A 57,671-nucleotide genomic window follows, 5' to 3' on the forward strand; every position below is an offset into this window, starting at 1 on the left:
TGTAATATAGGCTTCATGCTGGCTTCCTGTGCGCCATTGTCCCAAAGGAATTTTGCCTGGAAGTGCACTTTTGCGAGTTGTTTTTCGAGTTTATTTCTCAGGTCAAAAACATAATCCTGCCTTTCGTACACATTCTGTGTAAGCACGCCTTCAGATTCCCTGTGGCAAACCTGGCAGGTATTGTTCATGTTGGCAAGCGGGCTGGAGATATGGTGGTCAGTGTATTTGATGCCGCCCTGAGATTTATAAGGCATGTGGCAGTCCGCGCAGGATACACCTCTCTGAGCGTGTATGCCCAGCTGGAACAGTTCAAAATCAGGATGCTGTGCTTTCAGGATGGGCACCCTGCTGAGTTTGTGTATAAAATCTACGTGGTTGATGGTGTCGTAATAAGCTTCTACATCTTCCACTTTTTTACCTTTGTCCCAGGGGAAAGTCAGGTACTTGCTGTCGCCTTTGAAATAATATTCTACGTGGCATTGCGCGCAAACCAGCGAACGCATTTCCTGGTGTGTAGCCTTGGTAATGTCTTTGCCTTCGCGTTGGAAAGCCTCTACCAGTGCCGGCCTTGTGATGGTGAGGTTCATGGTTTTATGGTCGTGGCAATCCGCACAACCAATGGGGTTTACCACTTCACTTCCATAATCTGACCAGGAAGCCTTGTAGAAATTTTCCACGCCTACCTGGTTCATCATGCGGGGTACGTCTGGGCTTTTGCAGGTCCAGCAGGTAGAAGGTTGAGGGCCTTTGCTTGTATCGCTGGGAGCGCCGGTTCTCAGGGAATGCACAATGTCATCTACGGCGTGCATGTGGCCGCGAGGAGCCGTGTAGTCTTTAGAGAACGCATAGCCTGCCCAAAGGATCACCATTTCAGGCCGTTGGGCCAGCAGGTCGTCGTTGTTGCTGCTCATGTGCTTGGAGCGGAAAGTGGTGTCGGCTGTCTGCTTCCACGATTGGTATTCGCGCGGATAGTATTCTTCCCAGGCTTCATTCACCGATTCAAAAGGCTTTAAATTATTTTCTGCTCTTGATAGGTGTTGCGATTCTGCACGACGCTGCATGATAGAGTTGGCCAGCATACCAAGGCCAAATACTACAAGCGCTAAAATTGCTACAACTAACCAATTCTTTCTTTTCATTATTCAGTAGGTTTATTGTTATTTATTTGTTGTGTTGTTTGTGTTTGTCATTTTTTGCAGCCATTCGGGTACCGGCTGCTCTTCCAGCGGCACGCGCGCATTGGGTGCAGAGTTCAGGCCCCTTACATTTCCGTGCGGCACATCTGTATGGCACTCCCAGCAAAGTTTGCCGTTGTCTTCATGCGCCATTTTTGCCGTAACTTCTGCTGTGCCTACCACGCTGTTTAGTTGGCTGTGGCAGCGTATACAGTTTTCCTGCACTACAGTTTCACCCGGTTTCCTTATCCTGATCACCTGCGGTTCAAGCCTTAAGGCAAACATGCTTGCATGCCTGATGCCGTCGCTGGCTTTGAAATAATATTTCCTGAAAAAATTGTCGTGCGGCACATGGCAGTCATTACAAACCGTATTTCTGCCGTGGGAAGAGTGAAACCAGGTAGAATATTCCGGCGCCATGATATGGCAGTTTATACAGGCACGCGGATTGTCTGACAGGTAGGAGTGGGCTTTGGAGATGTAAAATATGTATCCCATTAGGCCGATCATTACGCCTACCAGCGCCGGTATCAGGAATTTAGGCACCCGTCTTTTTGTATGTGTATTGCTCGTTTTTTCTGACATTATTATAAAGGATAAAATTATCTTTTAATACGGCAAAATTATACACCAAAAGCCGGCCTGCAAAATTATTTGTCAGTTATTTGTCATGATATATATCATGTTTTATGCTTGAATTAGGGTAAGTGATTTTTTGTTTTAAAAATGAATAACCTATAGCTTTGCAAATCGAGACAAAAAAGGATTTATTTATAAAAAAACAAACTACAATGACAAGTGGTACCGCAAGATTGATCATGCTGGCTTGTGCGCTTTTTTGCAGCACAGCTATTTTTGCCCAGGAATTAAAAACTGAAAAAGCGGAGAATGCGTTCTCTGTTTCCGCGCAGATAAGGCCGCGGGCGGAATACCGCAACGGCGCATACAGGCCGCTACAGCAAGGAGAGGCGTCTGCCATATTGATCAATAACCGCACAAGGTTAACGATGGATTATGCAAACTCAGACAAGCTTACATTACGCATATCTGCACAAAACATCAATGTATGGGGGCAGGATGCACAGGTACAGGCCATAACGCCTGCATCCGGGAATTTTTCTGTATTTGAAGCTTACGGCGATATAAAGCTTGGTGAAAATTTCCGCTCCAAAATAGGCAGACAGACAATTGCGCTGGACGATGAGAGGATATTCGGGGGTTTAGACTGGCATCCCGCAGGAAGAAGTCATGACGCACTGAACTTCAGCTGGAAAGATGGCAGTGTGGCTGAGCTGCAGGCCTATTTTGCTTACAATCAGAACTATAAAGCTTTCGGCAAGAATGTAAACAACCCGGCAGGCCAGTATTTTACCCCAATAGATGCACAGCCCTATCAACATATGGAGATGCTGCACGGTAAATTTTTCGTAGGTGAAAAATCGTATGTTTCCGTATTGCTGAATAACCTTGGGTTTAAAAACGATGTGGCAGAGCTTCCTAATATTATACCCGGAAAACAATACAATATGCAGACAATTGGCGCTAACTGGTTTGGCAATTACGGCCAGTGGAAAAACCATCTGTCAGCTTATTATCAAACCGGTAAAAATGCCGCTGGCAGGAAAAAGAGTGCTTATATGTTGTCAGGCTCCATAGGCTACCAGTTATCACAACCTGTAGGTATTACAGCAGGGGCTGACTATCTCAGCGGGGATGATCCTGCTAATGTTTCTGCTGACAAAACCAATTACTTTGATCCTTTATATGGCACACATCATAAATTTTATGGTGCAATGGATTACTTCTATGTAGCAGGGCCCAACACGCCAGGTCTGCTGGACATGTATCTGAATTTTGCTGTAAAAGCTGCTGCAAAAACCAATATCTCTTTAGCAGCGCATATGTTCAGAACTGCTGCAGATGTAAACAATAGCAATCAAAAAATGTCCAGGGATCTTGGTACAGAGCTGGATCTTACCTTCATGCACCAGGTACACCCCATGGTAGGGCTGTCAGGCGGTTACAGCACGTACTTCCATACGTCTACGCTGCGGTTTATTAAAAATACACCCGATGCAAGAAAGTACCAGGACTGGGCATGGCTGAGCATTAACATCAACCCGAAAATATTTTTTGCAAGGTTCTAACAAATATTGATAATTTCGCGTTATGTTTTCAAACGCTGCTGAATATGCGATTAAGGCCTGTATCTGGATTGCGCTTAACTCTTCAGAAGATCGCTATGTAACCATTAATGAAATAATTGAGCATACGCATCTGCCCCGTGCCTTTACTGCCAAAACGCTACAGACGCTGGCAAAGAATAAAATTGTAAACTCCATCAAAGGCCCTAACGGGGGCTTTTGTATCATGCACAACAAGCCGGAAGATATTTCTCTGCTGGCTATTGTGCAGGCCATTGACGGCAATGGCCTCATTCATAATTGCGTGCTTGGCCTGGATGTTTGTTCAGATATAAAGCCATGCCCTGCGCACCCTAAGTTTAAGCCCATACGCAATGAGATCACAAATTTCTTAATGAATACTTCCCTGAAAGACCTCACCAGAGGCATTCATGAAAAAGAAGTTTTTTTGAAATTATAATTTTTGCAGATCACACTTTTACTGCATAATGAAACCGGGCTGCTCTTGGAGCGGCCCGGTTTTAATTTATATCCCGGAGATATGAGAAGAAAATTTATTATTTTAGTGGTATCAGCAAGAAGGCTACATCAATACATTTTATCTTAGTTTATAACAGATTTATTATGCAAAACGAACAAAAAATAGTTATATACACAACGCAGGACGGTAAAGTTTCTATTGCTTTATATGCCCGCGATGGCTCGGTTTGGATGAATCAGAATCAGTTGGCTGAACTTTTTGACACCTCTAAGCAAAATATAGGCCAACATGTTGCTAATATATTAGAAGAGAGTGAATTAGATCAAAATTCAGTTGTAAAGAATTGCTTTACAACTGCATCGGATGGCAAAAGTTATGATGTAACTTTTTACAGTCTGGATATGATCCTGGCAATTGGTTTCCGCGTTAGAAGCAAGAGGGGAACACAGTTCCGGCAATGGGCAAATCGCAATCTTAAAGAGTACATGATTAAGGGGTTTGTGATGGATGATGAGAGATTGAAAAATCCTGACGGCAGGCCTGACTATTTTGATGAATTACTTGCACGTATCCGTGACATCCGTGCTTCCGAAAAACGATTTTATCAAAAAGTGCGCGATCTGTTTGCCTTGAGTAATGATTATGATAAGACCGACAAGGCAACTCAAATGTTTTTTGCCGAGACACAGAATAAATTGCTTTACGCCATTACCGGTCAAACAGCAGCGGAAATTATCATTAGCCGTGCCGATGCGGGCAAGCCAATATGGCCCTGACCAGCTGGAAAGGCTCTGTTGTGAGAAAGCAGGATATTTTTATTGCTAAAAATTATCTTACTAAAGATGAAATAGATAGCCTCAACCGTTTGTTGTGGTGTTCCTGGAAACTGCAGAATTGCGGGCAAGAACAGGCAGGATATCACGATGGGCTTTTGGCGCGAGAATGTAGATAGGATTATTGAATTTAACGACCGCAGGCTGCTGAGTGCCCACGGAAGTATCAGCAACGCTCAAATGGAAGAAATGGTAAAAAAAATTTATGAGAAATATGACAATAATAGAAAAAACCAAGAAGCGCAAGAAGCAGATTACGAAGATCTACTGGAATTGGAAAACCTGGAAGAAGCCTTAAAACACCGCAAGGACTAAGCAGTATTCACATTGAAATCACCAGAGGCATTCATGAAAAAGAAGTTTTTTTGAAATTATAATTTTTGCAGATCACACTTTTACTGCATAATGAAACCGGGCTGCTCTTGGAGCGGCCCGGTTTTAATTTTGTAAGGCAAGAATAACAATATAAAGTATATGGCAAATCAACTATCTGCATTGATATAGAGCACTAAATCTATCATTCTACAACAGGTGATCAATGGCAATAAGACGTTAAAACAATTTTTTGAAAAATTTAATACACCCTAACTGATTGATAATTAATATGATTTTAAGCAAACGGGCTAAACAATCAATTTTAGGAATATATGGTTAAATAATTGTTTGATCAATTCCCGAACACAATTTCTAATTATTAAAAACTTTAAAAATGAACATTACAAAGAACACCTCTCATCAGGAAGGTGAAATGACAAAAGCAATTGAGAACCAAACAGCCAAACTTCCATCTACAGTTTACCTTGGATTGGCATTGGCAAGTATGGCCATTTCTCTTGGTTTAAAAGTTGCAAAACAAAATAACAGGGCACTTTTTGTGGGCCAGTGGGCGGCGCCATTTCTGATAATGGGTATATATAACAAAATTGTAAAAGTTGAAGGCAACGACTAATTCAGGTAACCATAAACAGACACTTATGAAAGAGGTAAGCTTGCAAGACGTTGCAAAACAAATGAGAAACCTTGATTTCTGCATGATGATAACACGTGATGGAAGAAACACATTACACAGTCGTCCAATGAGCAATAATGGAGAGGTTGAATATGATGGAGATTCCTGGTTTTTTTCTTATGACAATAGCAACAAAGCAAAGCATATAGAGCAAAATCCAAAAACTATGCTTGTCTTTCAAACGGATGACATGCTATTTTTGGAAGTATATGGCACGGCGAGCATTATACACACAAAAAAGCTGATAGAAGAAAAATGGTTGCCCGACCTTGAACGCTGGTTTCCTGAAGGAACAGAAACACCGGGAATATGCCTGATAAAAGTTACTGCTGAAAGAATTCAGTTTTGGGGTAAAGCCGGCGACGGGATTTATAGAAGATAGAGAATCGCTAATGAAAGCGTTGAGAATCGCTTAAACAAAAACTTTCTTCATCACCCTTACCAAAAAAAAGAGGCTGTCTCGGACTTTGAGACAGCCTCTTTTTTTAAAAGACCAATTATTTATTTGTCTCTACCGGCGTAGCAGGTGTAATGCCTTTGGTCCATTCCATGCTGATGGCAGACTTTTCCAGTTTAATGTAAGTGCCCGGGTTGGTCTCTAACATAATGGTAGTGCCGTCTTCATTGATCTTGCTCACAGTGCCGTGGATGCCTGCGATGGTCACAATTTTATCGCCTTTCTGCACATTGTTTATAAAATTCTTCTGTTCTTTAGCTTTCTTTGCCTGCGGGCGGATCATGAACAGCCAGAAGATCACCATTATAGCTATCATGAAATACAGAGACATGCTGCTGCCGCCTTGTGCGCCCTGGCCTGCCATTAATAATACTGGATACATAGTTTGTGTGTTTTTAAATTAAATAAAATGATTGATTAGTATTTGGGTTCTGTTACTGTTCCCTGCAATAACAGATGAAATTCATTCCTTGTAGCATCGTTCGCGCGTACGGTGATCAGTTTTTGTACCGTGCCTTTATCGCTCCTGTTGGTGTCGAACTCGGCAACAATCTCTCCTTCGCCGCCGGGAGCAATTGGTTGTTTGGGATAGTCAGCAACCGTGCAACCGCAGCTTGGCGCAACGTCAGTAATGATCAGTGGTTTGTTGCCGGTATTTTTAAATTTATAAACCAGTTTTACCACCTCGCCCTGTGGTTTTACGCCAAAGTCAATGAGCGTGTCTTTAAAAGACAGGGTAGTTTTTTCAATCACCGCAGGTTCGGGTTGCATCGGAGGCGCATCCTGTGTAGTTTGCAGGGAGTCAGCCTCCCCGGCTTTGTCGTTGTTGCTGTTGCATGAAGCAAAAAAAACACATCCGCTGAAAGCAAGTATAGATAAGTATCTGAGCGATTTCATCAATAAACGATTGAAGGGTTATTTATTTTTTTTAAAATCAATTTTATTCATTTTGTTTTGCGCTTCCAGGTCTTTCTTAATGCTGTCGAGTGTACCGTTGATAAATTGCCCGCTGTTCTCGGTACTGTATTCTTTAGCAATATCTATATACTCGTTGATGGTCACTTTCGGCGGAATTGTTTCAAAGTACAACAATTCACTAATGCCCATCTTAAGCAATATCATATCTATCAGCGCTATCCTGTCTTCGTCCCAGTTGTTCAGTTTAGGTTTTATCAGTTCGGTGAGATGCGTATCTTTTTCCAGAACGGTTCGCAGCAGGTCTTTGGCATAGTCCAGTTTGTCTTTGCCGATAAATTCAACCAGGTTGTATTTCAGGCTTCTTGGTTTATCAAGCAGGTGCATTACGGTGGCGACGGCTGTTTCGCCGTCATCGTCCCAGTTTTCGAATTTTTCTTCAAGCAGTGAAATAAAGGTTTCATTGCCTAATAAAAGATCGCTGAAAATAAACTGGAGTATTTTTGTTTCTGCTTTCCTGTTGCGGCTTTCTTCCAGTATGTATCTTTGGTACTCGTCTGTTTCCGTTAGCTGGATATAGATTTTCTTGATAAGATCTTTGTCTTCTTCATAGGAAAGCTTATCCTGAGAAACGGCCATTTTAAAAGCTTCGCTTTCGAATAATGCCCATACTATTTCGTTGCCCGCGATTTTGATATTTACATTTTTATCAGCTTCCCTTACAATATACCTGGATGCTCTTTGCTTTGCGTCTATCTCGGCATACTGCGCTATTTCCGTAATGAAGTGTAAAATATAAAACAATAATTTCCTGGAGAGCTCCAACCTGCCTGTCAGTTCTTTCTCTGCATTCCTGCCTGATTTATTTTCTCCTGATTGCATTGTCTCAAGAGAGTATAGCAGTTGCATCACCTTGATCCTGATATTTCTTCTGTTTACCATGTACACTAAGAACTTTTTTCGATGCGCAAAGATAAGAGAAAAAGCTGTATGCATAAATATAAATGATGCTGTATTAGCGCAGCTTGCCAAAATATTTTATTTTTGTCTGAAATGATTTTCAGGCAGGCCTGGCAGGCGGTATTTCCGTTGAAGCAGGTGAGTGAACGAATAGGTATGTATATTTAAGAATATTGTTTACCCATCATTGTAGCGATACCGATGTGAAGCACCATAAAATAAATAAAACCGAATGAAACTTTGGACTAAAAATACGGCATCATTAAAAGAGGTGGAGAAATTTACTGTAGGCAGAGACCGGGAGTTTGATCTAATGCTTGCACCCTATGATGTGTTGGGCAATATAGCACATGCAACCATGCTTGCAGAAATAGGATTACTGGAACAAAGTGAGCAGAACGCGCTGGTTGCTGAGTTGAAAAACATTTATAAAACCACTGTTGACGGTACTTTTACTATAGAAGAGGATGTAGAGGATGTACATTCGCAAATAGAATTTCTGTTAACGCAAGCTTTGGGGGATATAGGTAAAAAAGTACATTCTGCCCGCAGCCGTAATGACCAGGTACTGGTAGATGTAAAGCTTTTTTTAAGAAGTGAAATTGAAAACGTTGTGCATTCGGTAAACGAATTATTTCAACTGCTGATCAGCAAATCCAATGAATACAAAGATGTGCTACTGCCCGGCTATACACATTTGCAAACTGCCATGCCGTCTTCATTCGGGTTATGGTTAGGCGCCTATGCCGAAAGCCTCGTAGATGATCTTACGGTTTTAAAAAGCGCTTACGACGTGGTCAATAAAAACCCGCTGGGCTCGGCAGCCGGTTATGGATCTTCCTTTCCGATAAACAGGACCAGGACTACAGAACTGCTGGGCTTTGCAAGCCTTAACTATAATGTAGTGTATGCGCAAATGGGGCGCGGTAAGGCAGAGCGCATCACAGCAATGGGGTTGGCCAACATTGCTGAAACTATCGGCAAACTATCTATGGATGCTACCTTGTATCTGAGCCAGAACTTCGCATTCATCAGCTTTCCGCCGGAGCTTACTACCGGCAGCAGTATAATGCCGCACAAAAAGAACCCTGATGTATTTGAGCTCATACGCAGCTATTCCAACCGGTTGAAGGCCTTGCCCAATGAGATCATGCTAATGACTGCCAACCTGCCTTCCGGCTATCACCGCGACCTGCAATTGCTGAAGGAAAACCTGTTTCCTGCCTTTAAGATTTTGCGCGATTGTATCCAAATGACTGAGCTGATGATCTCTCATATGGAAGTGCGCAGAGATATTGTGGAAGAGGAAAAATACAGGTATATTTTCAGCGTGGAAGAGGTGAACAAGCTGGTTTTGCAGGGTGTGCCTTTCCGTGATGCATACAAAAAAACAGGGTTAGATATTGAAGCCGGCAAGTTTGAGTACTCAACTCAAATACATCATACTCACGAAGGCTCTATAGGAAATCTATGCAACGATAAAATAGAGGATAACATGCGCAAAGTACTGTCGTCATTTGATTTCGAAACATACCATACGGCCATTGGCAGGCTGCTGTGTTAGGCAAACCTTCTTTTTACCAGTTGCAGGAACTGGTTTACAACCTTGTCGTTCTCATCCCAGAAATAGGTAATGCGCAGTTCTCTTTCTATCCAGTCTGTACTTTCTTTTAAAGAACTAAAATTGTTGATGGTAAGAATGCTGCGCTCGTAGGCAGTGGCATCGCCGCGAAACAGCTCGTTGATGAAAAGGTACCTGTCATTGATGCCGATGCCTGATTTCAAGTCCCTGATGGGGTGGCTTTCGCCGATTTCGCGCTTGTTGCTTTTAAGTCTTTCGTTCAGGTCAACTGCCGGTGCCGGTGTTTCGCCAAATAGGGACTGCTGCACCGTTTTTGGTTTTTCATCTTCTTTGTAAATCTGGAAGAAAGACAGCTCTTTTTCAATAAGCCTGCTGTGGAGCGGTTTCTTTTTTTCAGGATTGGGCTTAGGAGATTCCGCAGGCGTTTTTTCAGCCTGTTGCGGCCTGGCAGTTTGCTCTTCAGCAACTATCTGTGTAGCCGCAGCGCTTGTATAGCCCGGCGACACAACTGTAATGCCTTTATGGCTTTTTTTTGAATCGCTCTGCAGCGTAGATACCAGCAACTGTGCGGTGATCAGTATTTTACTGTCATCAGCATTTTCCTGTAATTGTTGGTATAACTTCTCTATAAGGAGCTGTTTGTTATTGGCTTTGTTTGTATCCATCTGCACAAAATTCAAATAAGAATAAAGTTACAAAAGTATTTTCTTAAAATCTTAATTTTACACGCTACTAATAGAATTTTAAAGTAAATTTAGAAGTGTTCAACAGAAAAAAAATTGGCAGATGTTTATAGAGCCTACTTTGTTCAGGGAAGAAAAAAGAGGATGGATTGAAGTGATCTGTGGCTCTATGTTTAGCGGCAAAACCGAAGAGCTGATCCGCAGGATGAAGCGTGCACAATTCGCAAACCTGAGGGTAGAAATATTCAAGCCCGCCGTTGATACGCGTTACGATGAAGTAAATGTGGTAAGCCACGATGCAAATATGATTCACAGCACACCGGTAGAAAAGTCGCAAAATATTTTATTGCTTTGCGGAGATGTAGATGTGGTAGGCATTGATGAAGCACAGTTTTTTGATGCGGATATAGTGCATGTGTGCCAGATGCTTGCCAACAAAGGTATTCGTGTAATCGTTGCCGGCCTGGATACAGACTTTCTCGCCAACCCTTTCGGCCCCATGCCTCAGCTGCTGGCTGTAGCAGAATACATCACCAAGCTGCACGCAATCTGTATGAAGTGCGGCGGCCTTGCCAATCATTCTTTTCGCAAAGTAAACAAAGGCCCGCAGTTAGTGCTGGGTGAAAAAGATTTGTATGAACCGCGCTGCAGAAATTGCTACAATGAGGGCTTAAGAGAAAACGAAACAGAATGAATTACGCTGAAACCATTGATTATTTGTACGCACAGCTTCCCATGTTCAGCAAAGTGGGTAAGTCTGCCCTGAAAAATAACCTTTCCAATACACTGGAACTTTGCGCGCTGCTCGGTGATCCGCAAAGGAACTTCAAAACCATTCATATTGCAGGCACCAACGGCAAAGGGTCGGTAAGCCATATGCTCGCCGCAATTTTGCAGGAAGCAGGCTATACGGTTGGATTGTATACATCACCGCACCTCAAAGACTTCCGTGAAAGGATCCGTGTGAACGGCGCCATCTGTGAAGAACAGTTCGTGATAGACTTTACCCGAAAGATGCAGCAGCATATCCCGCAGGTTGAGCCTTCCTTTTTCGAGATCACCGTGGCTATGGCTTTTGATTATTTTGCACAAAAAAAAGTGGATATAGCTGTGATTGAAACCGGCCTGGGCGGCAGGTTTGACAGTACCAATATTATTTCACCCGAACTGTCAGTGATCACCAATATAGCACTGGATCATGTAAATATATTAGGTAATACACTTGAGAAGATAGCTACATCTAAAGCCGGGATCATTAAGCCTTATACGCCTGTGGTGATAGGCGCTGTGCTGCCTGAAACGCGGGCTGTATTTGAGTTTGAGGCCAAAGAAAAAAACGCGCCCGTTATTTATGCACAGCAAAAATATACCATCGCCGGCCGCAGGCAATACCTGCATTTCCTGGAAGTTGACGTGGAAGATCAGCAACAGGCGAAACAAACATACCGGCTTGACCTTACCGGCTTGTACCAGTCAAAAAATTTACTGACCGTGCTTGCTGCGGCAGATGAATTGAAGAAGAAAGGATTTGTTGTTGAAGAAGCAGCATTGCATAGAGGCCTGGCCAATACAAAAAAACTTACCGGCCTTTTCGGGCGATGGGAACTCATACAGGAAAAGCCGCTTATCATAGCAGACGTTGGCCACAATGAAGACGGTATAAGGCAAATAACAGAAAACCTGCAGAATGTAAACTATAAGCAATTGCACATTGTGGTTGGTTTTGTAAAAGACAAGGATGTGAATGCTGCGCTGTCGCTGCTGCCTAAAGAAGCTGTTTATTATTTCACCAAAGCCAATCTGCCGCGCGCTATGCAGGAAGATGACTTGCGCCAACTGGCGCAAACGCACGGCTTGCAAGGCAGTGCATATGCCTCTGTAAGCAATGCCCTGAATGCCGCTAAGCATCATGCCACTCCGGATGATATGATATTGATCTGCGGCAGTGTGTTTGTTGTTGCGGAAGTGAGCGGTGTGCACAGCGTTACATCTGTAACAGATCACTGATTTCTATTAAACAAAAAACCCTGAAAAAGCGGGATTGTATTGCTGTTGTAAGCACGCTAATCTTGCAGTGAATTTATTCTTTACTAAAGCTCGCGGCAGCAATCAAATTAAACATATGCGCAGCAAATACTCTTGGATTTTGTGTGCGGCTATGATCACTATGATCACTGTACCGTATACTAAGACATAAAAATTTTACCGTCTACGGATAACAACTCATTGCCCTCTGCTGCGGTATCTGCCTTTGCCCGTCTGTTACCGGCGGCGATCTTATTTTAATAGAATACTAATTTTTCAATCTATCCACTCTTATTATCTTGCAGGCAAATTTTTACCAGATGCGTATAAGACTGATCTTTTTATTTCTTTTCATTGCCAACATGGCAATAGCTCAACAAAAATTACGGCCCGGTTTTGATGCTGTGGAGTATGCTCAATTGTTAGCTGTTACAGGTTACAGAGATAAAACCGCTGATTCAGCGAAGCTGAATACTTTAAAGAAAGATTTCCGGCTGGCTTACCGCTCTCCGGAAGTGGGTATGAAAAACCGCTGGACATTGTATGTAAACGGGCAGGAAAAAACTGCTGTAATTTTTATCCGCGGCACAGTGGAGAATGACACCAGCTGGCTGGCAAATTATTACTTCGCCATGATTCCTGCGCAAGGGACCCTGCAAATAGCTCGCGGTAAAACATTTCATTACAAGCTTGCGGCGAACAAGCATGCAGCCGTGCATGCGGGCTGGACAGTTTCTTTGGGTTTTATGGCTGAAGATATTGAGCAAAAAATTATAGCACAGCATGCCGGCGGCATCAGCGACTTTTATATTTTCGGGCATAGCCAGGGTGGCGCCATTGCCTATTTACTAAGATCTTACCTGCATTACCGCCAGCAGGACGGTACTTTGCCGAAAGATATTTTTTTTAAAACCTATTGCAGCGCGGCGCCCAAGCCGGGCAATATCAACTACGCTTATGATTATGATTTTATCAATCGCGGCCCATGGGCTTTTAATGTAGTAAACGCGGTTGACTGGGTGCCTGAAACTCCCTACACCGTACAGGCTATGCGGGACATGTACCCTCTTAACCCGCTGGTGCAAATGCGCCGGGATCTTAAAGACGAGAAATTATTTAAGCGTATTGTAGGCCGCTACCTGATCGGCAAGGTGGAGAAAAGACCGCGCAAAGCACAGCAAATGTTTACTGATTATTTCGGGCATAAGATCTATAAGTATGCTGTAAGCAAGGCGCTGCCTGGTTTTAAGGAGCCTCAATATGCGCCTACTGTGAATTATATGCGCGCAGGTACACCCGTGATACTGATGCCGGACGAAGCTTACTTTCAACTATTCGACGAGGCAAAGCATCCTAAAGATAAATTCCTGCACCACAGCTATGAGGCATATTATTATTTGTTGAAGAAGGATTATTTGAAATGATGAGATTCTTGGTCAAATTGTTGGAATTTGTAAAATGATTGATTACAATCCCAACTTTATTTATCTCCCGCCGATGTATACCTGGCTGTTGCCCAAAGCTATTTCACTTGCCCCGATAAGCCTTTTAAATGTCTGGCAACCTGCTGTCATTCATCAGTGCTACTGATGAGTAACAGCAGCAATAGAAGCGGAACTATTTTCCTCATGATATGTTTAGTTCCTATTTATATAGCAAGTACTGCTGCCGCGTCTTTTTGTATTCAGACAGTTTTGGCTCCCATGATTGCTGTATTTCTTTTACAGATAAGCCTGCAGCAATTTGATTTTTAAAGTTGGCATCTCCTGATAAGCCATCAATACTGCCCATCTGATTACTTTGCGTCCTGTCAAAAAATTTTGCTTTATCCGGATAGGCGTTGTAGAGGTCTATTATCCACTGAATGTTAATGCGCTTGCTTTGCCTGAGTTTAGACACATCATAATTGCGCAGATCCAGGCCGTAACATACCTGGTTCATATAAATGGGCGTTTCACTCATGCCCTTAATACTTTTAGGGATAAAGGAGAATGCGTACTTTCCTTTGAATAACGGGCTGCCTAAGATAGTAAATGGGTAATAGGTTCCTCTGCCGTGGTTTACGGCTACACCTTCAAACAGGCAGGTGGAAGGATACAGCATTATGCTCTGTTGTGTATTCAGGTTTGGAGAAGGCGGTACGGGTAAAACATAATCCATATCATGAGCATAATTTTTAACCGGTATGATTTTTAGTTTACATTTTGTGTTGCCTGGCAACCATCCTTCTCCATTGATCATTTGCGCAAATTCAGCAATAGTCATTCCGTGCGATATGGGTATGGGAAATTGGCCGATGCCTGATTTTAATGACATGTCCAGAACAGGGCCATCAATTAAATAGCCATTTGGATTGGGCCTGTCAAGGATTAATAATTCCTTGTTGTTTTCGGCGCAGGATTCCATAACATCTCTCAGTACATTAATGTAGGTATAAAACCTGCATCCCACATCCTGTACATCAAATACCATAATGTCTACATCACTTAAATCAGTTTTCGATGGCTTTCTTTTATTGCCGTAAAGAGACACAATTTTTATTCCGGTAGCAGCATCCTTTTCATCGCCCACACTAACGCCGGCGCTTGCATTTCCCCGGAAACCATGTTCAGGGCCAAAAACTTTCACAATACGAATGCCTCGTTTCAGGAGACTGTCTACCAAGTGGGTTTTACCGATGATTGTTGTCGGGTTGGCAAGTATGCCTACCCGTTTTCCTTTTAGGAGATCTATATATTTTTCAGTTTGGTCTGCGCCGGTTAGAATTTTTGCAGGAATGTCATTAGCTGCCGATCCATTTTTTGGGTTTAAAAAAATGAAGAAGCACAGTAAGGCAAAAAATAAATATTTATACATGGGCTGGAAAATTTAGGAATTAAAGTATAAAGTAAATGTAGGAAATTAACTTAGATTATATTCATGCCAGAGATTATAATTTATACTTATTTGTTGCTTGCGAATTAGAGGAGCTGCCTGTCTCTTCTTTTGACAGATCCTGGATATTGACGTGTACCTTTTGTATAAAGGTTAATACGGGAATGCTTCGGGCATAAAACCACTCCTGCCCCTTCCAGCGCGAGCTTAGATGTTTATTCAGGATAATAGTGTCATAGAATGCGAATTGAGTATCCACTCTGCCCCCTTCGAATTTCTTCGCAAAGGGCAGCGTGTTACAGGTTTAGCATCAGCTTCTTCGGAAGGATGATAGGGCAGCAGCTCTAAATCACAATTCACAAATCAAAAGATTCCAGATGAAAACAAGGCTGCACCAGGCTTTTCAAATCACAAATAGCAAATCACAATTCAAAATCGCAACTTACAACTTCAAACATCAGATTCCTTCCAGCTTCAATAGAAATGCGTAAACCAAAGCTACATCTTTCAGGTAATCAAAGCGCCCGCTGGCGCCGCCGTGGCCGTATTCCATATCGGTTTTCAGCAATATCACATTGTTACCGGTTTTATAATCGCGGAGTTTGGCTACCCATTTAGCAGGCTCAAAATATTGCACCTGGCTGTCGTGCAGCCCGGTGGTAACAAGCAGGTTGGGATAGTTTTTTCTTTCAATATTTTCATAGGGCGAATAGCTTTTCATATACATGTATGCCTCCTTGTTTTTGGGATTGCCCCATTCGTCGTATTCGTTGGTGGTCAGCGGTATGCTTTCATCAAGCATGGTATTGATCACGTCTACAAAAGGCACCTGCGCAATCATGCCATTGTACAACTGCGGGGCCATATTTGCCACCGCGCCCATCAGCAGGCCGCCTGCGCTGCCGCCCTGTGCGTACAGATGCTGCGGAGAAGTGAATTTTTCTTTGATCAGGTACTCAGAAACATCTATAAAATCTGTGAAGGTGTTTTTCTTCTTCATCATTTTGCCATCTTCGTACCATTGCCGCCCCATCTCTTCACCGCCGCGGATATGTGCAATCGCGTAGGCAAACCCTCTGTCGAGCAGGCTGAGCCTTGAGGTGCTGAAACTGGCATTCATGCTATTGCCGTAGCTGCCGTAAGCATATTGCAGCAACGGGGCATTGCCGTCTTTTTGAAATCCTTTTTTATAAACAATGGAAACAGGGATCTTTGTGCCGTCTTTAGCAGTAGCAAATAAGCGCTCGGTAACATATTGTGATTTATCGTAACCGCCAACAACTTCCTGCTGCTTTAGCAAGGTGCGTTTGCCTGTTGCCAGGTTTTGTTCGTATTGTGAAGCCGGCGTTATCAGTGATGTATAGCCAAAACGGAAATTGTCTGTATTATATTCCGCATTGCCCGAAGGAGAAAGGGTATAGGCAGGTTCATCGAATTTCAGGAATTCTTTTTTGCCGGTTTTCCTGTTTAAAATCACAATCTGGTTAAGGCCGTTTTGCCTTTCAGTAAAAACCAGGAAGTTTTTAAATGCATCTATACCTTCAATCAGTACATCTTTTCTGTGTGGTAAAAAATCTTTCCAGGCAGCAACATCCGTTTTATGCAGCGGTGTTTCCATCACTTTAAAATTCAGCGCATCTTTATTGGTAAGGATCAGGAATTTATTTTCAAGCGGAACCACGCTGTAAAGCACATTCTTCATCCTTGGCTGGAATACTTTAAAAGCCTCCATCGGCTTATCCGCAGGAATATAGCGGATTTCAGAAGAGGTGGTAGAAGAAGAATTGATGAAAATATATTTTTTGTTTTTAGACTTGCCCTGGCCAATGTAGTTCGTATTGTCTTTCTCTTCGTACACCACCACATCTTTATCAGCGCCGGCGCCCAGCGTGTGCCGCATGATCTTTTCCGTAAGTAATGTTTCGGGATTTTTTGAAGTGTAGAAGAATGTTTTATTATCGTTGGCCCAGGTAGCGCTGCCTGTTGTATTGCTGATCTTTAAGTCTGTGATCTTGCCGGTTTTCAGGTCTTTTAAAAATAGTTTGTATTGCCTCCTGGAAACCTGGTCTACGCCGAATATCATTTTGTTGTTGTCTGGGCTAATGGAAAAGCCGGTAGCTGAGTAGTAAGGATAGCCTTCTGCCATTTTATCTACGTCTAACAATATTTCTTCCGGCGCTTTCAGGCTGCCTTTTTTCCTGCAATACTTAAAATATTGTTTGCCGTCTTCGGTGCGTGTGTAATAGTAATAGCCGTTGAGCAGGTAAGGCACAGATTCATCCTTCTCCTTTATCCTGCCGCGCATTTCTTTGAACAGTTCCTGCTGTAGGGGTTCTGTATCCTTCATCATGGCATCCAGGTAGGCGTTTTCCGCAGCCAGGTAGTCAATCACCCTGGCGCTGTCGGGCCCTTTGCCGAAAAAATCGTACATCCAGTAGTAGTTATCGTTTACGGGGTCGTTGTGCACATTCCTGATGCGTTCTTTTTTCAGTGCTATGGGAGGTTTGGCGTCCGGCCATGTATATTTTTGCTGGCTCATTGTGGTTAGTGAAAATAAAAACAGGGAAATAATGAATAATGAAAAGGGTTTATATTGCATATAAAATTTTTTAAGGCGAAAATTACAGAATTGTATTGAACCTGCAAAGCAGTGGCAATAATTGTTGCTGCAGATCCTTTGCCTCGCAAGGGATGATTGAATTCTTGCCGGCAAATATTCCGGTCTTCAAAAGGGGAACCGGATTTGTGCAAAGGCTAATTTTTTAGCTTTAAATTTCTTTATTTTACACAATCAACCTTATATTTGCCCAAATTTCTATAAAACATGGCATCGAAGGGTTACAGATTCTTTATCCGCATTCATTTTATTGTTGTTTTATCATTGTTCTGTTGCATTTCTTATGCCCAGGATAGTAGCGCTTTAATGTCTGTTGCCCAGGAAGAGCGTGTTGAAAAAGCCGAGTTCAATGCCGGAAATGCCATTATCCACCACGTATTGGATGCGCATGAATTTCATTTTTTCAGTATCGGTGATTTCCATGCGAGCCTGCCTTTGCCTGTGATCCTGTATTCGCCTGCCAAAGGCGTGGATATGTTCCTGTCCAGCAAGTTCGGCCATGCCGGTCACCTGCAGCCATACAAAGGATACAGGATGGTAGACGAGCATTATATTGAGGAGCAAAAAGCATTGGGCGTTGATTCAGCCGCTGTTGCAGGCCTGCACGCAGGAAGCATTGTTGCGGAAGACGGATCTAAAGTATACGATCTTTCCATCACCAAAAACGTAGCACAGATGCTGCTTTCAGCTATCCTGCTGATACTGATCATGACCAGCGTGGCTAAAAGCGCCAGGAGAAACGGCCCCAACAAGGCGCCTACCGGCCTGCAAAACCTCATAGAGCCGGTAATAACTTTTGTGCGCGACGATATTGCCAGGCCAAACCTTTACGGCAAGCACAACCGGTATATGCCTTTCCTGCTTACGTTATTTTTCTTTATTTTAATCAATAACCTCCTGGGCCTGATACCCGGCGCCGCCAACTCTTCCGGCAATATTGCGTTTACGGGTGTACTGGCGCTGATAGCGTTTGTGTATATTCTCATCAGCACCAACAAAGAATTCTGGGCACACACTTTATGGGCTCCGGGCATACCCGTTCCGGTTAAGCTGATCCTGGCCCCGGTAGAGCTGCTGAGCCTGTTGATCAAGCCGGCTGCCCTGATGATACGTCTCTTTGCCAACATGACGGCGGGGCACATCATTATCCTGAGCTTTATTTCATTGATCTTTATTTTTGGTAATATGTCAACAGTGGCGGGTGCAGGCTTTGCCCCCGTATCTATTGCGTTTGCCATTTTTATGTATTGTATAGAATTGCTGGTAGCTTTTATTCAGGCGTTTATCTTTACCATGCTTACCGCTGTGTTTATCGGGCAGTCTATTGAGCCTTCTACACACGGCGACCATGCGCACGCACATGATGACAAGCATGAAATAGCTGCAGCATAAAATTTTTGGAACAACGATTTTTTTAATAAATAAAAACAAACAAGTATGTCAATGTTGAACGTTTTAATGGAAGGCACTGCCCAGTTGGGCGGAGCTATCGGTGCAGGTCTGGCTGCCATCGGTGCAGGTATCGGTATCGGTCAGATAGGTAAAGGCGCTGTAGAAAGCATTGCGCGCCAGCCTGAAGCTGCCGGAGACATTCGTACAAACATGATCCTGACTGCTGCGTTCATCGAGGGTGTTGCCCTTTTCGCAGTTATCGCAGGCCTGCTGGCTGTATTAAGCTAATTTGTACAAGCTATTTATTGCACTCAAAGTACAGGACGGCGGGTGCAATAAATTTATTTTTTTTTAAGAAAGAAAATTTAATCATTACTATATGGAATTACTATTGCCCGGTTTAGGATATTTCTTATACATGCTCATTGCATTTATTATTGTAATGGTTATCCTGGCCAAGTTTGCCTGGAAGCCTATACTTAAAATGCTCAATGACAGGGAAACAGGTATTGCCGAATCATTGTCTGCTGCTGAAAAAGCCAGGCATGAAATGGCCAGCCTGAAAAGCGAGAATGAACAACTGCTGCTGAAAGCTGCCGAAGAAAGAACCCTGATGCTGAAAGAAGCCAAAGAAGCCGGAGATAAGATCATTGCCGAATCGCAGGAGAAAGCCAAAGCTGAATTCAACAGGATTGTAGCTGATGCCAGGCTGGTGATAGACCAGCAGAAAAACCAGGCCATGATAGATGTGAAAAACAGGGTGGGCGACCTGGTGGTAGAGCTTTCAGAAAAAATATTGCGCAGGCAACTGCAAGATAAGTCTGCACAGGAAGCATATATCAATGACCTGGTACAGGACGTAAAATTAAATTAATTTAAAAAGGAAATTCACACATAAAGCATGCAGAACAATCTTTTAGCATCGGTTTACGCAAAGAGCCTTGTGGGAATAGCGCAGGAGCAGAACAAGTTAGACGAGGTTTACCGCGATGTGCTTTACATGATTGACGTGGCAAAGCAAAGCCGTGAATTCAGAAACCTGGTCAGCAGCCCGGTGATCGCCGCAGATAAAAAATGGAGCATCATCCATGCAGTTGTACAGGGAAAGATCAGCGAGCTTACTTCACGCTTTATACAGCTATTGATAAAAAAAGACAGGGAGAAAAACCTTTTACAGATACTGGAAGCTTTTGTAGGGCAGTACAACGAAGTAATGGGCATTCACGAAGTAAAATTGACTACTGCCAAAGAACTAACCCCTGAAGCCAGGGAAACTTTTATGAATAAGCTGAAGGAAGAAACCAGCTTTGAGAAGATACAGCTGCAAACCGTTGTAAACCCCGATATCATCGGCGGCTTTATACTGGAGTACCACGGCAACCTGGTGGATGCCAGCATACAGCGCGACCTGAAAGACATCAGCAAGCAATTTAAAACAAATTTGTACGAACATAATATTCGATAAAAAACAGTTCATTTAAAAATAAAAAAGAAATGCCGGAAATTAAACCAGATGAGATATCAGCGATATTAAGACAACAATTAAGCAATTTCAATGTGTCTGCTGATTTGGAAGAAGTAGGAACCGTACTTCAGGTGGGCGATGGTATTGCCCGTATTTACGGATTAAACAGCGTACAGGCAGGTGAATTGGTGGAGTTTGATAATGGGGTAAGAGCAATTGCACTGAACCTGGAAGAAGATAACGTGGGTGTGGTATTGATGGGTGAAAGTACAGGTATCCGGGAAGGAGACAGGGCAAAAAGAACAGGGCTGATCGCTTCCATCAACGTGGGTGAAGGTTTGGTTGGCAGGGTTATCAATACATTGGGAGAGGCTATTGACGGCAAGGGCCCGATACAGGGGCAACTCTATGAAATGCCTTTGGAGCGCAAGGCGCCGGGTGTTATTTTCCGTGAGCCGGTAAAAGAGCCCCTGCAAACAGGCGTCAAGGCTATTGATGCCATGATCCCCATAGGCCGCGGCCAGCGTGAACTGGTGATCGGCGACCGCCAGACCGGTAAAACCGCCATCTGCGTGGATACCATCATCAACCAGAAAGAATTTTTCGATGCCGGCAACCCGGTTTATTGTATATACGTGGCAATAGGCCAGAAAGCATCTACCATTGCGGGTGTAATGAAAACGCTGGAAGACCACGGCGCTATGGCTTATACCACCATTGTTGCAGCCTCAGCATCTGACCCGGCTCCGCTGCAGTTCTATGCACCCTTTGCCGGTGCGGCCATCGGCGAATTTTTCCGCGATACAGGCCGCCCTGCACTGATCATCTATGATGATTTGTCTAAACAGGCTGTTGCTTACCGCGAGGTTTCCCTGCTGCTTCGCCGCCCGCCGGGACGCGAGGCGTATCCGGGCGACGTGTTTTACCTGCACAGCCGCTTGCTGGAAAGAGCTGCAAAGGTGATCAACAATGACGAGGTGGCTAAGAATATGAACGACCTGCCGGAATCTATCAGGCATATGGTAAAAGGCGGCGGTTCACTTACGGCATTGCCGATCATTGAAACACAGGCGGGCGACGTATCTGCCTACATTCCTACCAACGTGATCTCTATTACAGACGGACAAATATTCCTGGAAACCAACCTCTTCCTCTCAGGCATACGCCCTGCGATCAACGTGGGTATCTCTGTAAGCCGTGTGGGTGGTAATGCGCAGATCAAATCCATGAAAAAAGTTGCCGGCACCCTGAAACTGGATCAGGCGCTATACCGTGAAATGGAAGCCTTCTCTAAATTCGGGGGCGACCTGGACGCAGCCACTAAAAACGTAATTGACAAAGGTGCGCGCAACGTGGAAATACTGAAGCAACCCCAGTTCTCTCCGTATAAAGTAGAAAAACAGGTAGCTATTATTTACCTGGGTACGCAAGGATTGCTCAAAGATGTACCGGTAAAAAAGATCAAAGACTTTGAAAAACAGTTTTTGCTTGAAATGGAAAATAAATTGCCGGAAGTTTTAGGTGAATTTAAGAAAGGTAATTTGCCTGAAGAAGGCATTAAGCAAATGGTGGAATTGGCCAACACAATTATTCCGCATTTTAAATAAAGTTTCTAAACTATAAACAACAGAGCCACTCTCCACAGGGTGGTTCTTTTTTATCAGCAGTTGCTCTGCACTTTGTGTTTCCGGAATGCCGGCTAAAAGGCAACAAAGCACAGGATTTCCACGAAGAACATGGTTAAATTACACAGCATTTTACCAGAAACGAAATCATGTTGCACCCTTGCGCGCTTTACCTGTAAAAAAGAAAACGAAGCACAAGGGAGGTAAGGAGCTTTACCAGGCACGCAGGTGATAAAACCACGTGTAAATGCTTAACTGCTTACTTTTGCATTATGGGCAACAGTTTTTTCAGGTTCAAACAATTTACCGTACACCAGGAACGCACAGCTATGAAAGTATGTACAGATGCCTGCCTGTTCGGAAGTTTGCTGCCTGCGGGAAATTTCCCGCGTGCACTGGATATCGGAGCAGGCACCGGCCTGCTTTCGCTGATGTTTGCCCAGCAACACCCGCAGTCTATGATCGATGCTGTTGAAATTGACGCAGATGCTGCCTTGCAGGCTGATGAAAACTTCCGCAATTCACCTTTCCAAAACCTGAGGCTGGTACATACTGACATCATGCATCATGCCCCGGTAACCGGCAATAGCTATGACATTGTATTCTCAAACCCCCCTTTTTACCAGCACCATCTTACATCTGCAAATGAAAAGAAAAATATGGCACACCACGGCAGTACATTAAGCCTGCAACAGTTGGTCGCCGCTGTTGACCGCCTGCTGTCCCGGCAGGGGCTGTTTTGTGTGCTCTTGCCCTATTCGCGGCATGCATATTTTACAGGAATGGCGAAGGAAGCCGGTTTTTACCCGCAGCAGGTTTACCTGGTAAAGCAGACGCCTGCGCATGCTGTTTTTCGCAGCATTTTATTTCTTGCACGCAGCAAAAGGGAAATGTGCATGGAAACAATAACCATCAGGGAAGATGCCGGAGGGTACAGCGAACGGTTTATGGCTCTGCTGAAAGCGTATTACCTGCATTTATGATAAAAAGTAATGCAAAAATGCTACAGATTGAAAATCTTATTATACTTTTGCAATCCCAACATGAAAATTTGCCCAGATGGCGGAATTGGTAGACGCGCTAGACTCAAAATCTGGTTTCCGCAAGGGAGTGCAGGTTCGATTCCTGTTCTGGGCACAGGACGCTGAAACGGCGTCCTTTTTTTATCCCCGGCAATCAGCTTATCCCCCCAGCATATTGGTGCAATAGCATGATCAGCTATACATTTCCAACCTTACCGGTAATTACCGGCAGGTATTACTACCCATTCTTAGCTGACTGCAAGGAAATTATTGATGCCATACGCTAAGTATCAGCGTGATAGAACAGCTGTTGCATTTTAGTATGCTTTCGGTCAACTTTTTGTGGTAATAACATTCCCTGTATTAAAACCGTATTTATGGACTTAGGTGGAAAATTTGATTATGCGGAATATCTCAGCTATTCCGACCTGTTGTTTTTATTGCAACTATCCGATGAAATAGCTATGCTGCCTGCGGAGGAAGAGATATTCAGTTATTGCTGCCGGGCTTTCGCTGCGAAAATTATAGCCGATGAAGTGGTGGTATACGATTTTACCGGGCCCATGCCGCAACTGAAATGCCATTTCAAAAGAAAGAATGCAACGCCGCAACCAGAACCCTGTACAGAACATTTCCGGTTATACAGCCAGCAGAGTATGCTCAAGCTGCCCGATGTAAAAAATACACACCCGGAATTATTTGACAAGTGCAGCACCGGCGCCTTGCTCGGTGTGTTGTTGCCGGAAGGCGGCAATGGTATGTTCCTGCTGGAAATGCGCAATGATACACCCACTGAGTGGAGAGAAAATGATGTTGAGCTTGCGCGCAGCGGTTTTCAAAAAATACTGTCAGCGGTACTCAGGATCAGGGAAATAGATAAATTCAGGAAACAAAGCTTTGACTTTGAAACTACTGCTAATGCACTTGGTTTATCGGTATGGGGTTCCTCATCCGAATCTTCCGAGCCGCAGGGTGCTGAATTAAAAACCCTGAAAGAAGCCCTGGTAAAAGCTGCCTTGCCGGACGATGTAGTAAAAAGTATTGCAGAAGAAGATGTTCCCAGGGTGGAAATAGAGATAAACCGTTCGCTGGCAGAAGGCAAAGATTATGAAATAGAATACCAGCGTGTCAACGGCAGCAGGCCTCAATGGGTAAAGCTAAAAGGCGGCAAGCGTACAGATGCGGCGGGCAGGCCGCATTTATGGTATTCAGAGCTGGATATTTCAGAATTTAAACATTCGCAGACACAGCTTATAAAAGACAAAAAAAATAAGGAATTCCTGTTGTGGCTTACCGATGAACTAAGCACCATTAAGGACCCGGTAGCCGTGCAAAAGAAAGCCGCAGAAATGCTGGGCAGGCATTTTGATTTTTCCATGGCCCATTACAGCATGTATACAAACGGGTTATGGACCACCGAATGGCAATACCGTGCACCGGGCGTTACCAGCAGCATGGTAGGCAGCCATCATGATAATAACCACCCGCTGATAACCTCGCACCTCAAAAAAGACAAAACCTTTGTATCGTGCAACCTGGCTACAGATACAAGGCTGGAAGATGAGGAACGTGCTACTATGAAAGATCTCGGCGTGGGCGCCGTGGTAATGTCGCCTATCTCCGGCGGCGGTGTGCTCAAAGGCTCATTTGTGGTAGCACAGGATAAGCCTAAGGAATGGACAGACGATGAGATATCTGTAATAAAAGAAGTGGCCCGGCGTACACAGAGCGCAGTAGAGCATACGCTGGCGGAAAAAGCTTTAAAAACTTCCGAGAAAAAATTCCGCAAATTATTCAACGGCATCAACATTGGCGCAGCTATCTGTAAACTTATTTTTGATGAGCAGCAAAAAGCCGCCGATGTTGTATTTGAACATGTAAACCCTGTAGCCGTAAAGATCATGGGGTTTGATTTTACGGGTAAAACGCTGAATGAGATTGGTTTTATTAAAGAAAAATTATGGTTGGAAATTTACCAGCGTGTGGCCAGAACCGGTTCAGAAGAGAAGCATATTTTATATTCATCTGTCAGCAACAGGTGGTTTGATTTTAATGTTGTAAAATATGATGAAAAGAACGGTGATCATGTGGCTATTTTATTTAACGACATTACCCAAAAAATAGTATCCGAAGAAAAAGAAAAGCGTATAGCCCGCTACAATGCCTACCAGTTAAAAATAAATGATGCATTGCGCACATTGAGTTCTGCAGAAGATGTGGTAAATATTGCTACAAAAATTATGGCCGAGGCTTTGGATGCCGACAGGTTATTGATTGGTGAGAGCAATAACGATCACACACAGTGTGTCATGTCAGGATACGATGCATGCCAGGTGAAGTTTCCTGGAAGTATTCCCGCTGCTCAATATAACTCTATATGCGCTGTAGCACAGCAGCATATTCCTGTTGTAATTGACAATGTGAATATTCATTCAGAGGAAAACAGTACCGACATCCGGTATCCTGACGGCGTAAGCCATACCTTTACCGATGAAGAGCAAAAAAGTCTTTTACAATACCATATTGAATCACTTATGGTATTCCCGGTAATAAAAGGCAGCCGCCGGATGGCCAATGTCAATGTACATTGCAGCAAGCCCAGAGCATGGAACCAGGAAGATTTTGATTTTCTTATGGAAGCCGGCGAGCGGACCTGGGAAATAATGATGCGCCTGCGTTCCGAAGAAGCTTTGCGCGATACAAAACAGCGCTATATCACTAAGCTGGAGCAGGTTGTGCGTGAGCGTACGGCGGAAGTAAAGCAAAGCAGGGACTTGTTCCAGTCTACCATGGATGCATCTATGGATATGATCCAAGTTTTTGAAGCGGTAAGAAATGAGCAGGGTGAAATTGTGGATTTCAAATACATTCTTTTAAACCATGAAGCTGAAAAAAAATGCCCCTGTCTTTAGGGAAGAATTTGCTGGATACCCAGCCCGGAGTAGTGGAAGATACTACTTTTGAAGCGTTTAAACAGGTTGTGGAAACAGGCATTTCCCAGCAGTATGAAAAGTACAATGTACAGTTTGACGAGTGGTATTGCCAATCGGTGGTGAAATTAGGTGACGGCGTAACTACTACTACTTCAGATATTACCCAACGCAAAAAGGCAGAAGAATCGCTCCGCCAGAGCAAAGACCTTTTGCAAAAAATAATTGATGCCCCAAACATCGGCATGGCTGTGTACAAAGCCATCCGTAACGAGACGGGAGAGATCACAGACTACTATCATGAATACATTAACCGGGCAAGCATTGAAATGCTGGGGGAAGATTTTACGGGCAGGCTGTTCAGCGAGCATGGCGAAAGCGCCAGCACGCAATTGGCACAGTTCAATGAAACGATTGCAAGCAACAGCGGAACCAGTTATGTGAATGAGATTGAGTTTCGTGGAAGAAAAGCGTGGTTTGCCATTACCAATACACCGATTGGTGATGACCGGCTGGTACATACCCGGGAAGACATTACCCAAAGGAAAAACAACCAACAACAGATACTACAGCTGAAAGAAGAAATAGCAAAAACAGCTACTGATAAATACTATTCCATATTTAATTCCATAGATCAGGGCTTTTGTATTTATGAAATTGTTTACGATGAAAATCAAAAACCCATTGACCTGGAATGGGTAGAGGTGAATCCGGCCTATGAAAAGCAAACCGGTTTAACTAATGTTACCGGCAAGCGCCACAGCGATTTGAATCTGAATACGGAAAGCTGTTGGCTGGAAATATATGAAAGGGTTTGTAAAACAGGAGAAGCTGTGCGTTTTGAGCAGTGGCACCAAGGTACCCGCCGGTGGTATTACACCTTTACTTTTCGTATGGGAGATCAAGGCAGTAAACAGGTTGCAGTGGTTTTTTACCGACATTACCGAACGCAAAGAGCGGGAAGCTAATCTTGCTTTTCTGGCAGAACTCATGAAGGATTTTGCCCCTCTCGGTTCTGTGGAGGAAATCATGAAAACGGCAGCAGCACGCATTCTCAGCCACCTTCAACTTTCCCAATGTTCGTTCATAGAGGTCAACTACTCGCTCAGGGAATGCACTATTTTGTACAATCTACGTGCGAACGGCGCAGCATCTATGACCGGCACATACAAGCTAACCGATTTTCATACCGAGAAGGAGAACCGCCTGCTGGCTTCAGGACAACCAATGATTATCAATAATGTTGAAGACGGAGCAAGGTCCCCGGAAAAGGCAGCAGCATTTCGCGACATAGATGTCGGATCTGTTGTGAACATACCGTACCTGATTAATGGAAAGTGGGTATTTAACCTTGGCGTAACACGTAGTGGTGCCAGCCAATGGTCAAAAGGAGAAGTCGAATTGTTACAGGAGGTCTGCAGCCGCGTATGGATAAGAATTGAGCGCGCAAAAGCAGAGGAAATGTTGCGGATATCCGAAGACAAGTACCGTACCATTTTCAATACCATAGATTTAGGCTTTGTTTTTTGTGAAGCAATGATGGATGAGAAAAGGCATATCACCGATATTTTATACCTGGATAATAACCCTGCTTCTGCTAAAATAATGGGGCAGGATTACAAAGGTAAAAAAGCAAGCGAGCTATACCCTGCAACTAAAGATTACTGGTGCAGGCGGGCAGAAAATGCGCTGAAAAATAATAATGGAGAGCGTTATGAATTCTATTCAGAACTTGCAGGAAGACATATAGACGCCTACGCTGTAAAAATTCCTGCGCTGGGCGAAAATATGCTGGCTATAGTATTCCAGGAAGCCTTACAAGCCAAAAAAGAATAGCCGGCATCTAAACATAGAAACACAACACGGAGGAGCATAAAGTGGCAAAGCAAAAAAAAGAAATATTTGATTTCGCAATATTAGGCGGATGCATCACCAGTGTTACACTGGGGTATCTTCTGCAGAAGGCAGGCAAAAAGGTGCTTCTTGTTGAGCAGCAAAGCATTGGCATTGAAACTACCGGAAGGTATTATACCATCCTCAGCGAGCAGCCGGAATTTATTAAAATAAACAATTACAAACCGCCGGCGAGCGACCCGGCCAGGACACCTTTTGACTACCTGCAGAAAGGCCTGGAATTTATACTGGCTACCAGTAAGAAATACAATATCCGGTGCGACCTGCGCCATGTGCCCGACCGGGCGCTACCGTTCGCAGGGCAACAAATACCGGGACCGGTACATTTATTCAACCCGTTCAAATACATTATAGCCCTTGCTGAAATAGTAGCTAACAACGGGGGTGTGGTGATGGATAAGAGCCGGGTGCTCAAAGTAGAGAAATGCAATGATACCTATACTGTACATACTTCACGCGGTAAGGCTTTAGCTAAAAATATTATATACTCACCCAGGTCTTCGAGGATACTTTCATTGGGCCTGAAACTGGTCATTCCCTACCAGACCTATTCTCTGATGGCCAAGCTGGCAAACATTTACCCTGAAAGTGTATTCAGGAATACCAAACACAACCTGCTTACACACATCATCCAGGCCGACAAAAGTACTACGCTGGTAGAGGTGCAGGGCGCTGATTATAAAGTGATCAAAGGAAAAGACGATCGCCGGCAGTTTAAAATACTGGAAGATTATTTAATGAATAACTTTGAAGTGCAGTGCCTCATGGTACGCTGGTCTTCCGTTTATTATAAGTCGCCCGATGGCGGGTTGCTTACCGGCCCGTTGGAAACGCCGGGCAGCTATGTGGTGGCGGGTTACAATTATTCACATCCTTCCATAGGCACTATGGCTGCCATGTACTTTACGCAACAGCTCTTTGAAAAAGAATCCTTACAGGCTACGGGGCTGGCTGGCACAAGTATGCAGGAATGATACCAGCACCTAAAATATTGCGCCCGCATTCCGAAGTAAATTAATTACCGGCACGGGCAGCAATTTTATATGCGGTAGCTTGTTTTCAAAACCTGTGATGGCAGCTTGCGCAAAGCTTGGAAGCTAATGTATATTGTCCTTAAGCTCATCTACCTGTTCTTCTATCTGGTCTACCTTTTCTTCAATATGCTCTACTTTACTGCCCAAGTGTGTGATCTCTTTTTCAATGGTAGTGGTAGCCATTTTATTTTTTTTGTTCATAGCCACTTCTGCCATCCGCATATAAAGGTCGCGCAGTTCATCAAGCTCCTGCTCTGTAAGGTCTTCGGCGCCTACCAGCCGGTTGCTGGCGCCGCGTGTGGCTGCAATGAGCTCATTAAGCTTTAGCTGTATGGCTTTTGAATCCTTGTTCTGCGATTTCTGTATCAGGAAAACCATTAAGAAAGTTATAATGGTGGTGCCGGTATTGATCATCAGTTGCCAATATTCGGAGTAGTTAAAAAAAGGTCCGCTCACAGCCCAGATAATCACGGTTGATGTTGCAATGGCAAACGCTGCGGAACTGCCGGTTACCTGTGTAATTTTGTTCGAAAACCGCTCAAATAACGGCGGATTCGTATGCTCACTATTCATGTTAATCTGTTTTGGGTAAGTGAACAAAATCCACGCCATTGTAATCCCGGTGGCGAACCTGGCGTCTTTACTCTTTGCAACTGGTTGGTTATAAGTTTGTTATCTGTTTTCTTCCTTAATTTCCCTGAGTTCTTCGTCTTTGATGCTGGCCTCTATACGCTCTTTTTTGAGCCCCTGGCGCAGCAAGGCAAAGATGGTCATGTAAATATTAGCCATAAAAACCAGTGAGAAGCCTGAAATAATGTACCCCCGCCAGTCGTGGAGAATGAGTTTATAGCCGGTAAGCAGCACGAACAACAGGGTGACCCAGTGGCTGAAGCAATATTCACAGGTAAAGACGTAGAAGAATTTTTTCCGGAAAAACGATTTGGAAGTACTGCCCTGGTTTGCACAATAATCCCGTGCCTCGCGGAATATTTCTTCATGCGTCACCGTCCAGGCAATGCAGGCTATGACCAGGCTGTAAATAAATAATCGGGTAATTTCATTCGTCATTATTTAATTACCACAATAAACGTGCGATAATAAGCCGTCAATCCTGCGCAGCCATAAATTGTTCTCCTTTTTTAAACAGCAGTGACAATACTAATCCCAGCAATAAAATCACCAGGCCTACGCTAAAGGCATATACGCCTGCTTTTTCACCGAAATGGTCTTTCATGTAAGCCACAATCTGCGGGCCCAGGATGCCGCCTACACCCCAGGCGGTAAGCATGGAGCCATAGACAACCGGCATCAGCCTTGCGCCGAAAACGTCTTTTACAAAAGAAGGTATCACGCCAAAGCCTCCGCCGTAGCAGAGCAAAACAAAGCATACCAGCACTGAGAATATAAGCGGCTCCTTTAAAAATATCAGCGCCAGGAACACAATTGCCTGTGCGCCCAGCAAAAGCCTGAATGTCTGTATCCTGCCGATCTTGTCAGAGGCAGCTCCCCACACAAACCTTCCCAGGCCGTTGCAGATGGAACTCAGCGCAATAAGCGTAGCGCCGGCAGCTGCCAGCCCGGCCACAGTTTCGGGAGACTGAAAATCAGTATTTGCGGGCATCCTGAACTTCATCAGGTCTTGCAGTAAGGGCGACTGAAAGGAAATAAAGATCATGCCGGCCACTACGTTAAACATAAAAATAAACCAGATCACCAGGAATTGCTTAGAGAAAATAGCTTTTTTTACCGGGAGATTATTTTGCTGAACGCCTGAAGCTGCCTTGGTTGCAATAATCTTTTCTTCCGGTGGGAAACGCATGAATAAAGCCGATAAAGGTAGTAATATTAAAAGTGTAATGCCGATGTACATAAACACAGCGCTCATATTGCCGCCCGTAAGATCCATAAATACCGGGGCCAAGATTTTAGACATCAGCACAGCGCCCAGACCAAAGCCCATCACTACCATGCCCGTCACCAGTCCCTGCTTATCGGGAAACCATTTAGAGGCAGTGGTTACCGGCGTTACGTATGCCAGCCCCAGGCCGATGCCTCCTACCACGCCGAAGCCAAGGTACAGCAGCAATAAACTGTGCTGCTGCAAGGCAAAGGAAGCAATAAAGTACCCCAGCGCGTACAGCAATCCGCCGGCAACTGCCAGCTTTTTAGGGCCGTATTTCGGCAGGATCACACCGCCCCAGGCTGCGGATATGCCCAGCATAAAAATAGCCAGGCTGAATGCCCATGCTACTTCTGTGTTGCTCCAACGGTAGGCATCGGCTATAGGTTTTTGAAAAAAGCTCCAGGCATACACAGTTCCCAGTCCCAGCTGGATCACGGTTCCCATTATGGCAATTAGCCACCTATTGTTCCTCATATCTTCGATTTTAAGAATGCAAAATTATTTTAAATCTTAAGTATTAAAAATGATATAACTCATGTGGGGGATTTGTGGGTGAAAGGTGAAAAGTAAGAAGTAAAGAATATCGCCATGTCAGGTGTTTTCACCTGACATCGTAATCTTCTTTCTTTGCATTAAAACAAATTGATTCTTTTTGCCATAGCCGCAAAAAGAATCAAAAAAATCTAGCCCGCCTGAAGGTGAGCCGCGCGCATGGGCTCTGACCCGGAAGCAATTTGCACTCAGGAACAATTGCTTCGCCGCAGTTATTCTAAAGTCTATAACTTCTCTCGGGCGAATCAATCACCTTCCGTGCATTGCTTCCTCTCACCGACAGGCGGGCGCGTGGTTCGGGCGCATAAGTATTATCGAAGCTTTCAAATTGATTTGGGCTTTTAACCATTTCAAAATGCTGTATTTCGTCATGGCTTACCGAGAAAAAGTTTGAATGTTTTTGTTTCACGCAAAGTTGCCTTTAGATCTAAAATAGTTCTTTACAGCAATTGGATATCAAGAGTTAGTAAATAATTTTGTGAAAGGAAGCGGGGTGAACTTTGCAGAGACAAAGACATTAAGGTCTATTTTGCGTATTAGTCCCCGCTGACCTTCCACGGTGCCTTAGGCCCAGTTAGAATAGTAAGTCCTTAAAGACTAATTAAAGGTCTTAGGCTTTGGCACTTTTTATTAATTGTCCTTAAAACAAAGGTAATGGAAAATTTTAAAAACATTGTCGGCATTGACCTGTCGAAAAAAACAATTGATTTGTTTTATCATCCACAAAACCAGCATCAATGTTTTAGTAATGACGAAACGGGTTTTAAAGAAATGGTAAAAAGTTTTCGTGCGCTCAAAATCGACTTCTCACAAGTTTTAATTGTGATGGAGCACACAGGTCTTTACAGCTACTGTTTAGAGTGCTTTTTACATCAGTATCAAATAAAGTTTGCCAAAGTAAATGCTTTGGAAATAAAACTTTCCATGGGCCTTACGCGCGGCAAGTCCGATAAAATTGATGCTAAAAGAATTGCTTTATATGGATTTGAGAAACAAAGCAAGTTGCGGATTCAAAAGCTTGCAGACAAGGCCATACAACGCTTAGAGCTATTACAGACCGCAAGGCAACAATTAGTAAAACAAAAAGCCGCAACGCTCAATGTAATGAAAGAATATGCAAACATAGGTCTTGTTAAAAGTGACGCTATTATGCAGGCTCAAACTAAAGTTTTAAAAACTTTGGAAACACAAATCACAAAACTTGAAACCGAAATGCAAAAGATTATCCAAGCAGATAAAGCACTTAAAAGTAACATTGATCTTCTGCAAAGCATTACCGGCGTGGGTAAAGTATTAAGTCTTGCCACTATTATCAAAACGCACAACTTTACTAAGTTTACTAATGGCAGAAAGTTCGCTTGTTACTGTGGCGTTGCTCCTTTTGAACATACATCCGGCACCAGTATAAAAGGCAAAACCAGGGTCAGCCATTTGGCAGATAAACGTATGAAGACTTTGTTAGACTTAGCAGCAAAATCAGCTATCCAATATGACAAAGAGTTAAAAGAATTTTATTTAAAACGAGTAGCCGATGGCAAATCTAAAATGAGTACCATCAACATAGTGAGAAACAAAATTATACATAGAATGTTCGCTGTAATTAAACGTCAAACAATATATATTGAGAACTATTTGCAAGCTGCTTGAAATTATTTTTGGCAGTTTGATGATCTTAGAATACGCAAAGATTTATACGCCAAGATCGCAGAGAAGGTTTATCTTTTTTTCTTTTAATCACCATACCTGTTTTTTCCACCTGACATAGCAGGATGCTTATCATTGCCGGATAATAATTACATTCGCAGCATGAAAAAATTCAGAAGCGATTCTTTTTATCCTTACATTATCCTGGGCCTTGTGGCAGGGGGTATTCATTACTTATTAAAATCCATCCTGAGCCTTCATTCCACCTTTGCCTTCTTCGGATCTCTTATAGCCGCACTGATTATTTACTCACTGATCGTGGAAAGAAAGCAATAATAGCCTGCACGCAGTATCAAGGTATGTTCATGTATTTATGTATCTGCAGGCTGATTTCCCATTTCGGGTTTCGCCTGATGTACGCTATGATCAGCGGTATCATTTCCTGCGCTTTGCTCCATTCGGGTTGCAGGTACAGCTTGCATTGCCGGTTTATCTGACCGGCATATTGTTCCGCCCAAATGAAATCAGATTTATTGTACACAATAATTTTTAGTTCATTGGCTTTTTCAATAACCTCAGGCAGGGCTGCTTTGAATTTTTTAGGGGAAAGGCATATCCAGTCAAAGTCGCCGCTCGGCGGATGTGCGCCGGATGTTTCAATATTTGTCTGAAAACCCCGTGCATGAAGTGCTGCGGTCAGTGCATCGAGGTTGTGCATCAAAGGTTCGCCACCGGTAATTACTGCAATAATATTTTCGGCATTGCCACCAACTTCACTGAGCGCTTTGTGCGCAATCTGGTCAATGGTAAATAATGGATGAGCATTAGCATCCCAGCTTTCCTTTACATCGCACCAATGGCATCCCACATCGCAGCCGCCCAGCCGGATAAAGTATGCGGCATGGCCCTGGAAATATCCTTCGCCCTGGATGGTGTAGAAAGATTCCATTACGGGAAGCAATTCGTCATTATTCATTGTACAATAACATTAGGATGTATAACCGCTATTCAACTTATAAGCCGCCAGCGTATTTTTCAGCAGGCCTGCAATAGTCATCAGGCCTACGCCGCCGGGTACAGGGGTAATGTAAGAGGTTTTAGGCGCCACAGCTGCAAAGTCCACATCGCCTTTGATGCGGAAGCCGCGTTTGCTGCCTGCATCTTCCACGCGCGTGATGCCTACGTCTATCACCACGGCGCCTTCTTTTACCATATGGGCTTTTACAAATCCCGGCTTGCCTAAGGCTGCAACTAAAATATCTGCTTCGGCACAGATCTTTTCCAGGTCTTTGGTACGGGAGTGGCAGATGGTCACGGTAGCATTGCCATAATCTGTATTGCTGCTGAGCAGCACGCTCATGGGCCTGCCCACGATATTGCTTCTGCCCACAACTACCGCACGCTTTCCTGCGGTTGTAATGTTGTAATGCTGTAGCATCATCACCACGCCGAATGGTGTGGCGGGGATAAAAGTAGGGTAGCCCTGCATCAGGTTGCCCGCGCTTACGGGGTGGAAGCCGTCTACATCCTTAAGCGGATGAATGCTTTCTATTACCTGCTGTTCGTTGATGTGCTTTGGTAAAGGCAGTTGCACCAGCAGCCCGTCAATCTCCGGGTTGTCGTTTATTTGCCTTATTTCATTCAGCAATGCTTCCTCGCTTACATCAGCCTCTAATTTTACCAGCGTAGATGTGATGCCCGTTTCGGCACAGGAGCGCTGTTTGCTTGCCACATAGGTTTCGCTGGCGCCGTTGTTGCCCACCAGTATTACGGCCAGGTGCGGCGCGCGTTTGCCATTCTTCACCAGCTCATCCACTTCCTGTTTAATGGTTTCCTTCACAGAAGCAGCAACTTTTTTGCCATCCAGTAATTCCATTCTAAAAGTATTATTCTTTGTATTATTTTAAAATTTCAGCGAGCTTTTTATCTAAATCGCCTCCTCTGAGGTCATTGGCAATAATTTTTCCTGACGGATCAAGCAATACATTGAACGGTATGCCCTGGAAGCCGTATGCAGGCACAGAGGCAGATTCCCAGAACTTCAGGTCGCTCATGTGGCTCCAGGTAAGCTTGTCGTCTTTAATGGCTTTTACCCAGGCAGCTTTATCCTTATCCAGCGATACGCCCAGGATGGTAAAGTTCTTTGCTTTGTATTTGTCGTAGGCTGCTACCAGGTTGGGGTTTTCGCCACGGCAGGGCCCGCACCAGCTTGCCCAGAAGTCTACCAGCACGTACTTGCCTTTCAAGTCAGAGATCTTCATGTTTTTACCGTCCGGTGTCTGCATCTCCAGGTCGGGAGCCTGCTGGTTCATCAGTGCATATCCGTTGCCGGCCTGGCTACCGCCGGAATTCATAGCCTTCAATTCTTTCTCTATAAAACCGGACAGGTCGCTTAACTTTTTATGGCCTTTGTGCCTGGCTGCCGCTGATTTGGACAAGGATGCCAGCGCTGCAGGTTCCATGCTCCTGGTAGCCAGTGCAGCTATGGCAAAGTAAACCGCAGCGGGGCTTTTAGCGTTTTCAACAAAGTTCTGGACAGTCTTGTTCAGTTCATCAATCTTTGGCTGCCTGCTGTTGTTCAGCGCCGTGATCAGGCTGTCTTCAGATGCGCTGCGGGTAGTTTTGGTTTCCAGCGCATCCAGCTTTACCAGGTCCTGCATCAGCAGGGAATCCTTTACACGGTATTCGCCTAAGAATGTATACAGTTCCGCTGTTTGTGGCGATCCTTCGGCTTTTGAATTCATCAGGTCTTTGCCGTCGAGCGTAACGGTGATGTCTTTATTGTCATTAATAAATATCCATTGATTGCTTTCGCTGCCATCTATCACCAGTCGGTATACGCCTTCTTCCTCGCTGCCGGGGCCCTCCAGCTGAAAGCTGCCGTCATCAGCTACTTTTACCGTATCTATGGTTTGTGCCGGTGTAGACTCAAATGTAAGCTGGTCCAGGGAAATATTGGTGGCTTTCAGGTTTACAAGTTTTCCTGACACTGTAAATTTGCCGCTGTCATTTTTTGAGTTGCAGGCTGCAAGTAGTACGATGATAGCCAGTAGCAGTAGGTTCTTTTTAAAAAACATTTTTAGTAGAATATTTAAATGAAATTATATGGTTACAAAAGGGTTGTGCTTCTTTTCGTGGCCGACAGTGGTTGTAGGCCCGTGGCCTGAATAAACCACCACATCATCCGGAAGCGTATAAATTTTTGTCTGAATACTGTTGATCAGTTGTGTATGGCTGCCGCCCGGCAGGTCAGTCCTGCCGATGCTTTCGCGGAACAGCACATCACCTGCTATGAGGAATTTCTGTTTCTCACAATAAAAACACACACTGCCGGGCGAGTGGCCCGGAGCTTCTATCACCAGCAATTCATCATCTCCGAGTGTGATCTTATCACCCTCCCTGAGATAATAGATCCTGCCGGTGTAAGGTTCAAAGTTCAGGCCGTATGCAGAAGCCATTTCATTGCCACGCTGGAGAAATTCTTTCTCTGCGGGGTGAATGCCTAAAGGAAGGCTGTATTGTTTTGAAATTCTTTCTACCGAAAAAATATGGTCTATGTGGCAGTGTGTATTGATCAGTTGTTGTACCGTAAGGCCTTCGCGTAAAATGCACTGATCCATCCGCTCGTTTTCCGCTGTAAAATACATACCCGGGTCTATGATGATTGCCCTGCCTTTATCGTCAGACAAAACATATGTATTCTCCTGGAACGGATTGAAAGTATAACTCGCAACTTTTATCATAAGCTTTTATTGAAAATCCCACTCTATCTCCCCAAAACCGAAAGATTCCAGCATATCTGTTTTTACCATTAATTCCCCGTCGCTGTTTACGCCAATTACCTCGGCTTCAAAAAAAGTATCTTTTTTCAATCTTACTTTTTCACCTTTCTTATAGAGATGTTGATTGTATTCCTGCAATATTTTCTGGTAATCTTTGTCTTCAAATATTTGAAACCATTTGTCTGCTTCGGTGCATAATTCCTGTGCCAGTGTTTCCACGTCAAACTCCACGCCCCTGATCATTTTCAGGGATACGGCTTTCTTGCTGAAAGAAGTCTCAAACTCCTCCTGGTTTACATTGATGCCAAATCCTACCACAGCCCACTTCCAGTTTTGTCCGCTGATCTTATTCTCTATGAGAATGCCGCCTGCCTTTATGTCACCCCAATAAACATCATTGGGCCACTTTAACTTTACTTTATCTGCTTCATATACATATCTGGCGAATAAGGAACGGGCTGCAAGCGCCATTGCTGCCAGGAAATAAAATTGCTCTGTAATGCCCGCGTTATCTATCTTCACGGCAATAGAGAGTGTAATATTTTTGCCTTTCTCACTTACCCATTGCTTGCCTCTCTGCCCTTTACCCTGTGTCTGGTGTATAGCCAGCCAGGCATCTCCATGCTTTGCACTGTTTTGTTCAACCATTTGCATGGCATAGTTGTTGGTGCTGTCTGTTTCTTGCAGCACATGCATGTGTGTACCTAAGATTTGCATTTATTTTAATGAAAAGATTATTACATTTGCGAAGATAGGTTTTTGCTGCGTTTTTACATCGCATGCAAGGCTGTAAAGACGGAATTTAACGAATCAATTTTTAACAACAAAACATCATTCTTTTTGGGTAAACAACAAATCGAAACCACAACGCGCACGAAAAAAGTTCAGAGACTCGCCAAAAATTCAAAAATCCTAAAAGTTATTGTCAACGCCATACAGGAAAAAAAAGGCGAGAACATTCTTTCCCTTGATCTTCGTAAAATTGATGAGGCAGTAGCAGATTTTTTTATCATCTGCGAGGCTACCAGCACTACGCAGGTAAAAGCTATTGCTGATTTTGTAGATGAAGAAGTAAAAGACAAATGCGGGGAGTTGCCATTTAAGCGGGAAGGTATCCAGTCATTGCAGTGGGTATTGCTCGACTATGTCAATGTGGTGGTACATGTGATGCTGCCGAACGTACGAAGCTTTTACAAGCTGGAAGAACTCTGGAGCGACGCTGTGGAAAAGGTTTACGAAGAGGCATAAATTTTCTTAAGAGAAGAATGGATTAAAATAAAAGAATTTCAAGAATGGCAGACGATAAACGCCCAAAAATGCCTGATTTCAATAAAGGCAATTTCAGAAACAACAAAAGGCCCGGCAACGGCGGCCGCAATGTGTACCTGATCTATGTGATCATCACTATGGCTATCATCGGCTACGTAATGTTCGGCAAGTCGCCGGCAGCCGATTCAAGAGCTATTACCGAGCAGGCATTTAAACAAAATATGCTGCTGCATGGCGATGTGCTTAAGGTAGATGAAGTGAAAAACAAAGAGCTGGTGCGTGTTTATATAAAAAAAGACAGCCTTTCAAAGCCGTATTACCAGCAGTTTTTCAAAAACCTCCCCGACTCAAACGTGTTAAAAACAGTTGCGGCCACCGAGCCGTTGTTTTATTTCAATGTGATCAGCTGGGATGCTTATGCATTGGGCATGAAAGACTTCTATGAAAAGCACCCTGAAGTGGCTAAGATAGATTCCCGCGTGACTGACGAAGGGAGCTGGATGTCGAGCGGATGGTTCAGCACCATCATCACTTTAATATTCATGGTATTCATCTGGATACTGCTGATGCGTAAGATGAGCGGCGCTGCCGGCGGCGGTGGCGGTGGCGGCGGAGGGATTTTTTCCATCGGTAAATCCAAGGCGCAATTGTTCGAAAAAGGTTCTAAAGTAGACATCACTTTTAAAGATGTAGCAGGCTTAGACGAAGCAAAGGTGGAAGTGATGGAAATCGTGGACTTCCTGAAAAATCCTAAAAAATACACCAGCCTCGGTGGTAAAATCCCAAAAGGCGCATTACTGGTAGGCCCGCCGGGAACGGGTAAAACCCTGATCGCCAAAGCTATGGCAGGCGAAGCACAGGTGCCATTCTTTAGCCTGAGCGGTTCTGATTTTGTGGAAATGTTTGTAGGCGTGGGCGCCAGCCGTGTGCGCGACCTCTTTAAGCAGGCAAGAGAAAAAGCGCCGTGTATTATTTTTATTGATGAGATCGACGCGATCGGAAGGGCACGTGGAAAAAACCTGATGATGAGCAATGACGAGCGCGAAAATACCCTGAACCAGCTCCTGGTAGAAATGGATGGTTTCGGCGGCGAGAGCGGCATCATCATCCTGGCGGCTACCAACCGCCCGGATGTACTCGACTCTGCATTGCTGCGCCCCGGCCGCTTCGACAGGCAGATAAGTATAGACCTTCCGGATGTGAAAGGAAGGGAAGAGATTTTTAAAGTGCACCTGAAACCCATTAAAGTATCGCAGGATCTTGACCTGAATAAACTGGCGGAACAAACACCCGGATTTGCCGGAGCAGACATTGCCAATGTGTGCAATGAAGCAGCCCTCATAGCTGCGCGTAAAGGCAAGGACAGCGTAGACTTTTCAGACTTCCAGGACGCCATTGACAGGGTGATCGGAGGCTTGGAAAAGAAGAATAAGATCATTGCACCGCATGAAAAAAAGATCATTGCCTATCACGAAGCAGGCCATGCTATATGCGGGTGGTTCCTGGAGCACGCTTACCCGCTGTTGAAAGTAACCATAGTGCCAAGAGGTACGGCAGCATTGGGTTACGCGCAATATACACCTAAGGAGCAATACCTTTACAACACCGATCAGCTCAACGACCAGATCTGTATGACGCTTGGCGGAAGAGCTTCGGAGCAAATATTTTTCGGGAAAATTTCAACCGGCGCATCCAACGATCTGCAACAGGTAACCAAAATCGCTTATTCCATGATTATGGTGTACGGCATGAACGATAAGGTGGGCAACATCAGCTATTACGATCCGCAGGCAGAAAATACATTTACCAAGCCTTTCTCTGAAGAAACAGGCAAGCTGATAGATGAAGAAGTAAGACGCATTATAGAAGAAGCTTACCAGCGCACACTTGCTTTGCTGACTGAGAAAAAAGACGAAGTTGAAAAATTGGCCAAGGAGTTGTTGGAAAAAGAAGTGCTGTATAAGGCAGACGTGGAAAAACTCATCGGCAAGCGCCCGCATGAAATTAATGAAGACGATCTGATAGCGCATCACCAGACTGATGGCGGCGTGAGCACAGGCGTACCGCCATACGGGGAGGCGCCTAATGAAAAAGACCCGTTGCATAAAGAAGAGAACTAACCTTTTGTTTGATGGTATAAATTGGGAACGCGCCGCAGGCGCGTTCCCAATTTTATTGATAGCCTTAGTCGCGCTTGTGTTAGCGGGAATTGCATATAGTAGTAAAATTGCGTCGCCGCAGAAATATTTTTTACATATATCGTTACCTGGCCGCCGGAGGCGATAGAATAAATGCTTCAAAGCGAAGACGCTTTGAACAACGGTAGACAGTAGGTTACTTGAATGCGCGGGTTATGTATAGCGCCCACGCCATACATAATAATTGTGTTGCCTTGGCTACTATTCGTTGCCTGATCCTCATTTCATTTTAATTACCTTAAATTTGTCGTTACAACGAATGATCCATGCCCGCAAGAGATAATATTTTAAACAAAATAAGAAAGGCTTTAAAAAAGCCCGTAGAGATGCCATTCAAAGAGGCGGAAAAAGAAGACTATGCCAGTTTGTTTCACCGTTACCCCGAAGAACCTGATGTGCTGTTCGCAGAAAATTTCAGGATGCAGCAGGGACAGTTTGCCTATTGCGCCAACGAAAGCGATTTTGTAAACAAGCTGGCGGCACTGATGGAAACCTCTGAGTGGAAACGCATCTACTGCAAAGAGCCGGCATTGATCAACCTGTTGCAGCAACACGACTTTCATGCATTGGCATTCAGCAACCTGGAAGAGTCAGAAGCTGCTTTAACTACCTGCGAGCAGCTGATAGCCAGGACAGGCAGCATTTTGCTAAGCAGCGCACAGCCCAGCGGCAGGGCTACCAGTGTTTACGCCCCGGTGCACATTTGTGTTGCCTACACCGACCAGGTTGCCTACGATATCAGCGACGGTTTAAACGCTTTAAAACAAAAGTATGAGACCTTGCCTTCGCTGATCACGCTGGCTACAGGGCCCAGCCGCACCGCAGACATAGAGAAAACACTGGTAGTAGGCATCCACGGGCCTAAGCAGGTATTTGTTTTTTTGATTGAAAAGTAATTTGCCAGAACCAATGACAGCTCCAGCACCGCAAAAAAATATTTACTTCCTGTCGGACTTTCACTTGGGCGCACCTGACCACGCTGCAAGCCTTGTGCGCGAAAAAAAGATAGTCGCTTTTTTAGATAATATAAAAAACAAGGCAGCTGAAATTTTTATACTCGGCGATATCTTTGATTTTTGGTTCGAATACAAACACGTAGTGCCTAAAGGTTTTGTGCGTATGCTCGGCAAGCTGGCAGAGCTTACAGACAGCGGCATTCCTGTACATGTATTCATTGGCAATCATGACATGTGGATGAAGGATTATTTCCGTACCGAATTAAATATTGCTGTATACTTTGAGCCCAAAGAATTTCAAAGAGCCGGTAAAACATTTCTGATAGGACATGGAGACGGCCTGGGCCCCGGCGATAAAGGCTATAAATTTTTAAAGAATGTTTTCCGCAACAAAACCTGCCAGGCGCTGTTCGGCGCTTTGCATCCCTCCTGGGGCATAGGCCTTGCCAATTATTTCAGCCGGAAGAGCAGGGCAAAAACCGGCAATGCAGACAGCGTATGGCTGGGCGATGACAATGAATGGCTGGTGATATTTTGCAGGGAGTATTTAAAACAAAAACACGCTGACTTTTTTGTTTTCGGCCACAGGCATTTTCCTGCAAAAGTGCAGCTCAGCCACAGTAGCCAGTACATTAACCTGGGCGATTGGATCAGCAATTTTACCTACGCAGTATTCGACGGGGAAAATATAAACATTGAAAAATGGGAAGCATAGTTTTTGCAGTAAAGATATTCTTCAGTTTATTTAAAGTTTAAAAACACATTCGCTTGAATCAATTTTTACAACATATATTTTTAGATAATACCATCCTGCAATGGATCACAACAGCGGGCATCATCGTGCTGGCGTTTATCATTAAGCGCTATCTTTCTGAATACGTAGCAAAAATAATATTAAAGCTGTTTAAAAAATATGAGTACAATGTATACAGGATGCCGTTTCTGAAAAATATTGTACAACCCTTAGAGAACCTTATTTTCTGGCTGGTCACTTTCGTTACGCTGGATAAGCTGAAATACCCGCAGGTACTGGCTTTCAACATGTATAAAAAACTATCTTTCCATGAATTGCTGATCGGTATTAGTTCTGCGTGGATCATCATCTGTATATTCCGTTTGCTGATAGGCGTTGCCTATTTCATCAGTTATGTGATCATGCAGCGATCCGTGGAACAAAAGAACCGCTCCGCCACGCAGGCGGTTTCGCTGCTGGCAGATCTTGTACGCGTGGTGCTGATCGTGATTGCTTTGTTTATCATCCTGAAATTTTCTTTCAACTACGACATCAGTTCACTCATTACCGGGCTGGGCTTAGTGACTGCCGCCTTGGCATTGGCAGCCAAAGAAAGCGTGGAAAACCTGATCTGCTCATTCATCATATTTTTTGATAAACCTTTTATGGTTGGCGATTTTGTAAAAGTAAACAAGGATGTATCCGGCAATATTGAAAAAATCGGCCTGCGGAGTACGCGCATACGCACGCCGAACAAAACACTCATCACCATGGCTAACAAAATGGTGATCGGCGGTGTTCTGGAGAATGTAAGCGACCAGACCAGAAGAAGGTTTACACAGGTTCTTGAAATGAGTATACGCACATCCGAAGAAAAAATGCGCGCATTCGTAGATGCCATTCGTTCCATTATAGCATCTCACCAGGATGTAATCAACGATGAATCCCTGTCTGTATATTTTACCGAAGCAGGAGTGAATGCCAACAAAATATCTATAGAATATTTTACATGGATGAATATTTCTTTCCCTGCATTCAGGAAACTGAATGAAGACATTAACCTGGAAATACTACAGAAAGCCGCGGAGATGGACGTGCATTTTGCGAACCCGAATAAACCTACAGTTGTGCTGCACCCTGAGCCTCCGCGTACTGCCTGTGATGATCAGTTGCTGTAACCCGCTTGCCGAAAATGGCCGAGCCTACCCTGATGATAGTGGCGCCTTCTTCTATGGCCGTTTCCAGATCGCCGCTCATGCCCATAGATAATTCTTGGGCATCGTCCGGTACCAGCCCGCGCAATATAGCCTCATCCCTGGTCTCGCGCAGCTTTGTAAAGCACGGACGTACTTTTTCTGCATCTGCATCGAAAAGGCCGATGGTCATGAAACCCTTTATACGCAAGGTTTCCAGCGGTTTAATGCTTTTCAGCAGATCAAAAACCTCACCGGGTGCAATGCCGGACTTGCCTGGTTCAAGGGAAGTGTTCACCTCTATAAGCACATCCATTTGTCTTTGTTCAAACAACAGTCTTTTATGCAGCTTCTCTGCCAAGGCAATACGGTCTACCGATTGAATGCAGCTGGCATAGCGTATCGCTTCTTTTACTTTATTGGTCTGCAAATGGCCGATGAAATGCCTCTCGCATACCACATTTTTCAAAGCTTCGTATTTCTCAGCAAACTCCTGTACCTTATTTTCACCTATCAGTTTTTCTCCTGCTTCTATGGCTATTTTAATGATCTCGGGCGCTACAGTTTTCACAGCCAGCAATAAGCGTACTTGATCCGGATGCCTGCCTGCACGTAAGCATGCATCCTGCATGCGGCCCCGGATGGTTTGAATGTTATGAATGATTTGTTCTTCCCGGCTTAATGTTGATTGCTTATGCATATCCATCTGCTAAGTTATTATTTCTTCTTATACAAAGGCACAGAGCTGCATGCTTCGCCGTACATCAGGCTTTTTACGTAAGGAAGCAACATGGTGGTAATCTTTGTGTAGGCAGCCGCTGATACATCCTTATCGCCGCAGCCCTTAACTACAACTCTCTTATCAATGTAATCCGGGGCATGCAGGTCTGCTTCAAGATTTTTAAGCAGTATTTTTTCAGCGAAAGCTTCTTTGGTGCCTGCAAAGATGCTGCGTGCAACCGGTTGGAGGTTAATGGCAATCAGCATATAGGCCCACCGGGGAATGATGGCGTCAGTGGAACAAAAAACCGCCACATCCACACCGGTGAACTGCTGCCAGTCAAACTGCTTCATGTGCTGCCTGAAATCTTTTTCTTTCAGCAGCATATCCATGAATAAAAATTGTTTTATGTCAAGTGCAGCTATGGGATGCCTCGGGTAAAAGTCTTCCAGGTCAATAGTGATGATGCCGCTCTCTGCCACACGGTTTATTATTTCATTGCTCATAGGTCAAAGATAAAATTATTCGCTAAGATGCTTTTAATATAAATTCACAATAATTAATCTTTTAATCTGTAAAAAACTGCTACTTTTACGCGTATAAAATTAAATAACCGGCGATCAATCCGGTCGCTATAAAAATACAAAATACAATGAAACTATTCAATTCTTCGAACCCGACCCTGTCGGAGAAAGCGCTGGAGAAAAAGCTTGACCATACCTATACCGGTGAAATAATGACCGTGCGTGGTTCAGTAGAAAAATTCGGGGTGCTGATGATGCTGGTAGTGGCCGGCGCTTATTTTTCCTGGAGTTACGATCCCGGGTTGAGCGGCCAAACCATGATGTACCTTATGTTTGGCGGCCTGATAGTGGGTTTTGTGCTTTCTCTGATCATGATCTTTAAGCCTACACTCGCAAAACCGCTCTCGCCAATCTATGCGCTTGCAGAAGGCGTTTTTCTGGGAGCGCTTTCAAAGATCGTGAGCACTATGGTTACAGCTTCAGCAGTTGCCAAAGGTGCAGAGGCATCCCTGTTTGACAATATTATTTTCCAGGCTGTAGGCCTTACTTTCGGCGTGGCGCTGGCCATGTTCCTGCTGTATTATTTCAGGATCATTAAAGTAACCCGGAAATTATATTCAGTGATCATCGGCGCTACAATGGGTGTACTTATTTTTTATGTGATCACCCTGGTGGTGCGCCTTTTCGGAGTTGAACTTCCATTTATGTACGACGCCAGCCCGCTGGGCATCGGCATTTCGCTGGTGGTAATCGCTATTGCCGCATTGAACCTGTTGCTTGATTTCGACCGTATAGAGCATTTTGCCAAAGCAGGAGCTGCTAAGTATATGGAGTGGTATTGCGCGTTTGGCTTGCTGGTAACCATCGTATGGCTGTACATCGAGATCTTACGTTTGTTGATGAGATTCACCAGCAGGGATTAATTTTGTTCATTGGCAATAAAGTACAGGCTGCATCATCGGGTGCAGCCTGTGTTGTTTTTATGATCGTTATTTCTTTAGTTCCACACTGTACAAATCCAGCCTTCTGTCTTTCATGGTCTGTACGGAGCCGAAGTGGTGCAGGTCTTTCAGGTCGTTGAGGTCCACATCCGCGATCAGCGTGGCTTCTGCATTGGGCGTAGCCTCTGCCTTAATGCCGTTGGTAGGAAAGGCAAAGTCTGATGGCGTAAACACGGCTGCCTGCCCGAATTGTATGTCCATATTGCTTACACGCGGCAGGTTGCCCACACAACCGGCGATGGCTACGTAGCATTCATTCTCAATAGCGCGTGCTGCAGCACAATTGCGTACCCGGGTATATGCATTCTGGGTATCGGTAAGAAAAGGCACGAATAAGATCTTCATTCCCTGGTCGGCCAGAATGCGGCTGAGCTCGGGGAATTCCACATCATAGCAGATCAGTATACCGATAGGCCCGCAGTCTGTTTCAATTACCTTGATCGCATCACCACCGGCCATGCCATAATATTTCTTTTCATTGGGTGTAATGTGAATTTTGCTGTAAGCAGAAATACTGCCATCCCTGTGCAGCAAATAGCTTACATTGTAGAGCTTGCCTGCTTCTTCTACCGGCATGCTGCCCGCAATGATGTTTACGTTGTAAGAGATAGCAAATTCAGATATTTTCTGTTTGATTTCATCTGTTCTCTTTGCCAGTTCACGGATGGCGAGGTGCGCAGGCATGTCGTTCATAGCTGCAAGCAATGGGGCATTGAAGAGTTCAGGGAACAAGACAAAATCGGATTTGTAATCGCTCAATACATCTACAAAAAATTCTATCTGCTCATAAAAAGCCTGCACATCCCTGAATGGCCGCATCTGCCACTGCACAAGTCCCAGCCTGATGGTGCTGTCTGCGAGAATATTTTTTGTGGGCGAATAATAAACATTGTTCCACTCAATTTCTACCGCAAATTCCCTGGATTCCACGTCTCCCTTCAGGTACCCGGGCAGTATCTGTATCACATGAAAATCATTGGCCAGCTGGAAAGCAAGCACCGGGTCAAATATATCCTTGCTTATTACTTTTTTTACGTATTCAGCGGGAGATAACCGGTCTGCATATTTATGATAATTGGGCATTCGGCCGCCTGCGATTATAGACTTCAGGTTCAGGCGTTCGCACAATTCTTTGCGGGCATCATAAAGCCTTCTTCCTAACCTTAACCCCCTGAAGCCGGGATGTACAAACACTTCTATACCGTACAGCGCATCGCCTGCGTTGGAGTGGAGCCCGAACTTTGCGTTGTCAAAAATTTCTTCGTACGTATGTTTCTCGCCTAAAAGCTTGTGATTTACTTTGATGGATAGTGCTATTGCTACCACCTGGCCGTCTACTTCCACGCACAATTGTCCCTCCGGGAAAATTTCCAGCAACCTGGCAATGGTTTCCTTTTTCCAGATAGGCATATGGGTATCATACACTTCCTGCATGGCTACGGCTAACTGATCATAGTCCTCGATTCTGAGTGTTCTTACTTCTACCTGCATAAAAAATGATTTTGTTACTGTAAGCGCAAAAATTATTCCTTAAACCTGCCGAAGCAATCATACAAAATACTTCCGGCTGTGTACATCACTACATCCACAGGGTCTGAGATGAAGCGTTCATCGTACTTTGGTAAAATATATTCAAACAAAACCATTGTAACCAATGTCCATAAAACTATCTCGTACCATTTTAATTTTGTTTTTCTTTTCAACAGCCAGCTGCGCTCCCACGCTACACCGTGCAGCAGTATCGGCATGAAGAGCAAGGGATCCAGGTAATTGTTCAGCAGGGGAAATGACAAGGCCGGTATTCTTTGTATGAGCTGGTGCAACACAAAAAGTACCATGCATATCCAAAAAAGATAATTGCGCTCCATTAAAAAGCAGCAATAAAAGTAAACAGCATGATCAGCAATGCAAAGGGCGACAACAACAGGATGAAGAGCATTACAGGAGTTTTCAGGATCATGAAAATTATATTCTTCAAAGTAGAAAGCTCAGGATCCGGCCTGTACCATTCGATCAGTTTAGTAAACTTATCCCTGATAAGGTGGCGTATTTCTTCGCCTGCGGAGTGGTCATTTTCTGGATGTTTATTCATGCTCTGTTTTTGGCTCTGTTTCCTTCCACATTCTTTGCAGGAATAGCTGCATGGAAAGTGTATTTTTAATATCATCTACCACCAGTAAAAAATTATTTCCTACCTGCTTCAGTCTTGCTTTGTTGGTGCCTGTCTGCAGGTAAGCCAATATATTTTTAAACAATTCGCTTTCAAAATAAGGCGAATCGTTCTTATTGATAAAATAGCACCGCAGCTTTTTATCTTTGAGTATCATTTTCTCGAAACCAAGGCTGATAGCCAGCTTCCGGCTTCTGAATGCAGAGAAAAGATTTTCTACCTGTTGCGGCACAGGCCCGAAACGGTCAATCAGTTCTTTGTGAAACTCCTGCAGTTCTTCCTCGGTTTCACAATTGTCCAGGCGTGTGTACAGCGAAAGCCTCTCGGTAATGCTTTCCACGTATTCATCCGGTATTAGGATCTCCTGGTCTGTATCAATGGTGCAGTCTGTAACAAAATCATCCTGTGTGCTTATCTCTTCCCTGAACAGCTCTTTGAAGTTGCTTCTTTTCAGTTCCCTGATGGCTTCCTGCAAAATTTTCTGGTACATTTCAAAACCAATCTCCGCCATGAACCCGCTTTGCTCGCCGCCTAATAAATTTCCGGCGCCGCGTATGTCAAGGTCACGCATGGCAATCTGGAAGCCGCTTCCAAGGTCGCTGAACTGCTCCAATGTTTGCAATCTTTTGCGTGAATCTACCGGCAATGTACTCATTGGTGGCGCCAGCAAATAACAGAAGGCTTTTTTATTGCCCCTGCCCACGCGTCCCCGCAACTGGTGCAGGTCGCTCAGGCCAAAATGATGCGCATTGTTGATGATGATGGTGTTCACATTAGGTATGTCTACACCGCTCTCCACGATGTTTGTACAAACCAGCACATCGTATTTCCTGTCGATAAAATCGAGTATCCTTTCTTCAAGTTCCTTGCCTTCCATCTGGCCGTGCGCATAGGAAATACTCAGGTCAGGGCAAAGTGTTTGGATGAGCGCGCTCATTTCTTTCACGCCCTGTATGCGGTTGAAAATAAAAAATACCTGGCCGCCGCGCTCTACTTCAAAATAGATGGCATCGCGTATAAAATCCTGGCTAAAGGTAAGTACTTCTGTCTGTATCGGTTGGCGGTTAGGAGGCGGTGTGTTGATGATGCTGAGGTCGCGCGCACCCATCAGGCTAAACTGGAGTGTACGCGGTATGGGCGTTGCAGTAAGTGTAAGGCTGTCTACATTGGTGCGTATAGTTTTTAGTTTCTCTTTGTGAGCCACGCCGAATTTCTGTTCCTCATCTACAATCATCACACCAAGGTCCCGGAACTTTACTTCCTTGCCCAGCAGGGCGTGTGTGCCTATGATGATGTCTATTTTGCCTTCAGCTAATTTTTGCAGCGTTTCTTTTTTTTGCTTTGCACTTTTAAAGCGATTGATGTAGTCTACCGTAACCGGGAAATCTTTTAGCCGCTCTGCAAAAGTTTTATAATGCTGAAACGCAAGAATAGTGGTGGGTACGAGCACTGCTGCCTGTTTGCCGTCTACTACACTTTTGAACGCTGCACGTATGGCAATCTCCGTTTTGCCAAAGCCTACGTCGCCACAGATAAGCCTGTCCATAGGTGCAGGGCTTTCCATATCTTTCTTCACGTCGGCAGTTGCTTTGCTTTGGTCCGGTGTGTCTTCATAAATAAAGCTGGCCTCCAGTTCGGTGGTCATATAATTGTCGGGGGAGAAGGCAAACCCTTGCTGCGCCTTGCGTTGCGCATATAGTTTGATAAGGTCAAAGGCAATTTCCTTTACCCGCGTTTTGGTTTTTTCTTTCAGCTTATTCCACGCATCGCTACCCAGCTTGTTTACTTTAGGCGCAGTGCCTTCTTTGCCTGTATATTTCGATATTTTATGCAGGGAATTAATGTTCACGTATAAAATATCCTGGTTCTGGTAAATGATGCGCACCGCTTCCTGCACATTGCCGTTCACTTCCAGCTTCTGTAAGCCGCTGTATACGCCAACTCCGTGATCAATATGCGTTACGTAATCACCAGGCTGCAGATCTTTCAGTGCTTTTAATGTAAGCGCTTTGTTTTTGTTGAATGCCTGCTTTACCCTGTATTTATGGTAACGCTGAAATATCTGGTGGTCTGTGTAACATACAATCTTCAGGTCATCATCCACAAACCCTTCATGAATGCTTTTAGGAACAGGTGTAAACTGTATCTCTGTATTCAGATCTGTGAAAATGCTGTTGAGCCTCTCCAGTTGTTTAGCCTGATCAGAAAAAATATAAATACCGTATTGTTTCTTCTCATAACTTTTTAAATCGGAGATCAGCAATTCAAAGTTCCGGTTAAATGCAGGCTGTTCTTTGGTGAAGAACTCAATTTCAAAATTAGCCAGGTGTGGCCTGTAGCCAAACTCTATCACCTGCCTGTGGGCCAGTGCCTCTTTAATATCTTTTTCGGTGATAAATTCATGGATGTGCAATTCTTTCAAAATCCTGCTATCGTCGGTTTCTTCTTCGTGGGCTTCTTCTTCGCCAGGTAGTTTATTTAAAAAATCAGAAAGGTCAGCATATTGTTTACGCACATTTTCTTCTACTACATCCCAGTCTTTGATCCAGTATATGGTGTTTGGCGGCAGCGCCTCGAACAAAGAAAGTTTTTCTCCCGGTGCGAATTGTGTTTCCACATTCGGAATAATGGATACCTGTATCAGTTTTCGTTCACTCAGTTGAGATTCCGGATCAAAAAGCCGGATGCTGTCTACCTCATTGCCGAAAAGCTCTACGCGGTACGGCTTATCGTTGCCGAAAGAATATATATCCAGTATGCCGCCACGCAGTGCAAACTGCCCGGGTTCATATACGAAGTCTGTTCGGCTGAAGCCAAAGTCTACAAAGCGGTTCATCAGCCCATCCACATCAAGCGTGTCATTTACCTTGAGCTGGATGATGTTTTTGTTTAAAGAATCCGCGCCCACTACCTTCTCAAAGATCGCTTCCGGGTAGGTGACCATGGCGCCCGTTCTTTCAACGGCCGGAACCGAAAATTTGCTCAGTGCTTCCGTACGGAGCATTACATGCGAAGAATTTAACAGCCGGAAATTTTTCCTGGTTTTAAACGAAGAGGGGAAATAAAAAAGATTAAGCGCGCCCGTAAGATTCTCAAGCGTATTGTGGAAATACGCTGCTTCTTCCGCATCATTTAAAATAAAGACATGGTTATAGCCCTTTAAATTTTCATGCAAAAAAACTGCAGCGGCTATAAATTCAGAAGCGCTTCCGTATAGGTTTTGCAGATAAATTTTTTCAGTAGGGGAAATAGAGAGCCTGTCTGCCAACTGGTTTAGCAGGGGGTATTGTGCATACCTACCTAAGAGGTTTTGTAAATTCATGCCGCGCAAAATTAGCCATTTTTTGGGCATAATTTCTGTGGTAAAAGTTTTCTTCGGATTAAATTGTTAAAAAACCCGTTAATATTTGCGTATGACATTTTCAATAGGAAGCACCAAAATACAACTACCCAAGAGATTCCTGATCTTACCCATAATTGCCTGGATAGGATATGCCGGCAACTATTTAAATCCTGGAAATTTCTACGTTTATATGTTGGGTGCCCTGTTGATCGGAAGCGTGATCTCTGCTGTACATCACGCAGAAGTAGTGGCGCACAGAGTAGGCGAGCCTTTGGGCACGCTGATCCTGGCGCTCTCTGTTACCGTAATTGAGGCTGGGCTGATCATCTCATTGATGCTGGCAGGAGGGCCGGATGCCTCTGTCTATGCGCGGGATACTATTTTCGCTGCAATCATGATTATCCTCACGGGGATTGTAGGCATCTGCCTGCTGGTAGGCGGGGTAAAATATATGGAACAGAACTTTGTTTTAAGCGGGGTAAACACGGCATTGGTCGGGCTTACTGTTATTATAATGTTATCTTTAATACTTCCCAACCTAACAGTAAGCGAGCCCGGGCCTTATTTCAACAACTCGCAGCTCATATTTGTTGCCACCGTTACACTGGTTATTTACCTTACGTTTGTGCTGGTGCAGACTGTCCGCCACAGGGACTATTTTCTGCCGCAAGATACTGGCGACGTTGATAACGATGATCATGCAGACCCGCCGAACAAAACCACAGCCTGGATCAGCCTGGTGTTCCTGTTATTGAGCCTGGGCGTAGTAATATTGCTGGGTAAAGCCCTGTCACACGATATTGAAGCGGCAGTAGTACACCTCGGCGCTCCCAAAACATTGGTGGGGGTGATCATTGCGGGCATTGTGCTGTTACCGGAAGGTATAGCCGCCTACCGTGCTGCCAGGAAAGACCGGCTGCAAACCAGCCTTAACCTGGCTTTCGGTTCTGCGATGGCCAGCGTAGGGTTAACCATTCCAACCATTGCCGTAGCGTCTTTGGTGCTTGAGCTTCCCGTAACGCTGGGCATAGATACCAAATCTATGGTGCTGGTGGTAATGGCAATCTTTATCAATATGCTATCGCTGTCCAATGGAAAAACAAATATCATGCAGGGCATAGTATTGCTGGTGCTGTTTGCTACTTACCTCTTTACCACAATTATCCCGTAGGTTAATATTCCAGCAACATCACAGGCATAGATACGTTAATTTCCCTGCCGGTGTCTGTAAGTAAACCGGTTATGTTATCAATGCTATAAATTCTTACGGCATTATCGTCGCGCGAGGCTGCAAGCAAATAGTTGCCGGGTTTGTTTATCATAAAATCGCGCGGGTGGCGCCCGGTCTTTTGTTCGCCAACTCTTGTGAGGCTCCCGTCTGCATTGATTCTAAATATGGCAATATTATTAGTAGCCACTCTGTTGGAAGCATAAAGAAACTTGCCGTCCGGAGAAATTTTTATGGCAGCGCTGCCTTTGTTTTTATTGCCGGGAGCTGCAAGGCTGGTAGACACGATGTCCTGTGTATGTTGCAGCATACCGCCTGCTTTACTGAATACAGAAATATTGCCTTCCCATTCATTCAGTAAATATACCCTGTCGTCTTTTTTATTGATGGCAATATGGCGCGGGCCGTAACCTTCAGGCAATGCATAAACAGTGGGTTTGGTGTCCACAGGTTGCTTATCCGTGGCTGAGAATTTATATTGGTAAAGCTTATCCGCTCCGAGGTCGGTTACGTAGAGAAATTTATTGTCAGGTGAAAAAACAGTGGTGTGCGCGTTGGATGGTTTTGTATTGCTTTTAGCTGTAAGCCGGATATTCTGTACAGCAGGCAGAATTTTTCCGTCTCTGCCAATGGGGTAAACTACAAAGTTTCCGCCCGAGTAATTTGCTATGGTAAGGAATTTTCCGCTGTTATCAACAGCAACATAGCAGGGCGCACCACCTTCAGAAGATTGCCGGTTAAGCAAATGTAATAATCCCTTTTTTTTATCAAATGAAAACGAGGAAACAGTGCCGTTGCCTTCGTTCACCGCATAGAGATATTTTTTATTTTTCGATAAGGCAAGGTACGAAGGATCATTCACCTTGTTTGTATGTGATACAGGCATTAAACTTCCTGCTTTTGGATCAAATTGGTATACATAAATACCGTTGGATTGCTGTTTGGTATAGGTGCCAACAAATACGTAGTTGTTTCGGCTACACGAAACAAAGATGAGAGCAACTGCTGACAGGAAATGAAATATCCTACACATACTTTATTTTTAAAGTAAATGTAGGATAAAAACTGAATTTGAAATTATTTGCTGTCAGGGTTCGTGATTCTTCCTGCAAATAAAATGTTGCCGTTATTTTTTTCGCTGATAATAAACCCAAAGGGGCGGTCGCAAACAAACTGTTCTATCACCGGCATGCTGGTAACGCTGACCCCGATGGAGGTTACTGCCGCAGCTTCAGTTCCTTCCTCGTCTACGCCCAAATAGGTGTCTTGTTTTATAAAACTTGCAAACAGATCGCCATCCGGGTTGATGTTTTGCAGTTCAGCATTATTGGTGAACACTTTTTTGATGCCCATTTTATTAAGTGTGTTGTTCAGCCGGATCGTGTAACTCAGCTGAAACCTGGGCAAGCCCAGCTGTACTTTAGTCGGCTGCATATTTTTTTGCAGCTGGTTCCATGTGGTTGTATTCAGGCTGTTTAAAGCATCCTGTAAGCTTCCGTTGTTGGGCAATATCAGCGTCAGGTTATAAATGCTGTCGCCGTAAGGCACGCGCACAGCTGCAAATTCAGCGGTAGAGGTATAGAAATATTTGTCCTGCCTGTACATCATTTTTACTTTCTTCTTTTGCCCGTTTTGCAGGGTAAAGTTGGCATCGCGTGTATTTGCCTTGTCAAATTTTTCTGACCAGTCGCCTTTGAAATACAAGGCATTCAGCAGGAAGAGTACATCCGTATCGTTGATCTCTTCCAATACTTTCTGAATTTTGCCATTGGTTTTATCACTTGCCCATTTATTGATGGTATTTACGTCATCCTGGCTAAAACTCAGCGGCGTGGCTTCAGACTGGAAATTGTTTTTCAGCGTTGATAGGTAAATATCGCTCACCTTAAAAGTATTCCTGTACCAGATGGAATTGGCAAGCAGCAATTTCACTTTGGGATCAGCCGCAGGCAGCGTGGTTAAAAGTTGCCTATATGCCTGGTTAAGCGTGGAAATATCCATGCCCTTTACATGTAAAGCCTCCGCCATTTCATCGTAGGTGGCGCCTTTTGCGCCGTTTAGCAACATGCCCATAGCAATGTGTAAACTGAGAGGAGATACAAAAAAGTTCTCGGTAGCGGGTTGTGTAGCCTGTATTTTACCAAGAAAATCAAAACTAAAGTCCATTAAGCGTTTGTTAATGGAAGAGTCTATGACAGAAGAGCGTGGGGCTGTGTTTACGGAGCTGTCCGTTTCTTTTTCTCCGGTTTTATTGGGCGAAGCGGTATCGCACTGAACAAATAATAAACTAAATAGCATAGCAATTGTAAGCAGTTTTTTCATAAAATAAGATTTAGTGTAAGAATCGATTTTTACATTTACTGCAAATGCAATGCCTTAAAATATAAAACCGGGCACTTTTTCGAGTGCCCGGCTGTATATATTTTAATACTCAAAAACTGTTTTAAAAGTTTTAAGCTGGTTTTAAAGTGATCTTTTTGGCTAATTTGCTCTTCAGGTTGCCTGCAGTATTTTTATGAATAATGCCGCGTTTTGCCAACTTGTCAATCATAGAAATTGTTCCGGGTAAAGCTTCATCGTAAGCTTTTTCATCTGTCAAAGTCCTTAACTTGCGCACTGCATTACGTGTAGTCTTTCCATAATAACGATTTCTATCCCTGCGTTTTGCAGCCTGACGTACATCTTTTCTGGTAGCTTTGTGATTTGCCATGATCTGAATTTCTTTTTTGAGTATTTTATTTCGGACGGCAAAGTTAAGACTAATTTTTAAATGTGAAAAATATTTTTCAAATTGCATGTCCAAAGCTGACAATACGTTTTTAAATAAAATAACGAATGTTTTCTTTTTTTAACAAGGATTATGATTGATATTTGTGCAAAGTAAAACCGATACGCAATTTGTATGAAGGATTTCTCATTTATAACTAACTCGCATCCGTCTTATATTGAAAGCATATATAAAGACTATTTAGATAACCCTGAAAATGTAGATGCTGACCTTAAGAAGTTTTTTGAAGGATTTGATTATGCCGTAAGCAATTTTTCGGAAAATGGCGCTTCACAAACGGCCGAATATGCTGCACCAGGCATAGGCACTGAAAAACTGCTGAAAGAATTTAATGTATACCAGCTTATTGAAGGTTACAGGACCAAAGGCCACCTCGTGTCTGATACCAACCCTATCCGCCCCAGGAAAAACAGGCATGCCAACCTGGATCTCAGCTATTACAACCTTTCAGATAGTGACCTGGATACACAATTTGTGGCCGGGAAGCTCATAGGCCTGAAAAACGCAACGCTGAAGGCCATTGTAGAAAAACTTAAAAGGGTATATACTTCGTCTGTTGGCGCAGAATTTCACTCCATTTACGATGAAGAGCAAAGAGCCTTCATTATTGAAGCAATGGAAGAAAAAATGTCACGCGAATTTGATATTCCTACCCGGAGAAGAATACTGGACAAGACCAACCAGGCAGTGATTTTTGAAAAATTCCTGCATACCAAATACATCGGCCAGAAAAGATTTTCGCTGGAAGGCGGCGAAGCGCTGATCCCCGCGCTCAACGGCGTGGTTTTCGATGCGGCTGAAGACGGCGTAAAGGAAATTGTGATCGGTATGGCGCACCGCGGCAGGCTTAATGTGCTTGCAAATACGCTGGGAAAAACCTATGAGCAGATATTCAGCGAGTTTGAAGGCATAGTTCCTCCTGAAGGTGCACAAGGCAGCGGCGACGTTAAGTATCACCTTGGTTTCCGCAGCGACTATGTTACTGCCAACAATAAAAAGATCAACCTGCAGCTCATGGCCAACCCCTCTCACCTGGAAGTGGTAGGCCCTGTGACACTGGGTTTTGCCCGCGGAAAATCAAATACCAACTACAATACAGATTTCAGCCAGGTAGTGCCGATCCTGATTCACGGCGATGCTGCGCAGGCAGGCCAGGGCATCATATATGAAGTGGCCCAAATGAGCGGATTGGCGGGTTACAACGTGGGAGGCGCTATTCATATTACCGTCAACAACCAAATAGGTTTTACTACAGATTATGACGATGCCAGAAGTTCATTCTATTGTACATCGGTTGCAGATATAACCAAATCGCCCGTTTTTCACGTAAACGGCGACCATATAGAATCAGTAGTTAAGGTTGCACAGATAGCCTTTGCATACCGGCAGAAGTTTAAAAAAGATGTTTTCATAGATATTCTTTGCTACAGGAGGCATGGCCACAACGAAGGCGATGAGCCTAAGTTTACACAGCCAAAGCTCTACGCACTGATTGATAATCATCCCAATCCCAGGGAAGTGTACGTAGATTACCTGCTTAAAAACGGAGACCACGAGGCCAAAGAACTGGCAAAGGAAATGGAGCAGAAATTCTGGGCCGACCTGCAGGAAAGATTAGACGAAGTAAAACAAAAACCGCTGGCTTACCAGTTACAGGAGCCGGAGAAGAAGTGGAGAGGCATGCGCTTCGCCAAAGAAGAAGACTTTTTACACTCTCCCGAAACCGGTGTGGATGAAGCATTGTTGAGGGAGCTTACAGGTAAAATTTTTACTTATCCTGAAAACTTCAATCCACTGAGAAAAATAAAGAAACTGCTCGAAGATAAAATGAAGCTTTATGAATCCGAGCAGAAATTTGACTGGGGTACGGCTGAACTGCTTGCTTATGCAAGCATCCTGCATGAAGGTAAGGACGTACGCATCAGTGGTGAAGACGTAAAAAGAGGAACCTTTGCACACCGCCACGCCGTGTTGTATGATGAAGAGACCAATGAGCAATACAATCGTCTTGACAGGCTGAAAGAAGGCCAGGGAAAACTTCGTATTTTCAACTCCCTGCTGAGTGAATATGGTGTACTGGCCTATGAATACGGATACAGCACCTCCAACCCGGAAATATTAACCATTTGGGAAGCGCAATACGGAGACTTTGCCAATGGCGCTCAAATGGTGATAGATGAATATGTAGCCAGTGCAGAGGAAAAATGGGGTACCATGAGCGGACTGGTAATGCTGCTGCCGCACGGCTATGAAGGCGCGGGCCCTGACCACTCAAGTGCACGCCCAGAAAGGTTTTTACAGGGTTGTGCCGAGCTGAACAACGTGGTTGTAAACATTACCACCGCAGCCAACTTCTTCCATGCATTGCGCAGGCAACTGGCCTGGACGTTCAGAAAGCCGTTGATAGTGATGTCGCCGAAGGCAAACCTGAGGCACCCGGGAAGCTACAGCCACATCAGTGAGCTTACCTCCGGAAGTTTTAAGGAAGTGATAGACGATGCTACCGTAAATAACCCGGAGCAAATAAAG

The 57,671-nt window shown here is 44.2% G+C and carries 55 protein-coding genes, 1 tRNA gene and 1 pseudogene (2 of these 57 cut by a window edge); 31 read left to right on the forward strand and 26 right to left on the reverse strand.

Annotated elements, in window-relative coordinates; genetic code table 11:
• A protein-coding gene (gene nrfA / locus OD355_RS01950) for an ammonia-forming cytochrome c nitrite reductase (protein ID WP_263036763.1) crosses the window boundary here: on the reverse strand, nt 1-1,139 show its 5' portion. It extends 331 nt beyond the left edge of the window; only the first 1,139 of its 1,470 coding nucleotides appear in the window; its start codon is at nt 1,137-1,139; its stop codon lies off the left edge, out of view.
• A gap of 18 nt (nt 1,140-1,157) precedes the next feature.
• Nucleotides 1,158-1,760, reverse strand: a complete 603-nt coding sequence (gene nrfH, locus OD355_RS01955; RefSeq protein WP_263036764.1) for a cytochrome c nitrite reductase small subunit — start codon at nt 1,758-1,760, stop codon at nt 1,158-1,160.
• 206 nt (nt 1,761-1,966) lie between these two features.
• Here nrfH and OD355_RS01960 point away from each other — a divergent pair, with 206 nt between their 5' ends.
• The 6 genes and pseudogenes from OD355_RS01960 to OD355_RS01985 all read left to right on the forward strand — a co-directional run bounded on the left by OD355_RS01960 (nt 1,967) and on the right by OD355_RS01985 (nt 6,024).
• Complete coding sequence (locus OD355_RS01960) at nt 1,967-3,322, forward strand: alginate export family protein (protein WP_263036765.1); 1,356 nt, start codon at nt 1,967-1,969, stop codon at nt 3,320-3,322.
• Between the two features lie 22 nt (nt 3,323-3,344).
• A complete protein-coding gene (locus OD355_RS01965) occupies nt 3,345-3,779 on the forward strand; it encodes an RrF2 family transcriptional regulator (protein ID WP_263036766.1) in 435 nt (144 codons plus the stop codon).
• A 251-nt stretch (nt 3,780-4,030) separates the two neighbouring features.
• Nucleotides 4,031-4,752 (forward strand): annotated as a pseudogene (gene rhuM / locus OD355_RS01970) (RhuM family protein).
• A complete protein-coding gene (rhuM, locus tag OD355_RS01975; protein WP_263036949.1) occupies nt 4,694-4,948 on the forward strand; it encodes a RhuM family protein in 255 nt (84 codons plus the stop codon). The pseudogene rhuM (OD355_RS01970) and the gene rhuM (OD355_RS01975) overlap by 59 nt, the downstream one beginning before the upstream one ends.
• Nucleotides 4,949-5,342: 394 nt before the next feature.
• The gene (locus OD355_RS01980) at nt 5,343-5,582 is read left to right on the forward strand and encodes a hypothetical protein (RefSeq protein WP_263036768.1); all 240 of its coding nucleotides are present in this window, start codon (nt 5,343-5,345) and stop codon (nt 5,580-5,582) included.
• Nucleotides 5,583-5,607: 25 nt separating this feature from the next.
• Nucleotides 5,608-6,024, forward strand: coding sequence for a pyridoxamine 5'-phosphate oxidase family protein (locus OD355_RS01985; RefSeq protein WP_263036769.1), 417 nt, complete (start codon nt 5,608-5,610; stop codon nt 6,022-6,024).
• A 115-nt stretch (nt 6,025-6,139) separates the two neighbouring features.
• Here the strand turns inward: OD355_RS01985 and yajC are convergent, their stop codons facing one another.
• Genes yajC through nusB form a run of 3 tightly spaced genes read right to left on the reverse strand, consistent with a single transcriptional unit; the run spans nt 6,140 to nt 7,956 of the window.
• Nucleotides 6,140-6,481 (reverse strand): preprotein translocase subunit YajC, encoded by a 342-nt coding sequence (gene yajC / locus OD355_RS01990; protein ID WP_263036770.1) that lies wholly within the window; start codon nt 6,479-6,481, stop codon nt 6,140-6,142.
• Between the two features lie 35 nt (nt 6,482-6,516).
• Nucleotides 6,517-6,996: a DUF1573 domain-containing protein gene (locus OD355_RS01995; RefSeq protein WP_263036771.1), complete on the reverse strand. Its 480-nt coding sequence runs from the start codon at nt 6,994-6,996 to the stop codon at nt 6,517-6,519.
• Between the two features lie 18 nt (nt 6,997-7,014).
• Nucleotides 7,015-7,956 (reverse strand): transcription antitermination factor NusB, encoded by a 942-nt coding sequence (gene nusB / locus OD355_RS02000; RefSeq protein ID WP_263036772.1) that lies wholly within the window; start codon nt 7,954-7,956, stop codon nt 7,015-7,017.
• Between the two features lie 250 nt (nt 7,957-8,206).
• On the opposite strand from nusB, the gene argH reads away from it, so the two are divergent.
• Nucleotides 8,207-9,538, forward strand: coding sequence for an argininosuccinate lyase (gene argH, locus OD355_RS02005; RefSeq protein ID WP_263036773.1), 1,332 nt, complete (start codon nt 8,207-8,209; stop codon nt 9,536-9,538).
• Here the strand turns inward: argH and OD355_RS02010 are convergent.
• Complete coding sequence (locus OD355_RS02010) at nt 9,535-10,221, reverse strand: hypothetical protein (RefSeq protein WP_263036774.1); 687 nt, start codon at nt 10,219-10,221, stop codon at nt 9,535-9,537. The genes argH and OD355_RS02010 overlap by 4 nt on opposite strands.
• A gap of 121 nt (nt 10,222-10,342) precedes the next feature.
• On the opposite strand from OD355_RS02010, the gene OD355_RS02015 reads away from it, so the two are divergent.
• From OD355_RS02015 to OD355_RS02025, 3 genes are all read left to right on the forward strand, one after another.
• Nucleotides 10,343-10,933, forward strand: coding sequence for a thymidine kinase (locus OD355_RS02015; RefSeq protein ID WP_317619103.1), 591 nt, complete (start codon nt 10,343-10,345; stop codon nt 10,931-10,933).
• Nucleotides 10,930-12,246, forward strand: coding sequence for a bifunctional folylpolyglutamate synthase/dihydrofolate synthase (locus OD355_RS02020; RefSeq protein WP_263036775.1), 1,317 nt, complete (start codon nt 10,930-10,932; stop codon nt 12,244-12,246). The genes OD355_RS02015 and OD355_RS02020 overlap by 4 nt, the downstream gene beginning before the upstream one ends.
• Nucleotides 12,247-12,584: 338 nt before the next feature.
• Nucleotides 12,585-13,688 carry a lipase family protein gene (locus OD355_RS02025; RefSeq protein WP_263036776.1) on the forward strand — a complete coding sequence of 368 codons (1,104 nt, stop codon included), beginning with the start codon at nt 12,585-12,587 and terminating at the stop codon, nt 13,686-13,688.
• Between the two features lie 220 nt (nt 13,689-13,908).
• On the opposite strand, the gene OD355_RS02030 is transcribed toward OD355_RS02025, so the two are convergent.
• From OD355_RS02030 to OD355_RS02040, 3 genes are all read right to left on the reverse strand, one after another.
• Nucleotides 13,909-15,120, reverse strand: coding sequence for an exo-beta-N-acetylmuramidase NamZ family protein (locus OD355_RS02030; protein WP_263036777.1), 1,212 nt, complete (start codon nt 15,118-15,120; stop codon nt 13,909-13,911).
• A 73-nt stretch (nt 15,121-15,193) separates the two neighbouring features.
• The gene (locus tag OD355_RS02035) at nt 15,194-15,397 is read right to left on the reverse strand and encodes a hypothetical protein (protein ID WP_263036778.1); all 204 of its coding nucleotides are present in this window, start codon (nt 15,395-15,397) and stop codon (nt 15,194-15,196) included.
• Between the two features lie 198 nt (nt 15,398-15,595).
• On the reverse strand, nt 15,596-17,737 hold the full coding sequence (locus tag OD355_RS02040; protein ID WP_263036779.1) for a S9 family peptidase: 2,142 nt from the start codon (nt 17,735-17,737) through the stop codon (nt 15,596-15,598).
• Nucleotides 17,738-17,962: 225 nt separating this feature from the next.
• Here OD355_RS02040 and atpB point away from each other — a divergent pair, with 225 nt between their 5' ends.
• From atpB to OD355_RS02090, 11 genes are all read left to right on the forward strand, one after another.
• Nucleotides 17,963-19,147 (forward strand): F0F1 ATP synthase subunit A, encoded by a 1,185-nt coding sequence (atpB, locus tag OD355_RS02045; protein WP_263036780.1) that lies wholly within the window; start codon nt 17,963-17,965, stop codon nt 19,145-19,147.
• Between the two features lie 45 nt (nt 19,148-19,192).
• On the forward strand, nt 19,193-19,435 hold the full coding sequence (gene atpE / locus OD355_RS02050; RefSeq protein WP_263036781.1) for an ATP synthase F0 subunit C: 243 nt from the start codon (nt 19,193-19,195) through the stop codon (nt 19,433-19,435).
• A gap of 91 nt (nt 19,436-19,526) precedes the next feature.
• Nucleotides 19,527-20,021: a F0F1 ATP synthase subunit B gene (atpF, locus tag OD355_RS02055; RefSeq protein WP_263036782.1), complete on the forward strand. Its 495-nt coding sequence runs from the start codon at nt 19,527-19,529 to the stop codon at nt 20,019-20,021.
• Nucleotides 20,022-20,048: 27 nt separating this feature from the next.
• Nucleotides 20,049-20,612: an ATP synthase F1 subunit delta gene (atpH, locus tag OD355_RS02060; protein WP_263036783.1), complete on the forward strand. Its 564-nt coding sequence runs from the start codon at nt 20,049-20,051 to the stop codon at nt 20,610-20,612.
• Nucleotides 20,613-20,641: 29 nt separating this feature from the next.
• The gene (gene atpA / locus OD355_RS02065) at nt 20,642-22,219 is read left to right on the forward strand and encodes a F0F1 ATP synthase subunit alpha (RefSeq protein WP_263036784.1); all 1,578 of its coding nucleotides are present in this window, start codon (nt 20,642-20,644) and stop codon (nt 22,217-22,219) included.
• A 290-nt stretch (nt 22,220-22,509) separates the two neighbouring features.
• Nucleotides 22,510-23,220, forward strand: coding sequence for a tRNA1(Val) (adenine(37)-N6)-methyltransferase (locus tag OD355_RS02070; protein WP_263036785.1), 711 nt, complete (start codon nt 22,510-22,512; stop codon nt 23,218-23,220).
• A gap of 70 nt (nt 23,221-23,290) precedes the next feature.
• Nucleotides 23,291-23,374, forward strand: a tRNA-Leu gene (locus tag OD355_RS02075).
• A 262-nt stretch (nt 23,375-23,636) separates the two neighbouring features.
• The gene (locus OD355_RS02080; protein ID WP_263036786.1) at nt 23,637-26,171 is read left to right on the forward strand and encodes a GAF domain-containing protein; all 2,535 of its coding nucleotides are present in this window, start codon (nt 23,637-23,639) and stop codon (nt 26,169-26,171) included.
• Nucleotides 26,156-27,157, forward strand: coding sequence for a PAS domain-containing protein (locus OD355_RS13915; protein ID WP_382303490.1), 1,002 nt, complete (start codon nt 26,156-26,158; stop codon nt 27,155-27,157). The genes OD355_RS02080 and OD355_RS13915 overlap by 16 nt, the downstream gene beginning before the upstream one ends.
• A 61-nt stretch (nt 27,158-27,218) precedes the next feature.
• Complete coding sequence (locus OD355_RS02085; RefSeq protein WP_382303494.1) at nt 27,219-28,025, forward strand: GAF domain-containing protein; 807 nt, start codon at nt 27,219-27,221, stop codon at nt 28,023-28,025.
• 41 nt (nt 28,026-28,066) lie between these two features.
• On the forward strand, nt 28,067-29,077 hold the full coding sequence (locus tag OD355_RS02090; RefSeq protein WP_263036788.1) for an FAD-dependent oxidoreductase: 1,011 nt from the start codon (nt 28,067-28,069) through the stop codon (nt 29,075-29,077).
• A 123-nt stretch (nt 29,078-29,200) separates the two neighbouring features.
• Here OD355_RS02090 and OD355_RS02095 read toward each other — a convergent pair whose 3' ends face one another.
• The 3 genes from OD355_RS02095 to OD355_RS02105 form a co-directional block, all read right to left on the reverse strand.
• Nucleotides 29,201-29,710, reverse strand: a complete 510-nt coding sequence (locus tag OD355_RS02095) for a low affinity iron permease family protein (protein ID WP_263036789.1) — start codon at nt 29,708-29,710, stop codon at nt 29,201-29,203.
• A 99-nt stretch (nt 29,711-29,809) separates the two neighbouring features.
• Nucleotides 29,810-30,205: a hypothetical protein gene (locus OD355_RS02100; protein WP_263036790.1), complete on the reverse strand. Its 396-nt coding sequence runs from the start codon at nt 30,203-30,205 to the stop codon at nt 29,810-29,812.
• A gap of 37 nt (nt 30,206-30,242) precedes the next feature.
• On the reverse strand, nt 30,243-31,514 hold the full coding sequence (locus OD355_RS02105; protein ID WP_263036791.1) for an L-lactate MFS transporter: 1,272 nt from the start codon (nt 31,512-31,514) through the stop codon (nt 30,243-30,245).
• A 732-nt stretch (nt 31,515-32,246) separates the two neighbouring features.
• On the opposite strand from OD355_RS02105, the gene OD355_RS02110 reads away from it, so the two are divergent.
• Together OD355_RS02110 and OD355_RS02115 are read left to right on the forward strand one after the other, a co-directional pair.
• Nucleotides 32,247-33,239, forward strand: a complete 993-nt coding sequence (locus tag OD355_RS02110) for an IS110 family RNA-guided transposase (protein WP_263036792.1) — start codon at nt 32,247-32,249, stop codon at nt 33,237-33,239.
• Nucleotides 33,240-33,398: 159 nt separating this feature from the next.
• Complete coding sequence (locus OD355_RS02115) at nt 33,399-33,572, forward strand: hypothetical protein (protein WP_263036793.1); 174 nt, start codon at nt 33,399-33,401, stop codon at nt 33,570-33,572.
• A 16-nt stretch (nt 33,573-33,588) separates the two neighbouring features.
• Here OD355_RS02115 and OD355_RS02120 read toward each other — a convergent pair whose 3' ends face one another.
• From OD355_RS02120 to OD355_RS02140, 5 genes are read right to left on the reverse strand one after another with little or no spacing between them, the layout of a single operon-like run.
• Nucleotides 33,589-34,212, reverse strand: a complete 624-nt coding sequence (locus OD355_RS02120; protein WP_263036794.1) for a 7-carboxy-7-deazaguanine synthase QueE — start codon at nt 34,210-34,212, stop codon at nt 33,589-33,591.
• 12 nt (nt 34,213-34,224) lie between these two features.
• Nucleotides 34,225-35,112: a bifunctional methylenetetrahydrofolate dehydrogenase/methenyltetrahydrofolate cyclohydrolase FolD gene (gene folD, locus OD355_RS02125; RefSeq protein ID WP_263036795.1), complete on the reverse strand. Its 888-nt coding sequence runs from the start codon at nt 35,110-35,112 to the stop codon at nt 34,225-34,227.
• Between the two features lie 22 nt (nt 35,113-35,134).
• Nucleotides 35,135-36,313 carry a TlpA disulfide reductase family protein gene (locus OD355_RS02130; RefSeq protein WP_263036796.1) on the reverse strand — a complete coding sequence of 393 codons (1,179 nt, stop codon included), beginning with the start codon at nt 36,311-36,313 and terminating at the stop codon, nt 35,135-35,137.
• A 24-nt stretch (nt 36,314-36,337) separates the two neighbouring features.
• Nucleotides 36,338-36,979 (reverse strand): MBL fold metallo-hydrolase, encoded by a 642-nt coding sequence (locus OD355_RS02135; protein ID WP_263036797.1) that lies wholly within the window; start codon nt 36,977-36,979, stop codon nt 36,338-36,340.
• 6 nt (nt 36,980-36,985) lie between these two features.
• Entirely contained in the window at nt 36,986-37,714 is a 729-nt protein-coding gene (locus OD355_RS02140) for a biotin--[acetyl-CoA-carboxylase] ligase (RefSeq protein ID WP_263036798.1), read from the reverse strand.
• A 144-nt stretch (nt 37,715-37,858) separates the two neighbouring features.
• On the opposite strand from OD355_RS02140, the gene rsfS reads away from it, so the two are divergent.
• The 5 genes from rsfS to OD355_RS02165 all read left to right on the forward strand — a co-directional run bounded on the left by rsfS (nt 37,859) and on the right by OD355_RS02165 (nt 43,352).
• Nucleotides 37,859-38,266 (forward strand): ribosome silencing factor, encoded by a 408-nt coding sequence (gene rsfS / locus OD355_RS02145; protein WP_263036799.1) that lies wholly within the window; start codon nt 37,859-37,861, stop codon nt 38,264-38,266.
• Nucleotides 38,267-38,310: 44 nt separating this feature from the next.
• Entirely contained in the window at nt 38,311-40,407 is a 2,097-nt protein-coding gene (gene ftsH, locus OD355_RS02150) for an ATP-dependent zinc metalloprotease FtsH (RefSeq protein WP_263036800.1), read from the forward strand.
• A gap of 344 nt (nt 40,408-40,751) precedes the next feature.
• Nucleotides 40,752-41,381, forward strand: a complete 630-nt coding sequence (locus OD355_RS02155) for a LutC/YkgG family protein (protein WP_263036801.1) — start codon at nt 40,752-40,754, stop codon at nt 41,379-41,381.
• Between the two features lie 13 nt (nt 41,382-41,394).
• Complete coding sequence (locus tag OD355_RS02160; protein ID WP_263036802.1) at nt 41,395-42,156, forward strand: UDP-2,3-diacylglucosamine diphosphatase; 762 nt, start codon at nt 41,395-41,397, stop codon at nt 42,154-42,156.
• Between the two features lie 53 nt (nt 42,157-42,209).
• A complete protein-coding gene (locus tag OD355_RS02165) occupies nt 42,210-43,352 on the forward strand; it encodes a mechanosensitive ion channel family protein (protein ID WP_263036803.1) in 1,143 nt (380 codons plus the stop codon).
• Here OD355_RS02165 and OD355_RS02170 read toward each other — a convergent pair.
• On the reverse strand, nt 43,294-44,067 hold the full coding sequence (locus OD355_RS02170; protein ID WP_263036804.1) for a YggS family pyridoxal phosphate-dependent enzyme: 774 nt from the start codon (nt 44,065-44,067) through the stop codon (nt 43,294-43,296). The two genes, OD355_RS02165 and OD355_RS02170, sit on opposite strands and share 59 nt — an antisense overlap.
• 17 nt (nt 44,068-44,084) lie before the next feature.
• Entirely contained in the window at nt 44,085-44,594 is a 510-nt protein-coding gene (locus tag OD355_RS02175) for a DUF2480 family protein (protein WP_263036805.1), read from the reverse strand.
• A gap of 146 nt (nt 44,595-44,740) precedes the next feature.
• Here OD355_RS02175 and OD355_RS02180 point away from each other — a divergent pair, with 146 nt between their 5' ends.
• Nucleotides 44,741-45,535: a Bax inhibitor-1/YccA family protein gene (locus OD355_RS02180; protein ID WP_263036806.1), complete on the forward strand. Its 795-nt coding sequence runs from the start codon at nt 44,741-44,743 to the stop codon at nt 45,533-45,535.
• A 66-nt stretch (nt 45,536-45,601) separates the two neighbouring features.
• On the opposite strand, the gene OD355_RS02185 is transcribed toward OD355_RS02180, so the two are convergent.
• The 4 genes from OD355_RS02185 to mfd are packed head-to-tail and all read right to left on the reverse strand — an operon-like array spanning nt 45,602 to nt 51,105.
• Entirely contained in the window at nt 45,602-47,104 is a 1,503-nt protein-coding gene (locus tag OD355_RS02185) for a bifunctional GNAT family N-acetyltransferase/carbon-nitrogen hydrolase family protein (RefSeq protein ID WP_263036807.1), read from the reverse strand.
• 32 nt (nt 47,105-47,136) lie between these two features.
• Nucleotides 47,137-47,451 carry a hypothetical protein gene (locus OD355_RS02190; RefSeq protein ID WP_263036808.1) on the reverse strand — a complete coding sequence of 105 codons (315 nt, stop codon included), beginning with the start codon at nt 47,449-47,451 and terminating at the stop codon, nt 47,137-47,139.
• A 29-nt stretch (nt 47,452-47,480) separates the two neighbouring features.
• The gene (locus tag OD355_RS02195) at nt 47,481-47,705 is read right to left on the reverse strand and encodes a hypothetical protein (protein WP_263036809.1); all 225 of its coding nucleotides are present in this window, start codon (nt 47,703-47,705) and stop codon (nt 47,481-47,483) included.
• Nucleotides 47,698-51,105: a transcription-repair coupling factor gene (gene mfd, locus OD355_RS02200; RefSeq protein WP_263036810.1), complete on the reverse strand. Its 3,408-nt coding sequence runs from the start codon at nt 51,103-51,105 to the stop codon at nt 47,698-47,700. The genes OD355_RS02195 and mfd overlap by 8 nt, the downstream gene beginning before the upstream one ends.
• A 91-nt stretch (nt 51,106-51,196) precedes the next feature.
• Here mfd and OD355_RS02205 point away from each other — a divergent pair, with 91 nt between their 5' ends.
• Nucleotides 51,197-52,297, forward strand: a complete 1,101-nt coding sequence (locus OD355_RS02205) for a calcium:proton antiporter (RefSeq protein ID WP_263036811.1) — start codon at nt 51,197-51,199, stop codon at nt 52,295-52,297.
• A gap of 1 nt (nt 52,298) precedes the next feature.
• Here OD355_RS02205 and OD355_RS02210 read toward each other — a convergent pair whose 3' ends face one another.
• The 3 genes from OD355_RS02210 to rpsT all read right to left on the reverse strand — a co-directional run bounded on the left by OD355_RS02210 (nt 52,299) and on the right by rpsT (nt 55,151).
• Nucleotides 52,299-53,387, reverse strand: a complete 1,089-nt coding sequence (locus tag OD355_RS02210; RefSeq protein WP_263036812.1) for a lactonase family protein — start codon at nt 53,385-53,387, stop codon at nt 52,299-52,301.
• A gap of 44 nt (nt 53,388-53,431) precedes the next feature.
• Nucleotides 53,432-54,676: a serpin family protein gene (locus tag OD355_RS02215; protein ID WP_263036813.1), complete on the reverse strand. Its 1,245-nt coding sequence runs from the start codon at nt 54,674-54,676 to the stop codon at nt 53,432-53,434.
• Between the two features lie 130 nt (nt 54,677-54,806).
• Complete coding sequence (gene rpsT / locus OD355_RS02220; protein WP_263036814.1) at nt 54,807-55,151, reverse strand: 30S ribosomal protein S20; 345 nt, start codon at nt 55,149-55,151, stop codon at nt 54,807-54,809.
• 105 nt (nt 55,152-55,256) lie between these two features.
• Between rpsT and OD355_RS02225 the strand changes: the two genes are divergently transcribed.
• Nucleotides 55,257-57,671, forward strand: the 5' portion of a protein-coding gene (locus OD355_RS02225; protein WP_263036815.1) for a 2-oxoglutarate dehydrogenase E1 component. It continues 336 nt past the right edge of the window; the window shows 2,415 of its 2,751 coding nt (coding positions 1-2,415); the start codon lies at nt 55,257-55,259; its stop codon lies beyond the right edge, outside the window.

The organism is Haoranjiania flava (assembly GCF_025631005.1).
In the GTDB taxonomy this organism is placed as follows: domain Bacteria; phylum Bacteroidota; class Bacteroidia; order Chitinophagales; family Chitinophagaceae; genus Haoranjiania; species Haoranjiania flava.

Excerpts from the sequence above, each read along its gene's own strand:
- nrfH (WP_263036764.1), bottom strand. The coding sequence starts at position 1,760 with ATGTCAGAAAAAACGAGCAATACACATACAAAAAGACGGGTGCCTAAA.
- OD355_RS01960 (WP_263036765.1), top strand. The coding sequence starts at position 1,967 with ATGACAAGTGGTACCGCAAGATTGATCATGCTGGCTTGTGCGCTTTTT.
- OD355_RS01965 (WP_263036766.1), top strand. The coding sequence starts at position 3,345 with ATGTTTTCAAACGCTGCTGAATATGCGATTAAGGCCTGTATCTGGATT.
- OD355_RS01980 (WP_263036768.1), top strand. The coding sequence starts at position 5,343 with ATGAACATTACAAAGAACACCTCTCATCAGGAAGGTGAAATGACAAAA.
- OD355_RS01985 (WP_263036769.1), top strand. The coding sequence starts at position 5,608 with ATGAAAGAGGTAAGCTTGCAAGACGTTGCAAAACAAATGAGAAACCTT.
- yajC (WP_263036770.1), bottom strand. The coding sequence starts at position 6,481 with ATGTATCCAGTATTATTAATGGCAGGCCAGGGCGCACAAGGCGGCAGC.
- OD355_RS01995 (WP_263036771.1), bottom strand. The coding sequence starts at position 6,996 with ATGAAATCGCTCAGATACTTATCTATACTTGCTTTCAGCGGATGTGTT.
- nusB (WP_263036772.1), bottom strand. The coding sequence starts at position 7,956 with ATGGTAAACAGAAGAAATATCAGGATCAAGGTGATGCAACTGCTATAC.
- argH (WP_263036773.1), top strand. The coding sequence starts at position 8,207 with ATGAAACTTTGGACTAAAAATACGGCATCATTAAAAGAGGTGGAGAAA.
- OD355_RS02010 (WP_263036774.1), bottom strand. The coding sequence starts at position 10,221 with ATGGATACAAACAAAGCCAATAACAAACAGCTCCTTATAGAGAAGTTA.
- OD355_RS02015 (WP_317619103.1), top strand. The coding sequence starts at position 10,343 with ATGTTTATAGAGCCTACTTTGTTCAGGGAAGAAAAAAGAGGATGGATT.
- OD355_RS02020 (WP_263036775.1), top strand. The coding sequence starts at position 10,930 with ATGAATTACGCTGAAACCATTGATTATTTGTACGCACAGCTTCCCATG.
- OD355_RS02025 (WP_263036776.1), top strand. The coding sequence starts at position 12,585 with ATGCGTATAAGACTGATCTTTTTATTTCTTTTCATTGCCAACATGGCA.
- OD355_RS02030 (WP_263036777.1), bottom strand. The coding sequence starts at position 15,120 with ATGTATAAATATTTATTTTTTGCCTTACTGTGCTTCTTCATTTTTTTA.
- OD355_RS02040 (WP_263036779.1), bottom strand. The coding sequence starts at position 17,737 with ATGCAATATAAACCCTTTTCATTATTCATTATTTCCCTGTTTTTATTT.
- atpB (WP_263036780.1), top strand. The coding sequence starts at position 17,963 with ATGGCATCGAAGGGTTACAGATTCTTTATCCGCATTCATTTTATTGTT.
- atpE (WP_263036781.1), top strand. The coding sequence starts at position 19,193 with ATGTCAATGTTGAACGTTTTAATGGAAGGCACTGCCCAGTTGGGCGGA.
- atpF (WP_263036782.1), top strand. The coding sequence starts at position 19,527 with ATGGAATTACTATTGCCCGGTTTAGGATATTTCTTATACATGCTCATT.
- atpH (WP_263036783.1), top strand. The coding sequence starts at position 20,049 with ATGCAGAACAATCTTTTAGCATCGGTTTACGCAAAGAGCCTTGTGGGA.
- atpA (WP_263036784.1), top strand. The coding sequence starts at position 20,642 with ATGCCGGAAATTAAACCAGATGAGATATCAGCGATATTAAGACAACAA.
- OD355_RS02070 (WP_263036785.1), top strand. The coding sequence starts at position 22,510 with ATGGGCAACAGTTTTTTCAGGTTCAAACAATTTACCGTACACCAGGAA.
- OD355_RS02080 (WP_263036786.1), top strand. The coding sequence starts at position 23,637 with ATGGACTTAGGTGGAAAATTTGATTATGCGGAATATCTCAGCTATTCC.
- OD355_RS13915 (WP_382303490.1), top strand. The coding sequence starts at position 26,156 with ATGCCCCTGTCTTTAGGGAAGAATTTGCTGGATACCCAGCCCGGAGTA.
- OD355_RS02085 (WP_382303494.1), top strand. The coding sequence starts at position 27,219 with ATGAAAACGGCAGCAGCACGCATTCTCAGCCACCTTCAACTTTCCCAA.
- OD355_RS02095 (WP_263036789.1), bottom strand. The coding sequence starts at position 29,710 with ATGAATAGTGAGCATACGAATCCGCCGTTATTTGAGCGGTTTTCGAAC.
- OD355_RS02100 (WP_263036790.1), bottom strand. The coding sequence starts at position 30,205 with ATGACGAATGAAATTACCCGATTATTTATTTACAGCCTGGTCATAGCC.
- OD355_RS02105 (WP_263036791.1), bottom strand. The coding sequence starts at position 31,514 with ATGAGGAACAATAGGTGGCTAATTGCCATAATGGGAACCGTGATCCAG.
- OD355_RS02110 (WP_263036792.1), top strand. The coding sequence starts at position 32,247 with ATGGAAAATTTTAAAAACATTGTCGGCATTGACCTGTCGAAAAAAACA.
- OD355_RS02115 (WP_263036793.1), top strand. The coding sequence starts at position 33,399 with ATGAAAAAATTCAGAAGCGATTCTTTTTATCCTTACATTATCCTGGGC.
- OD355_RS02120 (WP_263036794.1), bottom strand. The coding sequence starts at position 34,212 with ATGAATAATGACGAATTGCTTCCCGTAATGGAATCTTTCTACACCATC.
- folD (WP_263036795.1), bottom strand. The coding sequence starts at position 35,112 with ATGGAATTACTGGATGGCAAAAAAGTTGCTGCTTCTGTGAAGGAAACC.
- OD355_RS02130 (WP_263036796.1), bottom strand. The coding sequence starts at position 36,313 with ATGTTTTTTAAAAAGAACCTACTGCTACTGGCTATCATCGTACTACTT.
- OD355_RS02135 (WP_263036797.1), bottom strand. The coding sequence starts at position 36,979 with ATGATAAAAGTTGCGAGTTATACTTTCAATCCGTTCCAGGAGAATACA.
- OD355_RS02140 (WP_263036798.1), bottom strand. The coding sequence starts at position 37,714 with ATGCATGTGCTGCAAGAAACAGACAGCACCAACAACTATGCCATGCAA.
- ftsH (WP_263036800.1), top strand. The coding sequence starts at position 38,311 with ATGGCAGACGATAAACGCCCAAAAATGCCTGATTTCAATAAAGGCAAT.
- OD355_RS02155 (WP_263036801.1), top strand. The coding sequence starts at position 40,752 with ATGCCCGCAAGAGATAATATTTTAAACAAAATAAGAAAGGCTTTAAAA.
- OD355_RS02160 (WP_263036802.1), top strand. The coding sequence starts at position 41,395 with ATGACAGCTCCAGCACCGCAAAAAAATATTTACTTCCTGTCGGACTTT.
- OD355_RS02170 (WP_263036804.1), bottom strand. The coding sequence starts at position 44,067 with ATGCATAAGCAATCAACATTAAGCCGGGAAGAACAAATCATTCATAAC.
- OD355_RS02175 (WP_263036805.1), bottom strand. The coding sequence starts at position 44,594 with ATGAGCAATGAAATAATAAACCGTGTGGCAGAGAGCGGCATCATCACT.
- OD355_RS02180 (WP_263036806.1), top strand. The coding sequence starts at position 44,741 with ATGAAACTATTCAATTCTTCGAACCCGACCCTGTCGGAGAAAGCGCTG.
- OD355_RS02185 (WP_263036807.1), bottom strand. The coding sequence starts at position 47,104 with ATGCAGGTAGAAGTAAGAACACTCAGAATCGAGGACTATGATCAGTTA.
- OD355_RS02190 (WP_263036808.1), bottom strand. The coding sequence starts at position 47,451 with ATGGTACTTTTTGTGTTGCACCAGCTCATACAAAGAATACCGGCCTTG.
- OD355_RS02195 (WP_263036809.1), bottom strand. The coding sequence starts at position 47,705 with ATGAATAAACATCCAGAAAATGACCACTCCGCAGGCGAAGAAATACGC.
- mfd (WP_263036810.1), bottom strand. The coding sequence starts at position 51,105 with ATGAATTTACAAAACCTCTTAGGTAGGTATGCACAATACCCCCTGCTA.
- OD355_RS02205 (WP_263036811.1), top strand. The coding sequence starts at position 51,197 with ATGACATTTTCAATAGGAAGCACCAAAATACAACTACCCAAGAGATTC.
- OD355_RS02210 (WP_263036812.1), bottom strand. The coding sequence starts at position 53,387 with ATGTGTAGGATATTTCATTTCCTGTCAGCAGTTGCTCTCATCTTTGTT.
- OD355_RS02215 (WP_263036813.1), bottom strand. The coding sequence starts at position 54,676 with ATGAAAAAACTGCTTACAATTGCTATGCTATTTAGTTTATTATTTGTT.
- rpsT (WP_263036814.1), bottom strand. The coding sequence starts at position 55,151 with ATGCAATTTGAAAAATATTTTTCACATTTAAAAATTAGTCTTAACTTT.